Annotated in this window: 59 protein-coding genes (2 of these 59 cut by a window edge); 28 read left to right on the top strand and 31 right to left on the bottom strand. The window is 72.4% G+C overall.

The features are described from left to right. The 7 genes from VA596_RS42050 to VA596_RS42020 form a co-directional block, all read right to left on the bottom strand. Positions 1–994, bottom strand: the 5' portion of a protein-coding gene (locus tag VA596_RS42050) for a GrpB family protein (RefSeq protein WP_323335228.1). 263 nt of this gene lie to the left of the window's left edge; 994 of the gene's 1,257 nt are visible here — the first part of the coding sequence; it begins with the start codon at positions 992–994; the stop codon falls past the left edge of the window. 58 nt (positions 995–1,052) lie between these two features. After that, on the bottom strand, positions 1,053–1,913 hold the full coding sequence (locus VA596_RS42045) for a shikimate dehydrogenase (protein ID WP_323335226.1): 861 nt from the start codon (positions 1,911–1,913) through the stop codon (positions 1,053–1,055). Then, the gene (gene mltG / locus VA596_RS42040) at positions 1,903–4,023 is read right to left on the bottom strand and encodes an endolytic transglycosylase MltG (RefSeq protein ID WP_323335223.1); all 2,121 of its coding nucleotides are present in this window, start codon (positions 4,021–4,023) and stop codon (positions 1,903–1,905) included. The genes VA596_RS42045 and mltG overlap by 11 nt, the downstream gene beginning before the upstream one ends. Then, the gene (gene ruvX / locus VA596_RS42035; protein WP_247049109.1) at positions 4,020–4,481 is read right to left on the bottom strand and encodes a Holliday junction resolvase RuvX; all 462 of its coding nucleotides are present in this window, start codon (positions 4,479–4,481) and stop codon (positions 4,020–4,022) included. Before ruvX ends, mltG begins: the two co-directional genes overlap by 4 nt. Positions 4,482–4,512: 31 nt before the next feature. Further along, a complete protein-coding gene (alaS, locus tag VA596_RS42030; protein WP_323335221.1) occupies positions 4,513–7,173 on the bottom strand; it encodes an alanine--tRNA ligase in 2,661 nt (886 codons plus the stop codon). Positions 7,174–7,251: 78 nt separating this feature from the next. Continuing rightward, the gene (locus tag VA596_RS42025) at positions 7,252–7,554 is read right to left on the bottom strand and encodes a hypothetical protein (protein ID WP_323335219.1); all 303 of its coding nucleotides are present in this window, start codon (positions 7,552–7,554) and stop codon (positions 7,252–7,254) included. Next, entirely contained in the window at positions 7,551–7,937 is a 387-nt protein-coding gene (locus VA596_RS42020) for a DUF948 domain-containing protein (RefSeq protein ID WP_323335218.1), read from the bottom strand. The genes VA596_RS42025 and VA596_RS42020 overlap by 4 nt, the downstream gene beginning before the upstream one ends. A gap of 149 nt (positions 7,938–8,086) precedes the next feature. Between VA596_RS42020 and VA596_RS42015 the strand changes: the two genes are divergently transcribed. Continuing rightward, positions 8,087–8,965, top strand: coding sequence for a hypothetical protein (locus VA596_RS42015; protein ID WP_323335216.1), 879 nt, complete (start codon positions 8,087–8,089; stop codon positions 8,963–8,965). Here VA596_RS42015 and VA596_RS42010 read toward each other — a convergent pair. The 4 genes from VA596_RS42010 to VA596_RS41995 form a co-directional block, all read right to left on the bottom strand. Continuing rightward, positions 8,948–9,868, bottom strand: a complete 921-nt coding sequence (locus tag VA596_RS42010; RefSeq protein ID WP_323335214.1) for an NAD(P)-dependent oxidoreductase — start codon at positions 9,866–9,868, stop codon at positions 8,948–8,950. The genes VA596_RS42015 and VA596_RS42010 overlap by 18 nt on opposite strands. A gap of 39 nt (positions 9,869–9,907) precedes the next feature. Then, complete coding sequence (locus tag VA596_RS42005; protein WP_323335212.1) at positions 9,908–10,285, bottom strand: VOC family protein; 378 nt, start codon at positions 10,283–10,285, stop codon at positions 9,908–9,910. 148 nt (positions 10,286–10,433) lie between these two features. Further along, positions 10,434–12,083: a purple acid phosphatase family protein gene (locus VA596_RS42000; RefSeq protein ID WP_323335210.1), complete on the bottom strand. Its 1,650-nt coding sequence runs from the start codon at positions 12,081–12,083 to the stop codon at positions 10,434–10,436. A 100-nt stretch (positions 12,084–12,183) separates the two neighbouring features. Beyond that, positions 12,184–13,560 carry a replication-associated recombination protein A gene (locus tag VA596_RS41995; protein ID WP_323335208.1) on the bottom strand — a complete coding sequence of 459 codons (1,377 nt, stop codon included), beginning with the start codon at positions 13,558–13,560 and terminating at the stop codon, positions 12,184–12,186. A gap of 130 nt (positions 13,561–13,690) precedes the next feature. Here VA596_RS41995 and VA596_RS41990 point away from each other — a divergent pair, with 130 nt between their 5' ends. The 3 genes from VA596_RS41990 to VA596_RS41980 all read left to right on the top strand — a co-directional run bounded on the left by VA596_RS41990 (position 13,691) and on the right by VA596_RS41980 (position 16,435). Continuing rightward, positions 13,691–14,386 carry a TetR/AcrR family transcriptional regulator gene (locus VA596_RS41990; RefSeq protein ID WP_323335206.1) on the top strand — a complete coding sequence of 232 codons (696 nt, stop codon included), beginning with the start codon at positions 13,691–13,693 and terminating at the stop codon, positions 14,384–14,386. Between the two features lie 31 nt (positions 14,387–14,417). Further along, the gene (locus VA596_RS41985; protein ID WP_323335204.1) at positions 14,418–15,638 is read left to right on the top strand and encodes a cytochrome P450; all 1,221 of its coding nucleotides are present in this window, start codon (positions 14,418–14,420) and stop codon (positions 15,636–15,638) included. Between the two features lie 62 nt (positions 15,639–15,700). Next, entirely contained in the window at positions 15,701–16,435 is a 735-nt protein-coding gene (locus tag VA596_RS41980) for a metallophosphoesterase family protein (RefSeq protein ID WP_323335203.1), read from the top strand. Here VA596_RS41980 and VA596_RS41975 read toward each other — a convergent pair. The 12 genes from VA596_RS41975 to VA596_RS41920 form a co-directional block, all read right to left on the bottom strand. After that, positions 16,401–17,255, bottom strand: a complete 855-nt coding sequence (locus tag VA596_RS41975) for an SGNH/GDSL hydrolase family protein (protein WP_323335368.1) — start codon at positions 17,253–17,255, stop codon at positions 16,401–16,403. The two genes, VA596_RS41980 and VA596_RS41975, sit on opposite strands and share 35 nt — an antisense overlap. A gap of 255 nt (positions 17,256–17,510) precedes the next feature. After that, positions 17,511–18,692, bottom strand: coding sequence for a phosphotransferase (locus tag VA596_RS41970; RefSeq protein ID WP_323335201.1), 1,182 nt, complete (start codon positions 18,690–18,692; stop codon positions 17,511–17,513). A 79-nt stretch (positions 18,693–18,771) separates the two neighbouring features. Beyond that, positions 18,772–19,719 carry a DUF389 domain-containing protein gene (locus VA596_RS41965; RefSeq protein WP_323335200.1) on the bottom strand — a complete coding sequence of 316 codons (948 nt, stop codon included), beginning with the start codon at positions 19,717–19,719 and terminating at the stop codon, positions 18,772–18,774. Next, the gene (gene aspS / locus VA596_RS41960) at positions 19,719–21,497 is read right to left on the bottom strand and encodes an aspartate--tRNA ligase (RefSeq protein ID WP_323335198.1); all 1,779 of its coding nucleotides are present in this window, start codon (positions 21,495–21,497) and stop codon (positions 19,719–19,721) included. Before aspS ends, VA596_RS41965 begins: the two co-directional genes overlap by 1 nt. 97 nt (positions 21,498–21,594) lie before the next feature. Next, entirely contained in the window at positions 21,595–22,197 is a 603-nt protein-coding gene (merB, locus tag VA596_RS41955; protein ID WP_323335196.1) for an organomercurial lyase, read from the bottom strand. A 792-nt stretch (positions 22,198–22,989) separates the two neighbouring features. Beyond that, positions 22,990–24,897, bottom strand: coding sequence for an intein-containing Rv2578c family radical SAM protein (locus VA596_RS41950; RefSeq protein ID WP_323335194.1), 1,908 nt, complete (start codon positions 24,895–24,897; stop codon positions 22,990–22,992). A 67-nt stretch (positions 24,898–24,964) separates the two neighbouring features. Continuing rightward, positions 24,965–26,377, bottom strand: coding sequence for a Si-specific NAD(P)(+) transhydrogenase (gene sthA / locus VA596_RS41945; RefSeq protein ID WP_323335193.1), 1,413 nt, complete (start codon positions 26,375–26,377; stop codon positions 24,965–24,967). A 64-nt stretch (positions 26,378–26,441) separates the two neighbouring features. Continuing rightward, on the bottom strand, positions 26,442–27,392 hold the full coding sequence (locus tag VA596_RS41940) for an LLM class F420-dependent oxidoreductase (protein WP_323335191.1): 951 nt from the start codon (positions 27,390–27,392) through the stop codon (positions 26,442–26,444). Between the two features lie 73 nt (positions 27,393–27,465). Continuing rightward, positions 27,466–29,565, bottom strand: a complete 2,100-nt coding sequence (locus tag VA596_RS41935; protein WP_323335189.1) for a S9 family peptidase — start codon at positions 29,563–29,565, stop codon at positions 27,466–27,468. A gap of 20 nt (positions 29,566–29,585) precedes the next feature. Next, complete coding sequence (locus VA596_RS41930) at positions 29,586–30,440, bottom strand: PPK2 family polyphosphate kinase (protein WP_323335187.1); 855 nt, start codon at positions 30,438–30,440, stop codon at positions 29,586–29,588. 17 nt (positions 30,441–30,457) lie between these two features. Then, on the bottom strand, positions 30,458–30,925 hold the full coding sequence (locus VA596_RS41925; protein WP_323335185.1) for an SRPBCC family protein: 468 nt from the start codon (positions 30,923–30,925) through the stop codon (positions 30,458–30,460). Next, positions 30,922–31,242 carry an ArsR/SmtB family transcription factor gene (locus tag VA596_RS41920; protein ID WP_323335182.1) on the bottom strand — a complete coding sequence of 107 codons (321 nt, stop codon included), beginning with the start codon at positions 31,240–31,242 and terminating at the stop codon, positions 30,922–30,924. The genes VA596_RS41925 and VA596_RS41920 overlap by 4 nt, the downstream gene beginning before the upstream one ends. A gap of 144 nt (positions 31,243–31,386) precedes the next feature. Here VA596_RS41920 and rocD point away from each other — a divergent pair, with 144 nt between their 5' ends. The 3 genes from rocD (at position 31,387) to VA596_RS41905 (ending at position 34,698) form a co-directional block, all read left to right on the top strand. Beyond that, entirely contained in the window at positions 31,387–32,619 is a 1,233-nt protein-coding gene (gene rocD / locus VA596_RS41915) for an ornithine--oxo-acid transaminase (protein ID WP_323335180.1), read from the top strand. A gap of 95 nt (positions 32,620–32,714) precedes the next feature. Next, positions 32,715–34,073 carry a DUF2252 domain-containing protein gene (locus VA596_RS41910; RefSeq protein WP_323335178.1) on the top strand — a complete coding sequence of 453 codons (1,359 nt, stop codon included), beginning with the start codon at positions 32,715–32,717 and terminating at the stop codon, positions 34,071–34,073. A gap of 73 nt (positions 34,074–34,146) precedes the next feature. Next, positions 34,147–34,698 carry a phosphatase PAP2 family protein gene (locus VA596_RS41905; protein WP_323335366.1) on the top strand — a complete coding sequence of 184 codons (552 nt, stop codon included), beginning with the start codon at positions 34,147–34,149 and terminating at the stop codon, positions 34,696–34,698. On the opposite strand, the gene zapE is transcribed toward VA596_RS41905, so the two are convergent. Continuing rightward, on the bottom strand, positions 34,652–35,671 hold the full coding sequence (gene zapE / locus VA596_RS41900) for a cell division protein ZapE (RefSeq protein WP_323335176.1): 1,020 nt from the start codon (positions 35,669–35,671) through the stop codon (positions 34,652–34,654). The genes VA596_RS41905 and zapE overlap by 47 nt on opposite strands. A gap of 101 nt (positions 35,672–35,772) precedes the next feature. On the opposite strand from zapE, the gene VA596_RS41895 reads away from it, so the two are divergent. From VA596_RS41895 to VA596_RS41845, 11 genes are all read left to right on the top strand, one after another. Continuing rightward, positions 35,773–36,507 carry a pyrimidine reductase family protein gene (locus tag VA596_RS41895; protein ID WP_323335174.1) on the top strand — a complete coding sequence of 245 codons (735 nt, stop codon included), beginning with the start codon at positions 35,773–35,775 and terminating at the stop codon, positions 36,505–36,507. Beyond that, positions 36,504–37,064, top strand: a complete 561-nt coding sequence (locus tag VA596_RS41890) for an RNA polymerase sigma factor (RefSeq protein WP_323335173.1) — start codon at positions 36,504–36,506, stop codon at positions 37,062–37,064. The genes VA596_RS41895 and VA596_RS41890 overlap by 4 nt, the downstream gene beginning before the upstream one ends. Further along, positions 37,064–37,477, top strand: coding sequence for an Asp23/Gls24 family envelope stress response protein (locus tag VA596_RS41885; RefSeq protein ID WP_323335171.1), 414 nt, complete (start codon positions 37,064–37,066; stop codon positions 37,475–37,477). Before VA596_RS41890 ends, VA596_RS41885 begins: the two co-directional genes overlap by 1 nt. A gap of 91 nt (positions 37,478–37,568) precedes the next feature. Then, a complete protein-coding gene (locus VA596_RS41880; RefSeq protein WP_323335169.1) occupies positions 37,569–38,006 on the top strand; it encodes an Asp23/Gls24 family envelope stress response protein in 438 nt (145 codons plus the stop codon). Next, on the top strand, positions 38,003–38,251 hold the full coding sequence (locus VA596_RS41875; RefSeq protein ID WP_323335167.1) for a hypothetical protein: 249 nt from the start codon (positions 38,003–38,005) through the stop codon (positions 38,249–38,251). The genes VA596_RS41880 and VA596_RS41875 overlap by 4 nt, the downstream gene beginning before the upstream one ends. A gap of 26 nt (positions 38,252–38,277) precedes the next feature. Beyond that, positions 38,278–38,454, top strand: coding sequence for a hypothetical protein (locus VA596_RS41870; RefSeq protein WP_247011731.1), 177 nt, complete (start codon positions 38,278–38,280; stop codon positions 38,452–38,454). Next, on the top strand, positions 38,451–38,801 hold the full coding sequence (locus VA596_RS41865) for an Asp23/Gls24 family envelope stress response protein (RefSeq protein WP_323335164.1): 351 nt from the start codon (positions 38,451–38,453) through the stop codon (positions 38,799–38,801). Before VA596_RS41870 ends, VA596_RS41865 begins: the two co-directional genes overlap by 4 nt. A 2-nt stretch (positions 38,802–38,803) precedes the next feature. Next, the gene (locus tag VA596_RS41860; RefSeq protein ID WP_323335162.1) at positions 38,804–39,340 is read left to right on the top strand and encodes a DUF6286 domain-containing protein; all 537 of its coding nucleotides are present in this window, start codon (positions 38,804–38,806) and stop codon (positions 39,338–39,340) included. Further along, positions 39,337–39,936 carry an Asp23/Gls24 family envelope stress response protein gene (locus VA596_RS41855; protein WP_323335160.1) on the top strand — a complete coding sequence of 200 codons (600 nt, stop codon included), beginning with the start codon at positions 39,337–39,339 and terminating at the stop codon, positions 39,934–39,936. Before VA596_RS41860 ends, VA596_RS41855 begins: the two co-directional genes overlap by 4 nt. Before the next feature lie 26 nt (positions 39,937–39,962). Further along, positions 39,963–41,042: an ATP-dependent DNA ligase gene (locus VA596_RS41850; protein WP_323335158.1), complete on the top strand. Its 1,080-nt coding sequence runs from the start codon at positions 39,963–39,965 to the stop codon at positions 41,040–41,042. 69 nt (positions 41,043–41,111) lie between these two features. After that, the gene (locus tag VA596_RS41845) at positions 41,112–42,659 is read left to right on the top strand and encodes an alpha/beta hydrolase (RefSeq protein WP_323335365.1); all 1,548 of its coding nucleotides are present in this window, start codon (positions 41,112–41,114) and stop codon (positions 42,657–42,659) included. A gap of 51 nt (positions 42,660–42,710) precedes the next feature. Here the strand turns inward: VA596_RS41845 and VA596_RS41840 are convergent, their stop codons facing one another. Then, positions 42,711–42,953: a DUF2630 family protein gene (locus VA596_RS41840; RefSeq protein WP_323335156.1), complete on the bottom strand. Its 243-nt coding sequence runs from the start codon at positions 42,951–42,953 to the stop codon at positions 42,711–42,713. An 88-nt stretch (positions 42,954–43,041) separates the two neighbouring features. Here VA596_RS41840 and trxA point away from each other — a divergent pair, with 88 nt between their 5' ends. After that, positions 43,042–43,416 (top strand): thioredoxin, encoded by a 375-nt coding sequence (gene trxA / locus VA596_RS41835; protein WP_323335154.1) that lies wholly within the window; start codon positions 43,042–43,044, stop codon positions 43,414–43,416. Positions 43,417–43,480: 64 nt separating this feature from the next. Here the strand turns inward: trxA and VA596_RS41830 are convergent, their stop codons facing one another. Together VA596_RS41830 and pruA are read right to left on the bottom strand one after the other, a co-directional pair. Beyond that, positions 43,481–44,410, bottom strand: a complete 930-nt coding sequence (locus tag VA596_RS41830; RefSeq protein WP_323335152.1) for a proline dehydrogenase family protein — start codon at positions 44,408–44,410, stop codon at positions 43,481–43,483. A 13-nt stretch (positions 44,411–44,423) separates the two neighbouring features. Continuing rightward, complete coding sequence (gene pruA / locus VA596_RS41825) at positions 44,424–46,052, bottom strand: L-glutamate gamma-semialdehyde dehydrogenase (protein WP_323335150.1); 1,629 nt, start codon at positions 46,050–46,052, stop codon at positions 44,424–44,426. A gap of 96 nt (positions 46,053–46,148) precedes the next feature. Between pruA and VA596_RS41820 the strand changes: the two genes are divergently transcribed. Together VA596_RS41820 and VA596_RS41815 are read left to right on the top strand one after the other, a co-directional pair. Beyond that, positions 46,149–47,720 carry a PucR family transcriptional regulator gene (locus tag VA596_RS41820; protein WP_323335148.1) on the top strand — a complete coding sequence of 524 codons (1,572 nt, stop codon included), beginning with the start codon at positions 46,149–46,151 and terminating at the stop codon, positions 47,718–47,720. An 18-nt stretch (positions 47,721–47,738) separates the two neighbouring features. After that, on the top strand, positions 47,739–48,392 hold the full coding sequence (locus VA596_RS41815) for a maleylpyruvate isomerase N-terminal domain-containing protein (RefSeq protein ID WP_323335146.1): 654 nt from the start codon (positions 47,739–47,741) through the stop codon (positions 48,390–48,392). 116 nt (positions 48,393–48,508) lie between these two features. Here VA596_RS41815 and VA596_RS41810 read toward each other — a convergent pair whose 3' ends face one another. Further along, positions 48,509–49,489 (bottom strand): LLM class flavin-dependent oxidoreductase, encoded by a 981-nt coding sequence (locus tag VA596_RS41810; RefSeq protein WP_323335145.1) that lies wholly within the window; start codon positions 49,487–49,489, stop codon positions 48,509–48,511. Positions 49,490–49,537: 48 nt separating this feature from the next. Continuing rightward, the gene (locus VA596_RS41805) at positions 49,538–49,930 is read right to left on the bottom strand and encodes a DUF6221 family protein (RefSeq protein WP_323335143.1); all 393 of its coding nucleotides are present in this window, start codon (positions 49,928–49,930) and stop codon (positions 49,538–49,540) included. A 513-nt stretch (positions 49,931–50,443) separates the two neighbouring features. On the opposite strand from VA596_RS41805, the gene VA596_RS41800 reads away from it, so the two are divergent. From VA596_RS41800 to VA596_RS41780, 5 genes are read left to right on the top strand one after another with little or no spacing between them, the layout of a single operon-like run. Next, entirely contained in the window at positions 50,444–50,650 is a 207-nt protein-coding gene (locus tag VA596_RS41800; RefSeq protein WP_323335141.1) for a hypothetical protein, read from the top strand. Further along, the gene (locus tag VA596_RS41795) at positions 50,647–51,729 is read left to right on the top strand and encodes a hypothetical protein (protein ID WP_323335139.1); all 1,083 of its coding nucleotides are present in this window, start codon (positions 50,647–50,649) and stop codon (positions 51,727–51,729) included. Before VA596_RS41800 ends, VA596_RS41795 begins: the two co-directional genes overlap by 4 nt. After that, on the top strand, positions 51,722–52,096 hold the full coding sequence (locus VA596_RS41790) for a hypothetical protein (protein WP_323335138.1): 375 nt from the start codon (positions 51,722–51,724) through the stop codon (positions 52,094–52,096). The genes VA596_RS41795 and VA596_RS41790 overlap by 8 nt, the downstream gene beginning before the upstream one ends. Next, positions 52,084–52,809, top strand: a complete 726-nt coding sequence (locus VA596_RS41785) for a hypothetical protein (RefSeq protein WP_323335137.1) — start codon at positions 52,084–52,086, stop codon at positions 52,807–52,809. Before VA596_RS41790 ends, VA596_RS41785 begins: the two co-directional genes overlap by 13 nt. A 56-nt stretch (positions 52,810–52,865) precedes the next feature. Next, on the top strand, positions 52,866–53,015 hold the full coding sequence (locus tag VA596_RS41780; protein WP_323335135.1) for a hypothetical protein: 150 nt from the start codon (positions 52,866–52,868) through the stop codon (positions 53,013–53,015). A 58-nt stretch (positions 53,016–53,073) separates the two neighbouring features. Here VA596_RS41780 and VA596_RS41775 read toward each other — a convergent pair whose 3' ends face one another. Both VA596_RS41775 and VA596_RS41770 read right to left on the bottom strand, forming a co-directional pair. Beyond that, complete coding sequence (locus VA596_RS41775) at positions 53,074–53,262, bottom strand: DUF397 domain-containing protein (RefSeq protein WP_323335134.1); 189 nt, start codon at positions 53,260–53,262, stop codon at positions 53,074–53,076. A gap of 7 nt (positions 53,263–53,269) precedes the next feature. Continuing rightward, positions 53,270–54,151 carry a helix-turn-helix domain-containing protein gene (locus VA596_RS41770; RefSeq protein ID WP_323335133.1) on the bottom strand — a complete coding sequence of 294 codons (882 nt, stop codon included), beginning with the start codon at positions 54,149–54,151 and terminating at the stop codon, positions 53,270–53,272. A gap of 149 nt (positions 54,152–54,300) precedes the next feature. Here VA596_RS41770 and VA596_RS41765 point away from each other — a divergent pair, with 149 nt between their 5' ends. Next, on the top strand, positions 54,301–54,570 hold the full coding sequence (locus tag VA596_RS41765) for a hypothetical protein (protein WP_323335131.1): 270 nt from the start codon (positions 54,301–54,303) through the stop codon (positions 54,568–54,570). After that, on the top strand, positions 54,567–55,374 hold the 5' portion of the coding sequence (locus VA596_RS41760; RefSeq protein WP_323335129.1) for an SAM-dependent methyltransferase. It continues 5 nt past the right edge of the window; the window shows 808 of its 813 coding nt (coding positions 1–808); its start codon is at positions 54,567–54,569; the stop codon falls past the right edge of the window. The genes VA596_RS41765 and VA596_RS41760 overlap by 4 nt, the downstream gene beginning before the upstream one ends.

The following is a 55,374-nucleotide window of genomic DNA, read 5'->3' as shown; positions in this document are numbered from 1 at the left end:
AGTCCTCACCGGGGTGGTGCACCGAGAACACGAGCGCCCCGCCGGGCTTGAGCACCCGCCGGAACTCGGCGAGGGTGGCGCCCCAGTCCTTCAGGTAGTGCAGCACGAGTGACGCCGTGATGACGTCGACCGAGCCGTCCTCGACGTCGAGGGGCCGGGTGACGTCCGCCTGTTCGAAGCGGGCTACGTCGCCGAACTTGCGGCGGGCGACGGTGATCATGCCCGCGCTGGCGTCGACACCCAGGACGTCGGCGCCCCGCTCGGCCAGCAGGGCGCTCAGGTGCCCGGCCGCGCAGCCGACGTCCAGCACGCGCTTGCCCCCGACGTCGCCGGCCAGGTCGACGATCGCGGGCCGGTCGTAGAGGGCGTTGGTGACGGACTTCCCGGCGTGCTCGGCGTAGGCCTCGCTGTAGGCGTCGTACTGCTCGGCCCGCGCCCGGCCGATGATCTCCTCGATCACCTCGGTCTTGGCGTCGGCGTAGTTCTGGACGTACTTCCACTCCCGCGTGGCCAGCTCACGCTTCTTCGCCGCGTACAGCGCCAGCTCCTCCGGGTGCGAGCGCAGGCGTTCGCGGAAGAGCCGGTAGCGCGGCGTCTGGCCGTTGCCGGGTGAGTAGACGTGCAGGTTGATGTTCGTGTCCGGGCCCTTGAAGCAGCGGTGCTTCTCCCAGTCCGGCTCGCGGATGACGAGCCGGTAGCCCGCGCCTTCCAGCGCCGGCAGGTAGGTGTCCTCGTCGTCGGAGTCCGGCACCTCGAGGAGGATGTCGACGCAGGGCTTGGCGCGCAGGCCCGGCACCGACGTCGAGCCGACGTGTTCGAGGACGAGCACCGTCTCCCCCAGCACGCCGCGGATCCGCTCGGCTTCGCGCTCGAAGAGCTTCGGCCACTCCGGGTCGTAGTCGACGAGGGTGACGGTCGAGTTGAGCTTCGGCGGTTCCCCGCCGACCCAGGCCTTCTCGAGCTGGTTGTCGCTGAGTGCTTCTTGGCTGGTCATTCCGGTAGACCCCCTTGCTGAAGGCAGTCGGCCAGAATATCAACCCGGGGCAAGCGGTTTACCCGATCGGGAGCGGCAGGATGTTCCCGGTCGCCTCGCGCAGCGCGTCGCGCATCGCCGCGCGCGGGGCCGGGCGGCCGGTGAAGTGCTCGGCCTGGCCGAACGCCTGGTGCAGCAGCATGTCCAGCCCGGTCGCGAGGTGGCCGCCGCGGGCCGCGACGGCCTCGGCGAGCGGCGTCGGCCACGGGTGGTAGATGACGTCGAGGACGTGCGCGACCGCCGCGAGGTCGGCCACGTGCGGCCGGACCGCGTCCGGCGGCACGGTGTTCACGAGCACCGCGGCTTCCGCCGCCAGCGCCGCGAAGTCCGTTTCGGCCCACCGCAGCACGTCGACGTCGAGCGAAGCGCGCTTCGCCGCGTCGAGGGTTTCGGCCGCCCGCGCGGGTTCCCGCACGACCAGGCGGACCTGACGCACGCCCAGCGCGGCCAGCCCGACGACCGCCGCGGCCGCGGTACCGCCCGCGCCGAGCACGATCGCGGTGTCCGACGGCGTCGGCGTGTACCCGCCCGCCGCGCCCAGGGCGCCGGTGACCCCCTCGACGTCGGTGCAGTCCGCCAGCCAGCCCTTCGCGGTGCGGACCAGCGTGTTGGCCGCGCCGACGGCGGCCGCGCGCGGCGTCACCTCGTCCGCGTGGTCCAGCGCCGCGCGCTTGCCCGGCATGGTGACCGAGAGCCCGGCCCACTCCGGGCCGAGGCCGTCGACGAACGCCGGGAGGTCCTCGGCGCCCGTCTCGATCCGCTCGTACGTCCAGCCGGTCAGGCCGAGCGCGCCGAACGCGGCGCCGTGCAGCACCGGGGACAGCGAGTGCGCCACCGGTTTGCCCAGCACCGCGGCCCGGCGAGGAGACTCAGAAGACACCGCGTTCCTTGGCCAGGTCGACGTTCTTGCGGTGGTCGTCGAACGAGACCGCGAAGCAGGACAGGCCGTTCTTCTCGCACTTGACGAAGTACACCCAGTCGCCCGCGACGGGGTGCACCGCGGCCTGGATGGCCTCGGGGCTGGGCACCGAGATCGGGGTCGGCGTGAGGCCCGGGATCTTGTACGTGTTGTACGCCCCGGCCCGGGTCCGGTCCGCGTCGTTGGTCGCCAGGGTCGGCCGGTCCAGCACGTAGTTGACGGTGGAGTCCATCTGCAGCCGCATGCTGCTCGCCAGCCGGTTGTAGATCACCCGCGAAAGCTTGCCGAAGTCGGCCTTCACCGCCTCGCGCTCGATGATCGAGGCGATGATCAGCGTCTGGTACGGCGTCATCCCCGGGCCGGTCGACTGCGGGCTCAGGCCGGCGTTCTGGATCGCCTCGGTCGAGCTGCGGACCAGCTGGCCGACGATCTCCTGCGCGGTCGCGCCGGGCCGGACGTCGTAGAGCCCCGGCGCGATCAGGCCTTCCAGCCTGCGGTCCTTGCGGTCGGCCTTGTTCGCGTCCGCGACCGCCCAGTCGGGCACGCCGAGGGTCTTGAGGTCGGCGCCGTCGACGACCTTGCGCAGGTCGTCGGCGGTGACGCAGGTGCTCTTGCCGTTGAGCTGCGCGCACGACGCCTTCGCCATCAGGCTGTACACGCCGGGCGTGACCTTGCCGTCGGGCTGGGTGATGTCGTCGAACTGCGTGTACGGCCGGACCTCCAGCTGCCCGACCCGCGCGGTCGGCGAGACGATCCGGTCGACCGCGCTGGCCCCGGACATGTGCGACTTCATGACGTAGAAGCCGTGCTGGATCTTCGACAGCTTCGGGTTGTCCGCGCCGGCCTTCACGAAGGCCTTGCTGCTGGCGACGACACCCGCCGTCGTGAGCTTGGTGCCGATCGCCGACGTCGAGTCGCCGTCGTCGACCTGGAACAGGACGTCGCCGTCGCCGGCGCCGTCGTAGTCCTCGTAGCCGAAGAACCGGTTGAAGCCGTAGTAGGCGCCGCCGGCGAGCAGGACGATCACCGCGACCGCGGCGATCCAGCCGAGCGCGCGCTTGCCCTTCTTCTTGCGGGGCTTCTTCGGCTCTTCCTCGTAGTCGTCGTAGTCCTCTTCGTACTCCGGCTCGTCGTAGCCGTCTTCGGCGTACTCGCCCTCGTAGTCGTCGTACTCCGCGTACTCGTCGTAGTCGTCGTCGGCGAAGAGGTCGTCCTCGGCCGGCGCGCGGACGGGCTCGGGCGCCGGGGGCGGCGGGGCCTGCGCGGGGATGATGTCGGTCACCGGCTCTTCGCGCACCGGCGGGGGCGGCGGCCGGCGGCGGCGCGGCGGCTCGGCGCCGGGCGCGGGCACGCCGACAGAGCGGTCACCCGGTTGGACGGACCGCCGCGCGGCGGGGGGCGGCTCGGCGGCGCTGCGACGCCGCTGCGGGGCCTCGTCTTCGACGGGCTCCGGGCGCCGGCGCCGGGGCGCCTCGGCGACCTCGTCGGGCTCGGGCGCCGGGCGGCGCCGTTTCGGTGCCTCGGCTGCCTCCTCCGGCTCGGGGACGGGTCGGCGCCGTCGGGGCGGCTGGACGTCGGCCTCGTCCGGCTCCGGGCGGCGGCGCCGCCCGGCCGGGGCCTGGACCTCGGACCCCTCGTCGAGGTCGTACCGGGCGTGCGCGGCCCGGGCCGGGGCGGCCCGGCGGGCCTGGGGGTCGAGCTCGTCGTCGACCGGGGGCAGCGTGTCCGGCGGTTCGAGCCGGCGGCGGCGGCCGGTCTGCGGGGCGTCGCGGCGCGGGTCCGGCGCGGCCCGCCGGGACGAGGGCTGGGGCAGCTCGTACTGGCCGCTGGGCGGCTGCGCGCGCCGGGACGGCGGCGGCACCTCGTGCGGCCCGCTCGGCTGCTGCGGGCGGCGCGAGGGCTGCGGGAGCTCGTGGTACCCGCTCTGCGCCTGCGCGCGGCGGGCTTCGGCGGCCCGCGGGTCACGCGGGTCGGCCCGGCGGGGCGCGGGCCGGGACGGCGGCGGGGCGGCGTCCTCCGGCTCACGCAGCCTCCGGCGGCCGCGCGGGCGCTCGGACTGCTCGTCGTTCATCGGTCTCCCTCCCGGGCGCGGTGCGCAGCAGCGGCGTCGATCCAGGCCTGCAGGATCTCCACGGCGGCGGCCTGGTCGACCACCGCTCGCTGCTTGCGGCCTTTGACCCCGCGCTGGGAGAGGATGCGGGATGCGGTGACCGTGGTCAGCCGCTCGTCGCCCAGCCGGACCGGCACGGGCGCGACGCGCCCGGCCAGGCGTTCAGAATACGCGATCGCCAGCTCGGCCGCCGGACCCTGCCGGTTGGCGAGCGTGCGCGGCAACCCCACGATCACCTCGACCACCTCGTGCTCGGTGACGAGGGCGGCCAGCTGGTCCAGATCACTGTCGTCGGTCGCATCGCGGGAGAGGGTAACCAATGGCGACGCGAGCACGGGGGCCGGATCGCTCAGAGCGACCCCGACCCGGACCGAGCCGACATCCACCCCGAGCCGCCGGCCGCGGCCCGGATCGGACACTCCGGGCCGATCCGGGCCCCGGTTCCCGCGGTTAACCAATGCCGGCGATCGCCGCGCGCAGGGCCGTGACCGCGTCGGCCGCGCCGGCCGGGTTCGTGCCACCGCCCTGGGCCATGTCGGGCTTGCCGCCGCCGCGGCCGCCGATCGCGCCGGCGAACGACGGGACGAGCTTGCCCGCCGCGATGCCCTTGTCCTGCGCCGCCTTCGTCGTCGCGACGACGAAGCTGAGCTTCTCCCCGGCCGGCGAGAACAGCGCCACGACACCGGGCCGCGTGCCGAGCCGGCCGCGGATGTCCGAGGCGAGCGCGCGCAGGCCGTTGCCGTCGACGTCCGGGACGACCTCGGCGACCACGGAGACGCCGTTGACGTCGACCGCCTTGTCGGCGAGCGCCCCCGTCGAGCCCAGCACCTGCTGGGTCTTCAGCTGGGCGATCTCCTTCTCGGCGTTCTTCAGCCGGGTCAGGACGTCCTCGATGCGGCCCGGCAGCTCGTCCGAGGGCACCTTGAAGGTGTTCGCCAGCTGCGAGACCAGCAGCTGCTCCTTGCGGACGTACTTCAGCGCGTCCGTGCCGACCAGGGCCTCGACGCGGTGCACGCCGGAGCCGATGGAGGCGTCGGAGACCAGCTTGACCAGGCCGAGCTGGCCGATCCGGTCCACGTGCGTGCCACCGCAGAGCTCGCGGGAGTACTCGCCCATGTCGACCACGCGGACGTCGTTGCCGTACTTCTCGCCGAACAGCGCGACCGCGCCGAGCTCGAGGGCCTTGTCCTTGGTCGTGGTGAAGCTGTTGACCTCGACGTTGGTCTGCAGGTAGTCGTTGACCTCCTGCTCGACCTCGGTGAGCACGTCCGCCGAGACCGAGCCCGGCGTGGTGAAGTCGAACCGCATGCGGCCCGGCGAGTTCAGCGAGCCCGCCTGCGCCGCGCGCTTGCCGTAGGCGCCGCGGACCGCCGCGTGCACCAGGTGCGTCGCGGAGTGCGAGCGCTCGATGGACAGCCGGCGGTGCGCGTCGACCGAGCCGGTGACCTTGGAGTCGAGGCCGATCTCGCCGTCGAGCACCTCGACGCGGTGCACGAACAGCCCCGGGACGATCTTCTGGACGTCCAGGACCTTCAGCTCGACGCCGTCGCCGAGCAGCACGCCGGTGTCGGCGACCTGGCCACCGCTTTCGGCGTAGAACGGCGTGCGGTCGAGGACCAGCTCGGCCTTCTTGCCCGCCGAGACGCTGCGGACCGGCTGCCCGTCCTCCAGCAGTGCGACGACCTTCGCCTCGGCCTGCAGGTCGGTGTAGCCGAGGAACTCGGTCTCGCCGTGCTGCTCCAGGACCTTCCGGTACTCCGAGAGGTCGCCGTGGCCGGTCTTGCGCGACGCCGCGTCCGCCTTCGCGCGGGTCCGCTGCTCGTTCATGAGCGTGCGGAAGCCCTCTTCGTCGACGCTCAGGCCCTGCTCGGACGCCATTTCGAGGGTCAGGTCGATCGGGAAGCCGTAGGTGTCGTGCAGCTGGAACGCCTTGTCGCCGGCCAGCACGTCGCCACCGCCGCGCTTGGTCTCTTCGGCCGCCATGTCGAAGATGCGCGAACCGCTGGTCAGGGTCGAGAGGAAGGCCTCCTCCTCGATCCGGACGACCTCGTTGATCCGGTCGAAGCCGCTGACCAGCTCGGGGTAGGTCGGGCCCATCGTGTCGCGCACGACGCTCGCGAAGGCCTGCAGCACCGGCTCGTGCACGCCCAGCAGGCGCGACGAGCGGACGATGCGGCGCAGGAGCCGGCGCAGCACGTACCCGCGGCCGTCGTTGCCCGGGGTGACGCCGTCGCCGATCAGCAGGACGCCGGTGCGGGCGTGGTCGGCGATCACGCGGAAGCGGACGTCGTCGGCGTGGTTGCCGCCGTAGCGGCGGCCGGAGAACTCCTCCGCGCGGCCGATGACCGGGCGCACCAGGTCCGTCTCGTAGACGTTTTCGACGCCCTGCAGGATCGTCGCGACGCGCTCGACACCCATGCCGGTGTCGATGTTCTTCTTCGGCAGCTCGCCGATCGGCTTGTGCCCGAGCTTGGGGCTCAGCTCGCCGCGGACGTCCTGCATGAAGACGAGGTTCCAGATCTCGATGTAGCGGTCCTCGTCGGCGACCGGGCCGCCCTCGCGGCCGTACGCCGGGCCGCGGTCGTAGTAGATCTCCGAGCACGGGCCGCCGGGACCGGGCACGCCCATGTCCCAGTAGTTGTCCTTGCCGTCGCGCGACTGGATGCGCTCGCCGGGCAGGCCGGTGAGCTTGCGCCACAGGCCCGCGGCTTCGGAGTCGTCCTCGTAGACCGTCGCCCAGATCCGGTTCGGGTCGAGGCCGTACCCGCCTTCGCTCTGGGGCTTGGTGATCAGCTCCCAGGCGTTCTCGATGGCGCCTTCCTTGAAGTAGTCGCCGAAGGAGAAGTTGCCGGCCATCTGGAAGAACGTGTTGTGCCGGGTGGTCTTGCCGACCTCGTCGATGTCCGGGGTGCGCACGCACTTCTGCACCGACGTCGCACGCGGGTACGGCGGCGGCGCCTCACCGAGGAAGTACGGCTTGAACTGGACCATGCCGGCGTTGACGAACAGCAGGTTGGGGTCGTCGAGGATCAGCGGCGCGCTCGGCACGCGCGTGTGGCCCTTGCTCTCGAAATGGCGCAGGAAACGGTCGGTGATTTCGTGTGTGTCCACGGGTCAGTCCTTGGCTGGTGCTGGAGTACGGGGTGACGACGGCGGCGGAGCGGCCCCGGGTCGCGCGGGCGCGACCGGTCAGCGCTCCGCCCGGCGAGCTCGCCGGACGGGGCGGCGGTCGGCGGCGTGCCGGCCGGACGCCTGCGGCGTCACCACGCCCGTCCGCTCCTCGACCATGTCGTGCAACTCCTGCTCCCGCTCGTTCATGCCGGCGCGCACCTCGGCGCCGAAGGAACCCACGGCGCCCGCCAGCTCGCGCACGGCGTCGCCCAGGTTCGATGCTAACCCCGCGGGAGTGGCCTGACGAGCGGTTTCGGCGGCCTTGCGGGACAGCGCGACGCCGGCGACCACGCCGACGCCGAGCCAGAACAGCCGCTTCACTTCGCGGCCTTCTTCGCGGCTTTCGCGGCGCTCTTCTTCCGGCGCGCGCGGATCGCCTTGGACAGGCCGTAGGACAGCGCCGCGGTCTTGACCAGCGGCCCGCCCAGCGTCGCGGTGAACACCGACGTCAGCGCGGAGACGTTGCCGGTGACGGCCTGCGCGTTCGACGTGATCCCGTCCACCCGCTCCAGCTGGGTGTTGACGTGGGTGATCGTCTGGTTCGCGCCGATCAGCAGCGGGTCGGTGTTGCTGTTGGTCCGCTCGATCGCCTCGGTGGCCGCGTCCAGCGTCTTGCCGAGCTTGATCAGCGGGATCGCCAGCAGGACGACCAGCACCACGAATGCTCCTGCGGCGATCAACGCGGCGATCTGCCCTGCCGACACGGGCCCTCCTCGGTTCAACGTGACTTGGCGTCTTGGGTGCTGGTGAGGTTACCGCCTGGCCGGGTCCCCGACCGTGTCACCCCGCCGCCCGGTTCGGCGGACCGGAAAACGCCTCGCTCACCGCGGCGGCCACGCGGTACACCTGGGCGATGGGACACGACGACGGGCCCGGGCACCGGGTGCTCGCCGGGCCGGGCGGAGCGGCGGCCGACGTGCTGGCCGGGCTGCCCGGTGCGGACCTCACGACGGTCCAGCTGGAGGTGGCGCGGCGGCGGGCGGCCCGGCTGTCGGCCGCGGACGTCCGGCGCCGGTACGGGACCGACCGGTTCGTCGGTCCCAGCCCGCTGCCGTCCGCCCTGCTGCGCCGGATCGAGGACACGCTGCTGGCCGCTTCTCCCGCCTTCGAACCGGTGACGCTGTCGCCCCTCACCCCGCTCGGCACCCACTCGGTGGTGACCGGGCTGGCCCAGCACCGGGTGGTGCCGACCGGCCGCGGCACCGAGGTCGCCGCCGACCCCACGACCGGCCTGGCCCTCGAAGCGGCGGTCCGGCGGTCCGGGACTGCTCCGGTGCGGCTGGCGGCCGTGCAGCGCGTGGTGCGCACCCAGCGGGTCGCCGAGGGCCTGTTCGCGCACTTCTCGCTGTTCGGCGCGGTGACGGCCGGGCGGGACACGGGCGGCCTCGGGTTCGAGCGGCAGCACGTCGCCGAGCACGCGCGGCTGATGGCGGCCGGGTGCCGCGCGCTGGGCGCGACGGACGTCGAGCTGGCCGTGACCGTGCTCGACCCGCGGTTCGACGGCCTGCTCGACGACGTGGACGTCCCGATCCGCCCGTACCCGGACCGCGAAGGCGGGCGGGGCGGCTACTACGAAGGGCTCTGCTTCAAGGTCTACGCGGCTTTCGGCGGCGAACTCGCCGACGTCGGCGACGGCGGCCTGACGCCGTGGACGCGCCGGCTGCTGGGCAACGCCAAGGAGCGCCTGATGACGAGCGGCCTGGGCGTGGACCGCTTAGCCACGCTCCTTTAGCACCGCGCGGTAGAGGGCCGCCATGTCCTCTTCGCCGTGGCCGGCTTCCACCGCCGTCTGCAGGTGCGAGAGGACCGCTCGCGCTCCTGCGACGTCGACGTCGTCGCCCGCGGCCTCGACCACCAGGCGGGCGTCCTTCGCCGCCAGCTCCGCCGGGAACGACAACGGGTACTCGCCCGACAGCATCGCCGCGCCCTTCACGTGCGCGTAGCCGACGTCGAGACCGCCGCCCTTGATCGTCTCCAGGAACAGGGCCGGGTCCAGGCCCAGCGCGCGGGCCAGGCCGAGGCTCTCGGCCGTGCCGTTCGTCAGCGTCAGCACCCACGCGTTCATCACCAGCTTGAGGCGGCTGCCCTGGCCGGCCGGGCCGAGCCACAGCGTGCGGATGCCGACCGCGTCGAACACCGGCGTCGCGGCGGGCCGCGCCTCCTCCGGGCCGGATGCCAGCACCTGCAGCTGGGCCTGCTCCGCGGGCTGGCGGGTGCCGAGCACCGGGGCGTCGACGAACACCACGCCCGCCTTCTCCGCCAGCGCGGCGAGGCGGTCGGTCCAGTCGAGCCCGACCGTGCTCATCTGCAGCCACAGCGTGCCCGAAGCGGGCGAAGCGGCTTCGAACGCCGACGCGACGGCCGGGCCGTCGGCGAGCATCGTCACCAGGATGTCGGCGCCTTCGGCCGCCGCGGCCGCCGAATCGGCCACCGTCGCGACGTCGGCGAGTGGCTCGGCCTTCTCGCGCGTGCGGTTCCAGACGCGGACGTCGAGGCCCGCCTTCGCGATGTTGGCCGCCATCGCGGCGCCCATGATCCCGGTACCGAGGAATCCGATGCTCATGCCGCCATCGTGCCGAACCCGCCGCCTCCCCGCAGCCCGAGATCCGCACCGCTGAAGGGTTTTACGGCCCACCCTTCGCAAAGACGCCGTAAGGGCAAGGAAAACCGGGCGTCAGTAGTCGCCGAGGAGGCAGAACGGGTGGCCCGCCGGGTCGGCGTACACGCGCCACCCCCGGCCGCCCAGGTCGGGATCGAGCAGCCGGCCGCCGTAGGAGAGGACGTGGTGGTGCGTCTCGGCGAGGTTGTCGACCTCGAAGTCGAGGTGGAACTGCTGCGGGTACGACGGGTCCGGCCAGTGCGGCGGCCGGTAGTCGAGCGCGCGCTGGAAGCCCAGGACCAGACCGTTCACGTGCAGGGTCGACCAGTCCTCGTCCACCCGCCAGCGGGGGTCCGGCCGGTCGACCTCGCCCCCCATGATCGCTTGGTAGAAATAGGCGAGCTGAGCCGGTTCGGGACAGTCCAGGACGATGCACTGCAGCGTCGCGGGCACGGGAATGCCTCCTGCCTTCGCTGGGCCGCCCCCCTTGGTTCAGGCCGCCCCAAGGCGCGAAGCATACGAAACCCGATGATCTTGAAGTGCGCGGCCCACGTTCGGTGCGGGCCCCGGCACCGACGGTGCGGGGCCCGCACGCGATTCCTCAGGCGTCGCCGGGGTCCGCACCGACCTGCGCCCGGCCGCCGAAGCCGCCCGACGCGGTGTGCAGGCCCGCGGTGCGGCGCAAGGTGAACCGGTCGATTTCGACGCCGTCGTTGCGCAGGGTCCGCACGGTCAGCGTGGTCTTGCGGCCGAACCACGCGGGCTCGACGTCGATCGCGAGGAACGAGTAGCCGGTGTAGCGCACGCGCGACCAGCCGACGGTCTCCGTCTCCTTGCCGCCGCCCTTCACCCAGTGGTAGCTGGCGAACTCGCCGTCGAAGGTGTCCGGCACCGGGAAGCTGTAGACGCTGCGGCCCCCGCCGCCGCAGGTGGCGTAGACCGTGCCGTCGCGGTCCGGGTCGACGGTGTCGCCGATCGCGACCTTCTTCTGGACGCGGCCGCCGCGCAGCGCGTCGGTGCGCTCGTAGATGTGGTTGTGCCCGTTGACGACCAGGTCGACGTGGAACTGGTCGAACAGCGGCACCCACTCCTCCCGCACGCCGCCTTCGGAGGCGTGCTGGTTGGTCGTCGAGTAGGCGCAGTGGTGGAAGAACACCACGATGAAGTCGACGTCCGGCTGCAGCCGCAGGTACCGCAGGCGGCGCTTGAGCCACGCGGTCTGCGAGCCGTGCGAGTAGCCGCGGTTGGCCGGGATCTCGTACGAGACGTCGTTGGCGTCCAAGGAGATCACGCCGACGTTGCCGTAGATGAACGAGTACACGCTCGGGCAGTCGGCCGGGCCGCTGCCGGGGAAGTCCCAGCGCTTGGTCTGGCCGCCGTAGCCGTCGGGCGAGTACAGCGCTTCCATGTCGTGGTTGCCGGTGGTGACCATCCACGGCACGGACGCCGCGACACCCTCGATCTGGTTGTAGTAGGCGTCCCAGACCTTCGGGTCGTACAGGTCGTGGCCGCCGTCGGCGACCGGGCCGGGCGGGAGGCCCGCGCCGCTCGGGTCGGCGTAGGCGATGTCGCCGGCGAGCAGGTGGAACCGCGGGTTCTGCTTCGCGACCGAGCCGTCCTGGGCCAGCGCGGTCGTCGAGACGCCCTGGTCGCCGAACGCGGTGAAGGTGAACTTCCCGGCCGGGAAGCCACGGGCGGGCGCGGTGGTGAACGTCGAGAGCGCGGCCGCGCCGCCGTCACCGTTCGCCGGGTCGTAGCCGTCGTGCCCGACCGCGTAGGTGTAGGTGCGGCCGGGCGTCAGGCAGCTCGCCTCGGCGTGCAGGTAGTACTGGTCGTAGGGCGCGATGACCCCGGGGACCTCGGAGTGCAGGGCCCGCGTCTCGGCGGGGATCCGGTGCCCCCACTGGTATCCGCGGCGATCGTGGTGCTGTGCCGATGGGTTCTCGCCGGGAAAGCGTGGCTCGAACTCTGCCACGCGCAGGAACGGGTTCTTCACGCGCGTCGGCACCTGCCACGCGACGCGGATGTCCGTGCGCGGGTTGCGCCCGAAGGCGAGGTGACGGCCGGCCGGGGCGACCTTCGCGCCGTCGGCGTAGGCCGTGCCGGGCAGCAGGAGCGGACCGGCGGCGAGCAGCGCGCCGGTGGCGGCGGCCCCCTTGAACAGGGAACGTCGGGAGAGGTAATCGTGCTGCTCGGCCATGGTCAGGCGGGCGGCCAGTGCGTCGGGAACGCCGACTCTCGGGATTTCCATGCGCGGATGCTCGCCGACGCATATGCCCGCTTCGCGTCGGCTGGGCGAACTTCAGCCGTCCACTTCCCCCGGTCTCTCCCAAGGTTTTCCCAAGGCGCCTTTACCGGTCTCCGCGGATGGTCCGGCGCAGCTTCGGGACGCGGTCGGCGAGGGTGCGTTCCGCGCCGCGCTGGGTCGGCTCGTAGTAGTCCTTGCCGACCAGCTCGTCCGGCGGGTACTGCTGGGTCAGCACGCCTTCCGGCACGTTGTGCGGGTAGCGGTAGCCCTGCGCGTTGCCGAGCTTCTTGGCGCCCGCGTAGTGCCCGTCACGCAGGTGCGGCGGCACGGTGCCGGCCAGCCCGGCGCGGACGTCGGCCAGCGCGGCGTCGATGCCGGTGACGACCGCGTTCGACTTCGGGGCCGTGGCCAGGTGGATCGTCGCCTGCGCGAGCGCCAGCCTGCCCTCCGGCATGCCGATGAACTGGACGGCGTGCGAGGCCGCGACGGCCGCCTGCAGCGCCGTGGGGTCGGCCATGCCGATGTCCTCGCTGGCGTGCACGACCAGGCGCCGGGCCAGGAAGCGCGGGTCCTCCCCCGCCTCGATCATCCGGGCCAGGTAATGCAGCGCGGCGTCGACGTCGGACCCGCGGATCGACTTGATGAACGCGCTGATGACGTCGTAGTGCTGGTCGCCGTCGCGGTCGTAGCGCACCGCGGCCTTGTCCACAGTGGACTCGACGATCGGCAGGTCGATCGTCTTCGCCTCGGTGGCCGACGCCGCGTCCGCCGCCGCCTCCAGCGCGGTCAGCGCGCGGCGCGCGTCACCCCCGGCGAGCCGGACGAGGTGGGCGCGGGCGTCGTCGGTCAGGGTCAGCTCGCCGCCGAGACCGCGTTCGTCGGTCAGCGCGCGCTCGATCAGCCGCGTGATGTCCTCGTCGGTCAGCGGGCGCAGCTGCAGCACCAGCGAACGCGACAGCAGCGGGGAGACGACGGAGAACGACGGGTTCTCGGTGGTCGCCGCGACCAGCAGCACCGTGCGGTCCTCGACCGCGCCGAGCAGCGCGTCCTGCTGGGTCTTGGAGAAGCGGTGCACCTCGTCGATGAACAGGACGGTGTTCTCGGTGTTGTACTGCCGGCGCCGCCGGGCCTCCTCGATGACCCCGCGCACCTCCTTGACCCCGGCCGAGAGGGCCGACATCGCGACGAACCGGCGTCCGGTGGCGATCGAGACCAGGTTGGCCAGCGTGGTCTTGCCCGTGCCGGGCGGGCCGTAGAGCAGCACGGACGCCGGGGCCGCGCCCTCCACCAGCCGCCGCAGCGGGGCGCCCTCCCGGAGCAGGTGCTGCTGGCCGACGACCTCGTCGAGCGAGCGCGGCCGCATCCGGACGGCCAAGGGCGAGCTCGCCGGGTCCGCCTGCCGCTCGTCCGCGTTCGACACGGTGCGTTCGGGCGGGGGCGCCACGTCGGCGTTCACGGTGAAGAGCTCGTCCTGTGCCACACGGATGACGTTAACCGACGGCACCGACAGAACCCTTGCCCCGGTGTTCGAGGACGCGCTACCGTCGTGATGACTGGTTGACCGAAAGTGCGAATCCGGTCAACAGGTCAACTCCGGCGAAAGAGCAGGCATGAGCCACCCCAACCGCGAACGCGCCGACCGCATCCTGGACGCGGCGGGCGAGCTGCTGCTGCGCATGGGCTACCGCAAGGTGGCGATCGACGACATCGCGCGCGCGGTCGGCATCGGCAAGGGCACCGTCTACCTGCACTGGCGCAACAAGGAGCTGCTGTTCCAGGCGCTGATGATGCGCGAGTCGGCCGACACGACCGGCGAGGTACTGGCCGGGATCCGGGCCGACCCGGCGATGATCCTGCCGCACCGGATGATCTCGGCGTCGTTCCTGATCACCCACCGCCGTCCGCTGATGACGGCGATGCTGCGCGGCAACGCGGAGATCTTCGGGGCGCTCGGCGACCTCGCCCTGCGCGAGCAGCAGGACGAGCTGCGCACGCAGTTCGAGGCCACGATGCTCCGCCACGGGCTCGTCCGCTCGGACGTCCCGAACCTCACCTACGCGCTCAACGCGTCGACGCTCGGCTTCTACGTCGGCAACACGCTTTCCGACGAGTTCGAGGACATCCCGCCGGAGGAGAAGGCGGAAGTCCTCGCGTACCTGATCCGCACCGCCTTCGAGCCGCCCGGGGACCCGGACCCCCGCGCGGTCGCCGAGGTGGCGGCGGAACTGGGTGCGGCGCTCGAGGAGCTCGTCTCGAGCTACCGGCAGGGGATCTACGCACACGATCCCACCAGGGCCCCCGGCTGATCCCGGGGCCACACAGGGAAAAGGGGCGGACATGACCACCACACTCGCCGACACCTGGGGACTGCACGAATCCCAGTTCTGGCTGCGGGGCAGGCAACCGGCGGAGCGCGTCCAGCACGCCGCCGACCTCGGGTTCTGGAACGTCTACGGGCACCCGGAGGCCGAAGAGATCCTCCGCGACCCCGCGACGTACTCCTCCGACACCACGCGGCTGGTGCCGAAGGAGATGATGGAGGACCAGGACATCGACCTCGAGGCGATGTCGGCGGGCAACCTCCTGCAGCTGGACCCGCCGCTGCACAACAAGATGCGCAAGCTCGTCAGCCGCGCGTTCACGCCGAAGGTCGTCGCCGACCTCGAACCGCGCATCGCCGCGGTGACGAACGAAATGCTCGACGCGGCCGACACTTCGGACGGCCGGCTCGAACTCGTCGAAGACCTGGCCTACCCGTTGCCGGTGATCGTGATCGCGGAGCTGCTGGGGGTCCCCGCGAGCGACCGGTACCTGTTCAAGGGCTGGGTGGACAAGCTGTTCAGCTCGTCCGAGCAGTTCTCGCTGAAGGAGCAGAGCGAAGTGCGCCAGGAGTCGGTCAAGAACTCCCTCGACGGCCAGAAGGCGCTCATCGAGTACCTCGGCGGGCACGTCGACGAACGGCGCAAGCAGCCGCGGGAAGACCTGCTGACGAAGCTCGTCGAGGCGGAGCTGGACGGTGAGAAGCTGACGCGCAACGAGGTCGTCAACTTCGCGAACGTGCTGCTGCTGGCCGGGCACATCACCACCACGATGCTGCTGGGCAACGCCGTGCTGTGCCTGGACACCCACCCGGAGTGGGACGAGCGGGCGCGCGCCGACCGGTCGCTGGTGCCGCCGGTGATCGAGGAGTCGCTGCGGTACCTCTCGCCGTTCGCGGCCGTGGCCCGCACGACGAACCGCGAGGTCGAGCTGGGCGGCACGACGATCCCCGCCGACCAGATGCTGATGGTCTGGGTGGCGGCGGCCAACCGGGACGAGCGCGTGTTCCCCGACCCGGACACGTTCGACGCCTCGCGCGACCCGAACCCGCACCTGGCCCTCGGCCGCGGCATCCACTTCTGCATCGGGGCCCCGCTCGCGCGCCTCGAAGGCCGGGTGGCGCTGAACATCCTGTTCGACCGCTACCCCGCGCTGCGCACGATTCCCGGTGAGGCGCCGAAGTTCCAGGTGAACCCGAACATGACCGGGGTCCGGGAGCTGCCGCTCACCACGGGCTGAACCGGTTGCGCCCTGGGCGAAATCCCTCGCCCGGGGCGCGGCCCGTGCCCGAGGGTGGGCGGATGCGGATCGCGGTGCTCTCGGACATCCACGGCGTCCTGCCGGCGCTGGAGGCCGTCCTCGCCGAACCGGACGTCCTCGCGGCGGACCGGATCGTGCTGCTGGGCGACATGCTCGCCGGGCCGATGCCCGTGGAGACCCTCGAGCGGCTGGTTTCGCTGGGCGACCGCGCGGTCTGGGTGCGGGGCAACGCCGACCGCGAGCTGGCCGCGTCCGCGCGCGGCGACGGGGAGTTCGTGCCGGACCCGATCTTCCCGTGGGCGGCCCGGCAGCTGCGCCCGGGCGATCTGCCGCTGCTGGACGCGCTCCCGCTGACGGTGACGCTCGACGACGTGCTCTTCTGCCACGCGACCCCGCGCGACGACACCGAGATCGTGCTCGTCGACAGTCCGCTCGAGCGCTGGGCGGAGGTCCTGGACGGCGTTCTTTCGGATGTCGTCGTACTCGGCCACACCCACATGCCGTTCACGCGGCTGGCGGACCGGCGGCTGGTCGTGAACCCCGGCAGCGTCGGCATGCCCTACGGCACCGGCGGTGCGCACTGGGCGTTGCTCGGCGAGGGCGTCGAGCTGCGGCGCACGCCCTACGACGTCGAAGAGGCGTGCCGGTTCCTCGCTGCGCGGTGCGCGTACCCCGATATCGAGGAGTGGGCGGACTTCTTCGTCCGCAACCCCGCTTCGGACGCGGAGGCGCTTCGGGTGTTCAGCGCGTCCGTTCGCGGAACGAGTGCCACATGATCACCGCGGCGTAGGGCAGGAACTCGCGGCCGCGGCGCCACAGCCACGGAATCCCCTTCAGCACCAGCCATCCCACGTGTCCCGTGGTGCTCGGCTCGACCCCGCCGGCGCAGGTGAGGCTCACCGGTTCCGGCACGTCGAACCCGGCGCCGGCGAGCAGCCCGGTGAAGCCGGCCGCGAGCATCCGGTGTCCCAGTTCGGACGGGTGCAGCCGGTCGACGCTCCACGACGTCAGGTCGTAGGCGCCGGGCAGCCGGTCGAGGTCCAGGCAGGGCACGCCTTCGCGGGCGACGACCTCGTCGATGGCCGCGTTCAGCTCGGCGACGCGGGCGCTGAGCGCGCGCTTGAGGGCCGGCGGGAGGCGGAACACCTTGCTGTGGTCGTGGAACCGGACCGGGATGACGGTGGTCCCGGCCTCGCCGAGCCGCCGGACGACCTCGGTGAGGTCGGCGGCGATGGCCGCGGCGTCGAAGTCGGGCCGGAGCGTGTCGTTCATCCCGGCGACCAGCAGCGCCACGTCGGGCCGGTGCGCCAGGGCGGCGGGCAGCTGCTTGCTCAGCACGCACCGCATCCGCGCACCGGTGAACGACGGGTTGAGGTAGCCGTCGGCGCCGACACCGAGCGCGGCGGCGGCCAGCGGGCCGACACCACGCCAGCCGCCACGCCGCGGCAGCGGATCGCCGAGCCCGACGGCGGTGGAGTCACCGAGCACAACGAGCCGGCGCGCTTGGCGCAGCGCCGGCACCGCCGCGAGCGCGGGCCGGGAGGGTTCGGGGAAGGGAGTGACTTCGAGGCTGGTCACGGTCACGCCCACGACCATCGGGCACGGAAGCTCACCTGCGGTGAGGACGAGGTAACGCGTCCGCGACACCGCGCCTAACTTTTGACGCTCAGCTCACAGATGCCCGAAAAGTCCCGCTTTCCCGGGGCAAGGTTTAGCCCTGGCGCCCCAAAAAGCAGAACCCGGCAGCCCCACAGCTACCACGCCTGCCCGAGCCAAGAGACGGCTCACGATCGGTGGATCCAGGTCCAGCGTCCCGGAACCTCCACCGCCGACCGCAACCAAAACCCAGGATCAGCGGAAAGCCGGATAGAACGCCAAGTCAGCGTGCGGCCCCAGCCGCGCCGCCAGCGCCGCCGCTACCTTTGACGAGAACTCCGATACCGCCGTCATCCGGACGTAGCCCGCGTGCTTGGCCAGGTCGCGCCACCACGTGACCAGGGCCGACTCGCGGCTCACCGGGGGTGCGTGGTGGGACAGGTCCAGGGCGCCCAGCTCCTCGCCCGTGATCAGCCAGACCCGCAGCAGCTCGCTGGTCGTCAGGTGCCCGGCCAGGGCCTCGTCGTCGGCGAAGGCGGGCCACACGCCCGCGACCTCCGCGCGCCACGCCGCGATCATCGCCTCGCTCATGCCGGCCGGCAGGGCGAGCGCGTCCGGCCAGCTCGCGAACGGCAGGCGCAGGTTGGCCGCGTCGACCAGTGCGGAGCGGACGCGGCCGTACTCGAAGTCGAGGAACCGGACACCCTCGCCGGTGACCAGGTTGTTGTCGGGGCTGAGCTCCACCGGGCTGAACGCGCGGAAGGCCGCCGACCGGGACTGCTCGACGGCGTGCGCGACCTCCTCGCGCACCGCCTCCGGCACCGGGATGCCGAGGCGCTCCTGGATCAGGCCCGGCACGCGCGCGCAGAGTTCGTCGACGACGCCGTGGTCGCTCCGGCCCGGGCCGCCGAGGCGGCGCAGCAGGGCGTTGAAGTCGGCCTCGCGCCCGGCAGTGCTCGCGTGCAGCCGGCCCAGCGAGCGGGCCCAGGACAGCAGCGCGCGTTCGGCCGCGCGGGAGTCGCGGGCGTAGAGCTTGTCCTCGAGCGTCGCCGTGCGGCCGAGGTCCTCCAGCACGAGCACCCGGTCGCGGCCGTCGTGGGCCAGCAGCTCCGGGCACATCCGCTCGTCGGCGGACAGCGCCGTGAACAGCTGGTAGCTGACGGCCTCCTGGGCGAACGGGTCCGCGGCGCCCGGCTCCGGCTCGTCCGGGTAGTGCTTGATCACCAGCGTCCGCGGCAGCGCGAAGGACGACGACACCACCCTCGCGCGGACGACCGTGGCCGGTCCGCTGCCCGCGAGGTCCTCGGGCGAAACCAGCGTGATCGGACTGCCGAACCGGCGCGAGAGAACGGACTCGCCCGCCGCGACCGCCGCGGCGAGGTGCTCGGCTCCGGCCCCGACCTCAGCATCTCCGGCGGACGAGGTGTCGACTGTCATTGTCACCGACCCTACTCGTGACTGAGCAACCATGACTACTGACATCCGGACAACAAGCGGCATCCCGCCCAGATCCGGGTCACCCGGGTGAAAGCGGGCGCAGCCCCTTCGGGGAACGGTGCCCATTCCGGCGCACGATCAACACAACTGCCGCTGCTGCAACGATTCCGAGAAGGTTGACCAGCAGCTGGCCGATCGACTGGAGACACCTGCTCCACTCCCCCGCCACGGCCGCGACGACCGCGTATCCCGCGGCCGGCACCGTGGTCACCGAGATGAACACCCCCACGAGCGCGGCCGATTTCGCCGACGTCATGGCGAGCATCCCGGCCGCGCCGGCGAGCATCGCCACGACCAGCGACGGTACGCCCACCGAGAACACGAAGTCGACCTCGTTGTGCTGCTTCAACTCGAACGCCTGCGCGCCGAAGACGTCCGTCACCCGGACCAGGAGCGCGCCGCCGAGCGTGACGACCATCGCGAGCGGGAAACCGATGCCCAGCGCCACGCCCGCCTGCCGGACCAGGTCCCACCGCCGCAGCACCACCCCGACCGCCAGCGCGGCGAGCGGCCCGAACTCGGGCCCCACGACCATCGCGCCGACGATCGTCACCGCCGAGTCGGTGAGCACGCCGACCGAGGCGAGCAGGCACGCGATGGTGAGGAACGCCAGGAACGTCACGTTGAGCCGCGACTCCTCGCCGGTGCGCGACAGCAGCTCCTGCCACACGACGGCGTCGGCGCCCTCCCCCGGCGCCTTCTCCTCCGCCGCGTCGGCGGCGTCGGACAGCGCGGTGTCGAGCGCTTCCAGGGTGATCCCGCCGGTGCGGTCGAGCTCGAGCACGCACAGCGCCGCGACGATCTCGTCCGCGGCCTCCCGCGCGATGTCGGCCTCGACCAGGTCACCCTCGGGCGACACGGCGACACCGCGGTGCACGACCAGGTGCGCCGTGCCGGCGTGGTCCCGCAGGATGTCGAGCGCCGGGGCGGTCTTGTCCTGCGGGCACACGGCCCTCAGGTGCAGCACTAGCTCTTCGGGGCGGGGGCGGCCGGCTTGGCGTCGATGCCGGCCTCCTTGCGCTGCTGCGCGGTGATGGGCGCGGGCGCCGCGGTCAGCGGGTCGTACCCGCCACCGGTCTTCGGGAACGCGATCACGTCACGCAGCGAGTCGGCCTTGGCCAGCAGCATGACGATGCGGTCCCAGCCGAACGCGATGCCGCCGTGCGGCGGCGGGCCGAAGGCGAAGGCGTCGAGCAGGAAGCCGAACTTCTCCTGCGCCTCCTCTTCGCCGAGGCCCATCAGCGCGAAGACGCGCTTCTGCACGTCACCGCGGTGGATACGGATCGAGCCGCCGCCGATCTCGTTGCCGTTGCAGACGATGTCGTAGGCGTAGGCCAGTGCGTTGCCCGGGTCCTGCTCGAACTTGTCGATCCACTCCGGCGTCGGCGAGGTGAACGCGTGGTGCACCGCGGTCCACTTGCCGGAGCCGACGGCGACGTCGTCGCCGATGTCCTCGACCGGCGCGAACAGCGGCGCGTCGACGACCCACACGAACGACCAGGCGTCCTCGTCGATCAGGCCGAGGCGCTTGCCGATCTCGTCGCGGGCGGCGCCCAGCAGCGGCTGCGTGCTCGCGGCCTTGCCGGCGGCGAAGAAGACGCAGTCGCCGACCTGGGCGCCCGCGGCCTTGGCGACGTTCTCGCGCTCGGTCTCGGACAGGTTCTTGGCGACCGGGCCGCCGAGCGTGCCGTCCTCGTTGACGAGGATGTACGCGAGGCCGCGCGCGCCGCGCTGCTTCGCCCACTCCTGCCACGCGTCGAGCTGGCGGCGCGGCTGGGAAGCGCCGCCGGCCATCACGACCGCACCGACGTAGGGCGCCTGGAACACGCGGAACGGCGTGTCGGCGAAGAACTCCGTCATGTCGGTGATCTCGAGGTCGAAGCGCAGGTCCGGCTTGTCCGAGCCGTACTTGGCCATCGCCTCGTGGTAGGTGATGCGCGGGATCGGCCGCGGGATCTCGTGCCCGATCAGCTTCCACAGCGCGGTGACGATGTCCTCGCCGACCTTGATGACGTCGTCCTGCTCGACGAAGCTCATCTCGATGTCGAGCTGGGTGAACTCCGGCTGGCGGTCGGCGCGGAAGTCCTCGTCCCGGTAGCAGCGCGCGATCTGGTAGTACCGCTCCATGCCGCCGACCATGAGCAGCTGCTTGAACAGCTGCGGCGACTGCGGCAGGGCGTACCAGGAGCCGGGCTTGAGCCGCGCCGGGATCACGAAGTCGCGGGCGCCCTCGGGGGTGGAGCGGGTCATCGTCGGCGTCTCGATCTCGACGAAGTCCTGGCCGTGCAGCACCTCGCGGGCGGCGCGGCTGACCTCGCTGCGCAGCCGCATGGCCGCGGCCGGGCCGCTGCGGCGCAGGTCGAGGTAGCGGTGCTTGAGGCGGATCTCCTCGCCGACGTCGACCCGGTCGTCGATCGGGAACGGCAGCGGCGCGGCCTCGGACAGCACCTCGAGCTCGGTCGCGAGGACCTCGATCTCGCCGGTCGGGATCTCGGCGTTCGCGTTGCCCTCGGGGCGCTTCGCGACCTCGCCGACGATCTTGACGCAGAACTCCGAGCGCAGCGCGTGGGCGCGCTCGGCCATCTCACCCTCGCGGAAGACGACCTGGGCGACGCCGCTCGCGTCGCGGAGGTCGATGAAGATGACGCCGCCGTGATCTCGCCGCCGGGCCACCCATCCGGTGAGGGTGACGGTCTGTCCGGCCTGCTCGGCACGCAGGGTGCCGGCGTTGTGAGTGCGGAGCACTGCGACTGCTCTCCTTCGACATGGGCGGTTCTCGCTGCTTGGAAAGGCTAACGAACCGCCCAGCCTACGACGTCGGCAGGCTTGACTTGCCGGGTGTCTAGAGAACGAACTTCGGGCGGGCCTCCAGCGCGGCCACCAGCCGGTGGGCCTGGGCGAGGTAGGCGGCGACCTGGTAGATGCGCCCGCCGGGGTGCGAGACCAGCCAGTTCGCGGCCGCCGTCGCCGACGCGAAGAACGGCTGCCCGGCGCAGGCGACGGCGTCGGCCCGGTCGAGCCCGAAGCCGAGGTCGACCGCGGCCACGACGGCCGAGGGCGGGTCGGCCTGCAGGATGCCCCACGAGGTGAGCTCGATGCGGATGCGCGTGCCGGTGACCGGGCAGGTCGCGACGGCGTGCACCCGCTCGTTGGTCGCGATGGCCAGCAGGAACATGTCGACCGAGCCGTCCGGGCCGGCCCCGAGGGTGCCTTCGGCCGGTTCGAGCCGGTGGTGGGCCCCGCGCGGCGCGGGGCCGGTCGAGACGAGGTCGCGGTGCAGGGTGAACCCGATCAGTTCGACGAGCCGGCGCGCCTCGGCCGGCGCGACGCCGACGGTCGCGGCCAGCCGGTCGACCCCCACCGGGTGGCGCCCGGCCCGGGTCAGCTTCAGCGCGGCCCACGCGAGCCGGGCGGCCGCGACACGGTCGGTATGCGAGGTCGTCAACGTCCGGCTCCTTTCGGTTCGATCCCTTCGACGTTAGGCGCCGGTGAGGGGAACGGACAACGACACGATCGGACATTTTCCCGGAAGCCACCGACACGGCCCACGCAAGCGTCCCCGGGTTACGGCGAACGGTGCAGCGGAGCCGTGTCCGGGGTGACGGCCTCACTCACACGGCCGCCCGGTGAGGGGATCACGTACCGGAACCGTGGTCCATAAAGGACAGTCAAAGTGCCACCGGGGGTGGGTCCGCGCCCCGGCGCCGCCAGCGTAGCGGGAGTCGCGCGGCGGCGGGTCAACTTCCCACTGAACGGACACCGCAGCGGTGGATTGTCCTCGGTTCCGCGACATCGGCCCGAAGACCGTCACAGCAACCGGAGTTATTCCGACACCGAGGCGCGGTTCGGCTGCCATGGATTCCGCGGCACCCGCCTACCGTCCACAGCAGGCGGAGCTGTTGCCGCGGCCTCGCCGGGCGGAGGCGGGCACCGCGCCGTTCGGCCGCCAAGGATTCCCGGCAGCCACCCACCGTCACAGCACGCGGTTGCCGAAGCCTCACCGGGCAGAGCGGGCACCGCGCCGTTCGGCTGCCAAGGATTCCCGGCAGCCACCCACCGTCACAGCAGGCGGTTGCCGAGGCCTCGCCGGGCGGAGGCGGGCACCGCACCGTTCGGCCGCCAAGGATTCCCGGCAGCCACCCACCGTCACAACAGGCGGTTGCCGAGGCCTTGCCGGGCGGAGCGGGCACCGCGCCGTTCGGCTGCCATCAATTCCGCGACACCAACCCGAAAACCGTCACAGCAGCCGAAGCTGCTCCACGGCCGGCGGGTCGTCGGGCGGAGCGGGCGGCGGAGGCTGGGGCTCCTGCCCGCGCGGGTCGTAGCCCGTCTTGGGCGCCAGGCCGTGGCGGCGCAGCAGCGGTGCGACCCGCTCCCCCAGCCGCTCGCGGTAGGCCTTCTGGACGTAGCTGCCCTTCGCGTACAACTCGCGGTAGCGCGGCACCAGCGCCGGGTACGCGCCCGCCAGCCAGCGGCCGAACCACTCGCGGGCGCCCGGGCGCAGGTGCAGCGGGATCACCGTGACGCTCGAGGCGCCTGCCTCGGCCAAGCGCGCGAACAGCGCGTCGAGCGCTTCGGCGGAGTCGGTCAGCCACGGCAGCACCGGCGCCACCAGCACCGAGCACGGCAGCCCGGCCTCGCGGGCCTTGCGCACCAGCTCCAGCCGCGCCTGCGGGCTCGGCGTGCCCGGCTCGAGGCGGTGCTGCAGCTCGCGGTCGAGCAGCGCGATCGACACCGCCAGGCTCACCGGGACGTCCCGCGCGACGTCCTGCAGCAGCGGCAGGTCCCGGGACAGCACGGTGCCCTTCGTGAGGATCGACAACGGCGTGCCGGAGCGCGCGAGTGCCGTGATGATGCCCGGCATCAGCCGGTAGCGGCCCTCCGCGCGCTGGTACGGGTCGGTGTTGGTGCCCATCGCGACGTGCTCGCGCCGCCACGACGGCCGTTTCAGCTGCGCCGCCAGCACCTGCGGGGCGTTGATCTTGACGACCACCTGGGTGTCGAAGTCGTGGCCGGCGTCGAAGTCGAGGTAGGTGTGGGTGTTCCGGGCGAAGCAGTTGTGCGACACCATGCCGTCGGCGATGAAGTCGCCGGTGCCGGTGGTGATGTCGAACAGCGGCAGCTGCAGGCCCAGCGGTTCGATCGCCTCGACGAGCCGCCTGCTGGCGCCGATCACCGAGCCGTCCAGCGACCGCTTCCAGCCGACCGCCGGGTTGCTCAGGTGCAGGAACCGGAGGACCTCGGCCGCGCCGCCCAGCAGCCGGACCTCCTGGCGCGCCGGGAACTTCGGCACCTCGTCGAGGTGGTGCGCGAAGCCGAACGCGGTGAGCGCCGCGGCGAAGGCGTCGGCGATCTCCGGCTCGTCGTGCGCGACCGACAGCACGCCGCGGCCGTGGCTGCCCGCGAGGTCGAAGACGCCGGCCAGGAACCCCCGCCGCCAGTGCGCGTCCGGATCGGACGGTACCTTCAGGAACCCGACCGACGCCCCGAAGTCCGGTAGGTACTCCACCGCCCGCGCGGCCGCGTCCGGCTCCGCGGCGAACCCGCCGGACCGCAGCATCCCGCACAGGTAGCCGGCGCGGTAGCCGAGCGTCTCGTCCGGCGTCGGGGCGAACCGGCCGACGCCGATCAGCTCGGTCCCCGGGGTCAGGTGCGGGCGCTGCGCGGCGCCGAGCTTGCTGCCGGTGACGTGCTTCCAGCCCTTCGAGGTGAGGAACCGGTGGTCGCCGCTGGCGACGAGCCGCGTGCCGTCTTCGAGGGTGACGCGGTAGGCGTCGCGCAGGGTCGTCCAGTGCGCGAGCACCCTGGTCGGCACCAGCCGCCGGGCCGCGCCGTGGCCGCGGGTGCCGTAGATCTCGTCGCCGGCCTTCAGCTCGGACAGCGCCCGTGTCCGCCCGTCGGCGAGCAGGATTTGCGTGCCGCCTTCGAGGCAGTAGGTGCAGGCGTGGGAGCACCCGCGGTAGGGGTTGACCGTCCAGCCGAACGGCACCCCGGAGCCCGCGGGCACCTTGTTCAGCACCGAGCGGGCGTTCACCTCGTGAAAGGTGACGCCGTCGAATTCCGGTGACCGCACGGAGCGCACCAGGCCCTCCAGCCCGGGCAGTGCCGGCTCACCTTCCCCTGCTCGCTGCCGATCCCATCGCACGCCGTCAGTCGAACATATGTTCTAGTCGAGTGTCAAACGTGTTCGCCGGGAGCGGAGTGGACGCGCCTCAGGCGGTGAAGCGGTCCAGGGCGCGGATCTTGTTGTGCGCGTCCAGCGCCGCGACCTTGTAGGCCTCCGAAAGGGTCGGGTAGTTGAACACCGCGTCCACGAGGTAGTCGACCGTGCCGCCGCAGCCCATCACCGCCTGTCCGATGTGGACCAGGTCGGTGGCGCCGGTGCCGAAGACGTGCACGCCGAGCAACTTGCGGTCCTTTGTGGACACCAGCAGCTTCAGCATGCCGTAGCTGTCACCGGTGATCTGGCCGCGCGCGAGCTCGCGGTAGCGGGCGATGCCGACCTCGTAGGGTACCGAAGACGACGTCAGCTGCGCCTCGGTCGAGCCGACGTACGAGATCTCCGGGATCGTGTAGATGCCGATCGGCTGCAGCGCGCCGAGGCCGTTCGCCGGTTCGCCGAACGCGTGGTAGGCCGCGAGCCGGCCCTGGTCCATCGACGTCGCCGCCAGCGCCGGGAAGCCGATCACGTCGCCGACCGCGTAGATGTGCGGGACCTCGGTGCGGTAGTACTCGTCGACGACGAGGCGGCCGCGCTCGTCCGCGGCCAGCCCGGCCGCGTCCAGCGCGAGCGCGCCGGTCATGCCCTGGCGCCCGGCGGAGTACATCACGCCGTCGGCCGGGATGCGCTTGCCGCTGACCAGCGTCGTGATCGTGGCGTCGTCGGACACCGCGACGTCGGCGACCTTCTCGCCGAAGCGGAACGTGACGCCGAGGTCGCGCAGCTGGAACTTCAGGGACTCGACGATCTCCGGGTCGCAGAAGTCGAGCATCTGGTCACGCTGCTCGACCACGGTGACGCGCGAGCCGAGCGCGGCGAACATCGACGCGTACTCGATGCCGATCACCCCGGCGCCGACCACGACGAGCGACGACGGGATCTGCTCGAGCCGCAGGATCTCGTCGGAGTCCAGGACGCGGGCGGCGTCGAAGTCGACGTGCCCCGGCCGCGCGGGGCTGGTGCCGGTGGCGATCACGACGTAGTCCCCGGTCAGCGTCCGGCGGTCGCCGGCGTGCTTGCCGTCCACGATCACCGTGTGCGGGTCCGCGAACGAGCCGGTGCCGGCGACCAGGTCGACGTGGTTGCGCATCAGCTGCGCCCGCACCACCTGGACCTCGCGCCCGACGACGTGCTGGGTGCGGGCCAGCAGGTCGGCGATGGTGATGTCCTGCTTGACCCGGTAGCTGGCGCCGTACAGCTCGCGCTGGTTCATGCCGGTCAGGTAGAGGACCGCTTCGCGCAGCGTCTTGGACGGGATCGTGCCGGTGTTGACGCAGACCCCGCCGACCATGTCGTGCCGGTCGACGACCGCCACCTTCTTGCCCAGTTTCGCCGCCGCGATGGCGGCCTTCTGCCCACCCGGGCCGGAACCGATGACGATGAGGTCGTACTCGTGCTCGCTCACGGTGTCGAGCCTGCGCACCCGGAGCCCGCCGCGCAACCCCCGGCGGGTGAAAATGCGGCTTCGGTCAGCGCGGCGCCAGGGCGCGGACCTGCTCGAACGGATCACCGCCCGTCGGGAGCAGGGCGATGATCGGGGTGGTCAGGCCGTTGTCCACGTAGGACTGGACCTGCTCGCGGCACGCGTCGAGGCTGCCGTGGACGACCAGGTCGTCCACCACCGCGTCGGGGATGACCTGGTTGGCCTTCTGCCGGTCGCCCGCGGCCCACGCCTCGTGCATCGGCGCGAGGGCCTCGCCGCGGCCGAGCCACTCGTGGAACGCCGCGTACACCGGCACCGTGAGGTAGCTCGAGATCAGCATCCGGCCCAGGCCGCGGGCCGCGGCGGCGTCCTCGGTGGGGCAGACGAAGATCCGGGCCGCCAGCTCGACGTCCGGGCCGATCTCGGCCCGCACCTTCGGGACGTCGGTCGGCGCCAGCCAGTTCGTGATGGCGCCGTCGGCTTCGCGAGCGGCGAGGCGCAGCATGCCGGGGCGCAGGGCGGCCAGCATGATCGACGGCGGCGGGTCGGCGGGGCGCTCCAGGCGGAACTTCGAGACGGAGAACGTCTCGTACTTCTCGCTGACCTTCTCCCCGGTCAGCGCCGAACGCAGGAAGCGCAGCGTGTCGCGGGACCGCTTGAACGGCTCTTCGAACGGCGCCGCGTTCCAGTTCTCCACGATCACCGGGGACGACGCGCCGATGCCGAGCACGAACCGGCCCGGCGCCAGCTCCGCCACGGTCGCCGCCTGCATCGCCAGCAGGCCGGGGCCGCGCGTGTAGACCGGCACGATCGCCGTGCCGAGCCGCAGCTGCGGCGCCCACTGCGACGCGAGCACGAGCGGCGTGAACGCGTCGGTGCCCGCGGTCTCGGCCGTCCACGCGTCGGTGTAGCCCAGGTCCGGCAGCTGCTCGACCAGCTCGCGGTGTGCCGTCAGCGGCACCCCGGTCAACGGAATCGTGATACCCCAGCGGCTCATGCGCGTGCCTCGCTGACGCTCGGCCCGGCATAAGCCGGAAGCGCAGTGTTCAATGGTTCGTTCGCAGGCTCACTCACGCGATCTCCTTGTCCACGGCGGAAAGCTCACGCAGGATCCAGTCGACCTGGGTGCGCATCAGGTTCTCCGCGACCTCTTCGGCCTGCGGTGTCATGTGGGTGGCCCCGGCCAGCGGCAGGAAGACGTGCGGGCGGCCCTTCGCCAGCAGCGCCGACGAAAGCCGCAGCGAGTGCGCGACGAACACGTTGTCGTCGGCCAGCCCGTGCACGATCAGCAGCGCGCGGCTCAGCTCGCCCGCGCTCTCGATCAGCGAGTTGTGCGCGTAGCTCTCCGGCTCGTCCTGCGGCTTCCCGAGGTAACGCTCGGTGTAGTGCGTGTCGTAGAGCGACCAGTCGGTGACCGGCGCGCCCGCCACCGCCGCGTGGAAGACGTCCGGGCGGCGCAGCACGGCCAGCGCGGACAGGTAACCGCCGTAGGACCAGCCGCGGATCGCGACGCGCTCGACGTCCAGCTCCGGGAACTGCGCGGCGGCCGCCTGCAGGGCGTCGACCTGGTCCTGCAGCGTGACGTCGGCGAGGCGGCCGTGCACCTCACGCTCCCACTGCGCACCGCGCCCGGGCGTGCCGCGGCCGTCGGCGACGAGCACCGCGAACCCCTGGTCGGCCAGCCACTGCGACGTCAGGAACGCGTTGCGGCTCTGCAGCACCCGCTGGGCGTGCGGGCCGCCGTACGGGTCGAGCAGCACCGGCAGCTTGCCCTCGCTGGGCTCGTACCCGCGCGGCAGCAGCAGGGCGGCGCGCAGGCCGCGCTCCCCCAGCGTCAGCCAGGTCAGGTTCGGCACGATGTCGGGATCGACGGTCCCCGAAGCGATCGACGCCACCGGAGCGCCGTCCCGCAGCACGGACACGCGCGGGCCGCTGTGCTCCAGGCTCCACGACGAAAGCACGGTGACACCGGCGTTCCCGGCCCCGTGGTGCACACCGTCCACAGTGGACAGACGGCGCACCGAGCCGTTCTCCGTGCGGTAGACGTGGATCTGCGTCGAGTCTTCGTCCGACGCGCTGAAGAGCAGCTCGTCACCGACGTCGAGCACGCCGCGCAGCTGCAGCCCGGCCCGGGTGACCGCCTCGTCGCCGACGTAGAGGCGGTGATCCCCGTCGACCAAACGCTCGGTGACCAGGCGCCCGTCCGGTGTCCACGCGGGGACGCCGCCGACGATGTCGATCCAGTGCTGGTCGCTCGCGGTGTGCACGACCGACGTCGAGCCGTCGGTGACGTCGAGGGCGAGCACGTCCATCCGGGTCTGGTCGCGGGGCTCCACGGCCAGCAGCGGCGCGCCGCCCGCCGACCAGTGCACCGAGGCGAGGTACTCCCACTCCCCCGGCGCGACGTCGACGCGGGAGCCGTCGAGACCCAGGACGGCCAGCGAGACCAGCGCGTTCTCGGTGCCCGCGGCCGGGTAAGCGACGACGTTCGCCGGGTGCTGCGGGTTGGCCGGGTCGGCGATGGTCCAGCGCGGCACCGGGCCGCGGTCGGCGCGCTCGGCCAGCAGGCTCGCGCCGTCGGGGGCCCACCAGTAGCCGCGGGTGCGGTCCATCTCCTCGGCGGCGATGAACTCGGCCTGCCCCCAGGTGACGTCCTCGTCCTCCTCGCCGGCCAGCACCCGGTCCTCGCCGGTGGCCAGCTCCAGCACGTGCAGCTGCCGGTTCTGCGCGTACGCGACGTGCGTGCCGGTGGGGTTCGGGCGCGGGTCGACGACCGCGCCGTCGACCCGCAGCGTCACCGCGCCGGACGCGAGGTCCAGCGTGTAGAGCTTGCCCGAGAGCGAGAACGCGGCGACCGTGAAGCCCGCGTCGACGCCGTAGTGCACGACCCCGCCGCCGGTCTCGCGGGCCCGTTCGCGCCGCGCCCGCTCCTCGGCCGGCAGCTCCTCCTCGCCGGGCAGCAGCTCGGCGGCGTCGACGAGCTTCGTCTCGGCGCCGCTCGCGAGGTCGGCCGACCACAGGCTGTGCCGCGGGTCGGTACCCGACTCCGCGCGCAGGAACAGCACGCGCGAACCGTCCGGGGCGACCCGGAACGCCTTCGGCGCGCCGAGGGTGAAGCGCTGGGTACGGGCCTGTTTGCGGAGGAACGGGAGATCGTCGACATCGGTCACGCCCGCACTCTTTCAGACGCTCAGGCCGGTACGCCAACACCCTTCAGCTTCGCCAGCTCGGTGTCGACGTCGAAGCCCGGCTCGGGGAACTTCGGGTCCAGCTCGGCGAGCGTCTCGATGAGCAGCTCGGCGACGGCCCAGTTGCGGTACCACTTGTGGTCGGCCGGCACGACGTGCCACGGCGCGTGGTCCGTCGACGTCTTCTTGAAGATGTCGGCGTAGGCCTCCTGGTAGGCCGGCCAATGGGAACGTGCCTCGAGGTCGCCCGGGTTGTACTTCCAGTGCTTCTCGGGCGTCTCCAGCCGGGCCTTCAGCCGCTTGAGCTGCTCCTCGGGCGAGATGTGCAGGAACACCTTGACCACGGTCGTGCCGCCGTCGGCCAGCTCCTGCTCGAACGCGTTGATCTCGCTGTACCGGCGCCGCCGCTCGGCCGCGCTGAGCAGCCCGGACACCCGCGGCACGAGGATGTCCTCGTAGTGCGAGCGGTCGAACACGCCGATCTGGCCGGCCACCGGCAGCTGCTTCCGGATCCGCCAGAGGTAGTGGTGCCGCCGCTCGGCCGTCGTGGGTGCCTTGAACCCCGAGTAGCGCACGCCCATCGGGTTGACCAGGCCGAGCACGTGCGAGACCGTACCGCCCTTGCCCGAGGTGTCCATGCCCTGCAGCACCAGCAGGACGCTGCGGCTCCCGCCGCCGACCCCCTCGGCGTAGAGCGCCTCCTGCAGCGCGGCCAGCCGCTGCCCCGCGTCGTCGAGCTTCGCGAGGGCCTTGGGCTTCTTGCCGGGCCCGACCGGCGCCGAGCCCGGGTCCGGCAGCTCCCCGGTGACCCGCAGCGCGTCCCGGACCCGGCTTCCCTCGTCCTTCTTCTTGGCCATCCCGGCACGATAACGACTCAGGCGGCGGCTTTCTCGGCGAAGAGCTTGAGCAGGCCGCCGTGTCCGCCGTCGGACGAGACGCCGTCGCGGACCTTCGCCGCGGTCTCGCCGTGCCGCTCGAACGCACGGTGCTCCAGCTCGACGCGCGTGCTGCGCGGCCCTTCTTCGACGAAGCGGACGTCGATCTCGCTGGCGTGCGCCGGGTCCGGGTCGGCCTTCCAGTCGCCGTCGATCCGCCACGACAGAACCACTCGGGCGGGTGGCTCCCAGACGAGGACCTCGCCCCAGTCGCACTCGGAGCCGTCGGTCAGCCGCTCGTACCAGCGGCCGCCCGGTTTCGGCTCGAGGACGGCCTCGGCGAGGTCCGCCGCGCCGAGGTGGTGCTCGCGCGGCCACCAGCTGTCGAAGGCCTCGGTGTAGGTCTTGAACGCGTGCTCGCGCGAGCACGCGACGGTGATCGTCTTGCGGATCGGCTCCAGCGTCATGAGGGCTCCTCTTCGGTTGCTTCCGCCAGGTCGGCGAAGGACTTCAGCGCGTCGGACCACATGCGGTCGAGGTAGGCGCGCACCGCGGCGATGCCGTCGGGTTCGAGGCGGTAGAGCCGCTTCGTGCCCGCCGCCCGGTCGGCGACCAGGCCGGCCTCCTTGAGCACCTTGAGGTGCTGGGAGACGGCCGGGCGGCTGATCGGCAGGTCCGCGGCCAGCTCCCCGACCGCGCGCGGCCCGGCGCGGAGCGCTTCGACGATCGCGCGCCGCGACGGGTCGGCCAGGGCGGCCAGCTGGTCGCTTCCGTAAGTCGCCACGAACCGTAAGTTATGACTTACCGATGCCCGCGTCAACCGCCGCACAGCGTTTCGGGGGTCGACGCTCGATACTGCGCAACGAACAACGGGTGAAAGCAATGATTCCCGGCTGAAGTCTGCGTGTACTGCCTCTAACCTGAACGTATGACGACGTTCGCCGGCCGGGAGACCGCCGCCCCCTCCGCCGCGAGCTTCATCGAGCTCGACGAGCAATGGAGCACGCACAACTACCACCCGCTGCCCGTCGTGATCGCCGAAGCCTCCGGGGCGACGGTGACCGACGTCGAAGGGCAGTCCTACCTGGACTTCCTCTCCGGCTACTCGGCGCTGAACTTCGGCCACCGCCACCCGGACCTGATCGCCGCCGCCGTCGAGCAGCTGGGCCGCGTCACGCTCACGTCGCGGGCGTTCCACCACGACCAGCTGGGCCTGTTCTGCCGCGAGCTGGCCGAGCTGACCGGCACCGAGATGGTGCTGCCGATGAACTCGGGCGCTGAGGCCGTCGAATCCGCCGTCAAGCTGGCCCGCAAGTGGGCGCACAAGGTCAAGGGCGTGCCGGACGGCACCGCCGAGATCATCGTGGCCGGCTCGAACTTCCACGGCCGGACCACCACGATCGTGTCGTTCTCGACCGACGAGACCGCGCGCGCCGACTTCGGCCCGTTCACCCCGGGCTTCGTCACGGTGAAGTACGGCGACGCCGCCGCGCTGCGCGACGCGATCACCCCGCGCACGGCCGCCGTGCTGCTCGAGCCGGTCCAGGGCGAGGCCGGCGTCATCGTGCCGCCGGAGGGCTACTTCGCCGACGTCCGCGCCGCGTGCGACGAGAACGACGTGCTGCTGATCGCCGACGAGATCCAGTCGGGACTGGCCCGCACCGGCACCGTGCTGGCGCTGGACCACGAGGGCGTCCGCGCCGACGTCTACACGCTGGGCAAGGCCCTCGGCGGCGGCATCCTGCCGGTGTCGGCGGTCGTCGGCAGCCGCGCCGTGCTGGGCGTGCTGAAGCCGGGCGAGCACGGCTCGACGTTCGGCGGCAACCCGGTCGCCTGCGCGGTCGGGCGCGCCGTCGTGAAGCTGCTGCAGACCGGCGAGTTCCAGCAGCGCTCCACCGAACTGGGCGCCCACCTGCACGCCCGGCTGACCGAGCTGGTCGGCGGCGGGCTGTCCGAGGTCCGCGGCCGCGGCCTGTGGGCGGGCATCGACATCGCCCCCGGCGGCCCGTCCGGACGCGAGGCCTCGGAGGCGCTGGCCGCCCGCGGCGTGCTGTGCAAGGAGACGCACGAGCGCACGCTGCGCGTCGCGCCGCCGCTGGTGATCACCCGCGAGGAGCTGGACCGCGGCATCGACGCGATCGCCGCGGTGATCCGCCCCTGAACCACCGGACGCCGCCGGGTGAGCCTCCCGCCCCGGCGGCGTCCGGAACGACCCCCGCCCGGGAGCGAACCGGGCGGATCGGACGTTGGGCGGGTATGGGAACAGGGGAATGGGTGGAGCGGCCGCTGGTCGGCGCGGACAGCGTCACACCGGCCGAGCTGTACGAGCAGGGGAAGCGGCTCCGGGAGAAGACCCCGGTCACCGCGCACGACCACGAGGCCGCCGGGGACGACCGGCCGAGCCCGGAACGGTACTTCGAGGCCAGTAACCAGGGGCGGCTGCCCGAGCTGGCAGAGCTGCGCCGGGAACGCATGCTCGCCTCGCCGTTCACGTTCTTCCGCGGCGCCGCCGGGCTGATGGGCGCCGACCTCGCCGGCACCCCGGACTCCGGGCTCACCGCGCAGCTCTGCGGCGACGCGCACGCGGCGAACTTCGGGCTCTACGGCACGCCCGAAGGCCGGATCGTGATGGACATCAACGACTTCGACGAGACCGTGCCCGGCCCGTGGGAGTGGGACCTCAAGCGGCTCGCGGCCAGCCTGGTGCTCGCCGGGCGGGAGGGCGGCATCGGCGAGTCCGGCTGCCGCGAAGCCGCCGAGGACGCGGCGAAGTCGTACCGGCGGACCATCCGCGCGCTGGCCGAGCTGCCGTTCCTGCGCTCCTGGAACGCGCTGCCGGACTCGTCGGTGCTGTCGAAGGCCCGCGCCGGCGAGCTGATCGACGACTTCGCCGACGCCGCCGAGAAGGCCCGCAAGAACGACAGCGCGAAGGTCAGCGCGAAGTGGACCGAACACGTCGACGACCACGAAACCGGCCTGGCTCGGCACCGGTTCGTCGAGGACCCGCCGGTGCTGACGCACGTCGACGAGGCGACCGCGGAGGCCGTGGCCGCCGGACTGGTGTCCTATGTGGACACCCTGCGCGAGTCGCGGCGGACGCTGATCTCGCGTTACCGCCTCGCCGACGTCGCCTTCCGGGTGGTCGGCACCGGCAGCGTCGGGCTCCGCAGCTACGTCGCGCTGCTGCACGGCAACGACGACGAAGACCTTGTCCTGCAGGTGAAGCAGGCGGCGTCACCCGCGCTCGCGCCGTACCTCGACCTGCCCGCCGCCGAGCACGAAGGCCGCCGGATCGTCGAAGGCGCCCGGCTCGTGCAGGCCGAGACCGACATCCTGCTCGGCTGGACCACGATCGACGGCGTCCCGTTCATCGTCCGCCAGTTCCGGAACCTCAAGGGCGACATCGACCCGGCGGAGCTGGAGAAGGACCACCTCGACGACTACGGCCGGCTCGCCGGCGCGCTGCTGGCCCGCGCCCACACGCGCTCGCTGCACCCGCAGCTGCTGTCCGGCTACTTCGCCGACGACTCGGAGCTGGACGAGGCGATCGGCGCGTACGCGGTCCGGTACGCCGACCGGACGGAAGCCGACCACGCCGCCTTCTCGGGAACCTGATCACCCGGCCACGTCTCCGAAGTCATCGAACCCGCCGGTCACGGCTACCCTCGCGGGGGTGAGGACGATGTGGGTGGCCGCCGCGGTGTGCGGCCTGCTGGCCCTGCTGCTGGGGCTCCCGTTCGCCGGCGGCACGGCTCCCGGCGCGGTCGACGCGCAGGCCGCAGCCGCCGTCGCGCGGCTGGGGCCTGCCGCGGCGCGGATCCTGGTGCTGCCGACCGAGCCGTACGTCGTGGTCGTGCTGGCCGCGCTCGCCGTCTTCCTGTGCCTGCGCGCCGGGCGGCGGCTCGAGGCCGTGCTCGCGCTGGCCGGGCCGCTGCTGGCGATCCTGCTCAACACCTGGCTGCTCAAGCCGGTGTACGACCGGTGGAAGAACGACACGCTGGTCTACCCGAGCGGCCACACCGTCGGCCTGGTCTCGGTGCTGACCGTGCTGGTGCTGGTCACGCGCAGGACCTACGTCGTCGTGCTGAGCGCGCTGGCCCTGCTCGCGGCGGCGGCCGGGCTGGTGGGGATGGGCTACCACTACCTCACGGACGTCGTCGGCGGGACGCTGTTCGCGGTCGCCGTCGTGCTCGTCACGTGGTCTGTGCCGCGTCGCGTGCCAGCGCCGTCAACCGGCTGACCGCGCGCAGGTACTTCTTGCGGTAGCCGCCCTCGATCATCTCCTCGGTGAACAGCGACGGCAGCGGGTCGCCCGAGACGACGACCGGGATCGCGCGGTCGTAGAGCCGGTCGGCCAGAGCCACCAGCCGCAGCGCGACGTTCTGGTCCGGCGCCGGGTGGATGCCGCGCAGGTGCACCCGGGTGACGCCGTCCAGCAGCTTCCCGTACCGCGACGGGTGCAGCTCGCCCAGGTGCGCGCACAGCGCGTCGAAGTCGTCCACAGTGGACCCCTCGTGCGCCTCGACGGACGCTTCCAGCTCCTCGGCCGAAACCGGCGGCGGCGCGTCCGGCAGCCCGCGGTGCCGGTAGTCCGGACCGTCGACGCGCACCACGCCGAACCGGGCCGACAACGTCTGGATCTCGCGCAGGAAGTCCTCGGCGGCGAAGCGCCCTTCACCGAGCTTCTCCGGCAGCGTGTTCGACGTCGCCGTGATGTACACCCCGGCGTCCATCAGCTCCTGCAGCAGCCGCGTGACCAGGGTGGTGTCGCCCGGGTCGTCCAGCTCGAACTCGTCGATGGCCAGGATCCGGTGCTCCGACAGGCGCCGCACGGCCTCGGCGAAGCCCAGGGCGCCGACCAGGTGGGTCAGCTCGACGAACGTGCCGTACGCCTTCGGGGACGGCGCCGCGTGCCACGTCGAGGCCAGCAGGTGGGTCTTGCCGACACCGAACCCGCCGTCGAGGTAGAGCCCCATCGGGCCGGACGGCGCCGGCGAGCCGCCGAAGAGCCGGAACTTCTTCTTCGCCGCACGGGCACCGACGCGCTCGGCGAACGCGGCGCAGGCCTCGACCGCGGCGGCCTGGCTGGGCTCGTCCGGGTTCGGGAGGTACGTGCCGAACCGCACGGCGTCGAACCGCGGCGGCGGCACCAGCGCCGTGATCAGCTCGTCGGCGCCGAGCTCGGGACGGCGGTCGGTCAGGTGCGCGGGCATGGTCGCAGAGCCTATCCGCCCGTCCCGGCGGCCCGGGATCACCGGTGAGTAGCCGTATCCCCCGGTGGAGAACGGGTTCCGGGCCATGTTGGGATGACTGGGTGCGGAGCGTGTGGCCACCATCACCGGGCGAGCTGACCGGAACCGACCTGGAGGCGATCTACGCCTACCCGGCGGACCTCGACCGTCCGTGGGTCCAGGTCAACTTCGTCTCCTCGGCCGACGGCGCCGTCGAGGTCGACACGACGTCCGCGGGCCTCTCGCACGCCGCCGACCGGCAGGTCTTCCTGCTGGGCCGGGACCTCTGCGACGTGATCCTCGTCGGCGCCGGCACCGCCCGCGCCGAGAACTACCGCGGGGTCCGGGCGGGCGCGAAGCGGCTGGAGCGGCGCCGCCGTCTCGGGTTCACGGGCGTCCCGCCGATCGCCGTCGTGACGCGCACCGCGGACCTCGATCCCCACTCTCCGCTGTTCACCGACACGATCGTGCCCCCGATCGTGGTCACCACGACCGGCGCCGACACCGGGCACCTCGAGGGTGTCGAGGTCCTGCGCGCCGGGGACGACGACGTCGACGTCACGCGCGCGCTGGAGCTGCTGGCCGAACGCGGCCTGTACCGCGTCGACTGCGAAGGCGGCCCGCGCCTGTTCGCCGAGCTGATCGCCGCCGACCTCGTCGACCAGCTGTGCCTGACCGTCGCGCCGCTGCTCGTGGCGGGCGGCGCCGGGCGCATCGCCGCGGGCCCGGCGCCCGCCGCGCCGCGCCGGATGGACCTCGCCTCCGTGCTCGTCGAGGACGGCTTCACGCTCCTGCGCTACCGCCGGGGCGCCGGATGAGCGACGACGTCACGCTGGTCGAACGCGCCGCCGAGGGCGACGAAGCGGCGTTCGGCGCGCTCGTGCGGCGGCACACCCCGCGGATGTACCGGGTGGCCCTGCGGATCACCGGCAGCGCCGCCGAGGCCGAGGACGTCGTCCAGGAGGCGTGGCTCGCCGCCTGGCGCTCGCTGGGCACCTTCCGGCACGAGTCGGCCGTGTCGACCTGGCTCTACCGCGTCGTCACCAACGGCGCGCTGGCGATCCTGCGCCGCCGGAAGCCGACGATGTCGCTGGACTCACCCGAACCCGCCGGGCAGTCCACTCTGGACAGTGCGCTGCTGGCCGCGGCCGACCCCGGGCCCGAAGGGCGCGTCGTGCGCGCCGAGGAGGTCGACGCGGTGCTGCGCGCGATCGGCAGGCTCGAGCTGTCCCAGCGGGTGCCGCTGGTGCTGCGGGAGCTGGAGGGACTGAGCTACGAAGAGGTCGCGGAAGTACTCGACGTGAACGTCGGCGCCTTGCGCTCCCGCCTGCACCGGGCCAGGGTGGCGCTGCTCGCCGAGCTGAGGGAGCGGTGATGGCGCCGGAAACCGACCCGGAGCAGGACCCCCGCTGGGACGCGGTGCGCGCGGCCGCCCGGCGCCGCGTGCCGACCCCGCCCGGCCTGGTCGAACGCGTGCTGCGCGCGGTGGCCCGCGGCCGCCGGACGGCGCTGGACGTGCCCGGCGAGGCGGGCCACCTGCGGGTGACCGAGCAGGTCGTCGTCCGGCTGGCCGGCACGATCGCCGCGGCCCGCGCGCCGGCCGGCGTCCGGATCTCGGCCGTGGCGGCCGAGGAGGACGTCGTGCAGGTGCTGGTGTCGGTCCGCTTCGGCATCGCGGCCGACCAGGCCGCGGAGACGCTGCGGCGGGAGATCACCGCCGAGCTGTCCCGCCAGCTCGGTGTCGCGACGGCGGTGAACGTGCACGTCGTCGACGTCCATCCCGGCTGACCATTCCCCCGAATGGGTGACCTTGCGTGAGAGCCCCGTGGTCGCGGGCATCGTAGGTGACGACAAGACCGCTCGAAAGGAGCTTCCAGGGATGCATCCGGAACGGACCGAAAGCCCCGGCGCGCTGACCCCGCTCAACGAGGAGGGCGCCGCCGGCCGCACCACGATCTCGTCACTGGTGGTGCAGAAGGTCGCCGGCATGGCCACCCGGGAGGTCACCGGGGTGTACGCACTGGGCGGCGGCATGTCGCGGGCGTTCAGCGCCCTGCGCGAGCGCATCCCCGGCTCCGGCACGGTCACCACGTCCGGCGTTTCGGTGGAGGTCGGCGAGAAGCAGACCGCGATCGACCTCGACGTCGTCGTCGAGTACGGCGCGCGCATCGCCGACGTCGCCCGCGCGGTGCGGCGCAACGTGATCACCGCCGTCGAGCAGATCACCGGGCTCGAGGTGATCGAGGTCAACATCGCCGTCAACGACATCCACCTGCCGGGCGAGGACCAGCCCGAGCTCCCGTCGCGGGTGGAGTGACCGGGCGCGCGCGGGACGACCCGGAGGCCCGCGCGGCCTTCCGGGAGTTCGTGCGCACCCACCACCCCGACGTCGGCGGCGACCCGGCCGAGTTCGCCGAAGGGCTGGCGCGGTTCCGGGCCGGGCCGTCCGAAGTGGACGATGCCCGGTACGACGCGCCGATCCGCTTCGTGGTGAACCGCCGCGGGGTGGCCGCCGTGTTCGCGCGGCTGCGCCGTCGCCGACGCCCGCCCCGCGTGCGCTGATCAGTGGAAATCCCTAGGAGGACGAAGTGAACGCAACGAAGACCGGGCTGCTGGCCGGGCTCATCCTCGGCCTGGCCGCGACCCAGGGGTTCACCGCGTTCCTGGTGACCCTGGCCGTCGGGATCATCGGCCTGGTGGCCGGCCGGGTCCTCGACGGCGAGCTCGACCTCGGCGAGCTGTTCGGGAAGGGCCGCGACAAGTGAGCAGGCTCCTCGACGTGCCGCGCGAGCTCGCCGAACCGGACGAGCGCGGCACCCTCACCATCGGCCACGCCGTGGTGCGCAAGGTCGCCCAGCACGCCGCCGACCAGGTGCCCGGCACCGCGCGGGCCGGCAAGAAGGGCGCGAACGCGCGGGTCGGCGGCCAGGACGACGAGGTGGATCTGGCCCTGGAGCTCGCCCTGCACTACCCGGCGGCGGTGCGCGCGGTCGTCGGCGACGTCCGCGAACGGGTCGTCGAAGAGGTCGAGCGGATCACGTCCTACCAGGTCCGGACGCTGGCCGTGACGGTGTCGGCGCTGCTGCCCGACGTGCCGCCGAGGGTGCGGTAGCCGTGCGCCCGATCGTCCGGCTCCTGTCCACCCTGCTCGGCCTGGCCTTCGCCGCCGCCGGGGCGCTGCTCGCGCTCGAGGTCGGCTGGCACTGGTGGCGCCCGGGCTCCGGGCCGCTGCTGGTGCCGTGGCCGCGCTGGCAGGCCGCCCTCGCGGCCCTGGGCTGGGACGCCTACACCGTGCGCGTCGCCGCCGTCGTGGTGGCCGTCGCGGGCCTGGTGCTGCTGCTGTGCGCGCTGGCGGCCAAGAGCCGCGCAGTCCGGCTGACCGACCCGGCCGACGACGTGAGCGTCTCGACGTCCCCGCGGTCGCTGGCCCGGCTGGTCGGGCTCGTCGTGCGGGCGCAGGACAACGTCGCGGGCGCGTCGGTCACCGCGAGCGCCCGGCGGGTCCGGGTGCGCGCGACCAGCAGGCTCGAGACCGAGGGTGAGCTGCGGCCGCGCCTGCTGGAGACCGTGGCCACGCTGCTCGACGACGTCCCGCTGGCCCGGCGGCCGAAGGTCAGCGTCGTCGTCGACTCGCCGAAGGACCGCCGATGAGCAAGTCCGCCGCCACCAAGGCGCTTTCCCGGTCGTACGCGGGCGAACGCGCGCTGACGTTCCTCGTCGGGCTGCTGGCCCTGCTCGGCGGGGCACTGGCGCTGGTCGTCGGCGCCGGCTGGCTCGGCGAGTTCCGCGGCCGGCGCCCGCTGCTCGACCCGATCGCCGTCGGCTGGCTGGGCGGGCACGCCACCCCGGCCCGGATCGCCGCGATCGTGCTCGGCGTGCTGCTGCTGGTGCTGGGCCTGCGCTGGGCGCTGCGGTCGCTGCGCCCGGAACCGCGGCCCGACCTGGACCTCGACACCACCGAGGGCGCCGAGCTGGTGGTCACCGCCGGGGCGATCTCGGGGGCGATCCAGGCCGACGCGGAGCAGCTCGACGGCGTCAGCCGCGCCCGGGTCCGGGCGGTCGGCTCGCGGACTTCTCCCGCGTTGCGCATCACGCTGTTCCTGCACGAGGGCACCGACCTCAAGGGCGTCTGGGAGGACCTCGACCTCCGCGTGCTGACCAGGGCGCGCGAGTCGCTCGGGGTGGACGTCCTGCCCGCGGCGGTGCGCCTGGAGCTCGACACGAGCCAGGCCAAACGCGTGCGCTGAGCGGCGTTGTTCCGCAGAATGCCGTCATGCCCCTACCGCTGCAGCCGCCGCTGAAGCCGATGCTCGCCAAGCCCGCCAAGGCCATCCCGGACTCCGGCGGGCTGCTGTTCGAGCCCAAGTGGGACGGCTTCCGCTGCATCGTGTTCCGCGACGGCGACGAGCTGTACCTGCAGTCGCGCGCGGAGAAGCCGCTCAACCGGTACTTCCCGGAGGCGGTCGCGCGGCTGCTCGAGATCCTGCCGCCGCAGGTCGTGCTCGACGGCGAGCTCGTCGTCGCGCGGGACGGCCGGCTCGACTTCGACGCCCTCACCGAGCGGATCCACCCCGCCGAAAGCCGCATCAAGCTGCTGTCGGCCGAGCAGCCCGCCGAGTTCGTCGCGTTCGACCTGCTCGCCCTCGGCGACGAGTCCTTCCTGGACGAACCGACCTCGGCCCGCCGCGAACGCCTCGAGAAGCTGGCCGACGGCCGGATCTCGCTCACCCCGGCCACCACCGACCCGGAGACCGCGCGGCACTGGTTCGAGCTGTTCGAGGGCGCCGGCCTCGACGGCGTCATCGGCAAGCCCCTGGACGAGCCCTACACGCCGGGCAAGCGGGTGCTGTTCAAGTACAAGCACGTGCGCACCGCCGACTGCGTGCTGGCCGGGCTGCGCTGGCACGTCGACGGCGGCCCGGGCGACCTGGTCGGCTCGTTCCTGCTCGGCCTGCACGACGAGGCGGGTGTGCTGCACCACGTCGGCACCGTCGGGTCCTTCCCGAAGGAACGGCGCCGCGAGCTGGCCGAAGAGCTGGCGCCGCTGATCACCGACGGCGAAGACCACCCGTGGGGCGGCAAGGCCACCGGCGAGGCGCAGCGGATCCCCGGCGGGATCACCCGCTGGCGCGCCACCGAGCACGCATGGGTGCCGCTGCGCCCCGAGCGCGTCGTCGAGGTCGCCTACGAGAACACCGAGGGCGGCATGCCGTCGCGGTTCCGGCACAACGCGCGGTTCGTGCGGTGGCGCCCGGACCGCGATCCCGCGTCGTGCGACTACGGCCAGCTCGACGAACCGGCCCGCTACGACCTCGACGCCGTCTTCCGCGGCCAGGTGGTGCGCACCCGCTAACCCGCGTCCCACACCGGACGTGGAAAGCTCACCGGTGTCCCGACCTTGATCTACGTGAGGACTTCGCCCGTGCGCCGCCGCCGTTCCCGCCTGCTGGTCGCGCTGCTCGCCCTGGCCTCGGCCGCGGGCTGCGCCGCGGGCCCGTCGGTGCGCCCGGCGCTGGTCGAGAACGACGGCCCGGCGAAGTCGGCCGCACCCAGCGCCACGCCGCCGGTGCCGCTGCCGCCGCTGGGTGAGCCGCAGTCGTCGACCCTGAAGTGGTCCGACTGCGACGACGACACCCGCCAGCGGACCGGCACCCCGCCCGTCCCGGACACCCTGCACTTCACCTGCGCCCGCGTGCCGGTCCCGGTCGACGCGCCGGACGAGCCGCGGCGCTCGGTCATGCGGCTGCTGGCGCTCAAGGTCGGCGACGGGCCGGTGCCGCTGGTCGTGGTCAACGACGTCACGGGCGAGCCGGGCACGATCCAGGCGGCCCGCCTCGCCGCCGCGCTGCCGCCGGCGTTCCTGCAGAGGTTCTCGCTGATCGGGCTGGACCGGCGCGGCACCGGGATGTCGGGGGCCGTGCAGTGCGTGCCGGCCGAGATCCGGCACGACCTGATCGACGCCGACCCGGCCCAGGGCGGCCTCGCGGACGTCCTGGACGCCGCGCGCAAGGCCGGCCAGCAGTGCGCCATCGAGCTGGACGACACCCAGACGGCGCTGGACAGCTGGCGCGCCGCGGGCGACCTCGACCAGCTGCGCCAGCAGCTGGGGATGGAACGGCTGAACGCGCTCGGCCGCGGCGACGGCTCGAAGGTGCTGGCGGACTACGCCGTGCGCTTCCCCGGCCAGGTCGGGCGGATGGTGCTCGACGGCGTCCCCGACCCCGGCCCCGACTCGGCCGCGGTGCTCGACGCCGTCGCCGGCGGCGCCCAGTCCACTTTGGACGCCTTCGCGGCCGACTGCGCGGCCCGGGCGTGCTCGCTCGGCGACCCGAAGGCCGCGCTCGCGTCCCTGACCGGCCAGCTGCGCCGCACCCCGCCGCCGAACGACGACGGGACCGCGTTCGGCCCGGGCATCGCGATGTTCGCCGTCTACACCGGACTGGCGCAGCGCTCGCGCTGGGCCGAGCTGGCCGACGCGATCGTGGCGGCGAAGGGCGGGAACATCGCGCCGCTCGCCGCGTTCGCCGCGCCGGCGCTGCACGACTCGCGGGCCCAGCCGTCCCGGCTGGACAGCACCATCGCGACGCACTGCAACGACAGCCAGACCCGGCTCTCGGCCGACCAGCTCGACCAGGTCGCCGCCGGGATGCGGGCCAAGTACCCGGAGTTCGGCGCGGTCGTGGCCCAGCAGCTGGCCTGGTGCGGCCCGTGGCCGGTGCGGACCGAGCCGCTGCCCCCGGCGGGCGCCGCGGGCGCGCCGCCGATCCTGGTCACGGCCACCGCGGCCGACCCGGTCACCCCGCAGGTCGGCACCACCCGCGCGGCCGACCAGATGCCGTCCGCGGTGACGCTGACCTGGCAGGGCGCGGGCCACGGCGCGATCGGCACGTCCCCCTGCGTCACGGACGCGGCGACCGGCTTCCTCCTCGACGGCAAGATCCCCGCCGACGGCACCCTCTGCCCCGCCTGACCGGTCGTGAGTGGGAAACAGGGTTGGAACACTGTTTCCCACTCACGAGCGTCACTGCCGGTAGGACTCGACTTCGGAGACCGGGCGGGCCTGGGCGTCCTCCGGGTTCTCGTGGAACTCGGTTTTCGCGCGGCGCTGGCGGAGCAGGTCCCAGCACTGGTCCAGCGACTGCTCGACCGTCGTGAGGCGGTCCTTGTCGGTGCCGTTCAGGCCCACGCCCACCGAGCGCGACCGGAGCTCGTGCTCCTCCGCGATCAGTTCGTCGATCCGGCCCAGGATCTCGCTGTCGGCCATCGTGTCCTCCTCGTGCGCTGGTTCGCTCGGTAGCAGACGCTACCGCGCGCCCGGGAATTCCCGCCGCGCCCACTTCGTTGACCAGGTCATGAGCACCGTTGAGCTGACCGCCGAGAACTTCGACCAGACCCTCAATGACAACGAGTTCGTCCTCATCGACTTCTGGGCGAGCTGGTGCGGACCGTGCCGTCAGTTCGCGCCGGTGTACGAGAAGGCGTCGGAGAAGCACGAGGACATCGTGTTCGCGAGCGTCGACACGGAGGCGCAGCAGCAGCTCGCGGCCGCCTTCGACGTCCGTTCCATCCCGACGCTGGCGATCATCCGCGACAAGACCCTGATCTACGCCCAGCCCGGCGCGCTCCCCGAGCCCGCGCTGGAAGAGCTGATCAAGCAGGCGCGCGACGTCGACATGGCCGAGGTCAAGCGCAAGGCCGCCGAAGCCGAGACGGCCGAGCAGGCGTAACACCCAAGTCCGTGAAGGCCACCTTGAGGGACGTAGAGTCCCTCAAGGTGGCCTTCACGGCTTTTCAGGACCGGGTGGCCAGGCCGCGCAGGAAGAAGCCGAGGTTGGCCGGGCGCTCGGCCAGGCGGCGCATGAAGTAGCCGTACCACTCGTCGCCGTAGGGCACGTAGACGCGCATGCGCGAGCCCGAAGCCGCGATCCGCGCCTGCTCCTCCGGGCGGATGCCGTAGAGCATCTGGAACTCGTGGTCGTCGTCCGTGCGACCGTGCTCGTCGGCCAGCGCGGCCGCGATCTCGATCATCCGCGGGTCGTGCGAAGCGACCATCGGGTACCCGGAACCGGCCATCAGGACGCGCAGGCACCGGACGTACGACTTGTCGACGTCGGCCTTGTCCTGGAAGGCGGCCGACTCCGGCTCGGCGTAGGCGCCCTTGCACAGCCGGACCCGCGAACCCGGGCCGGACAGCTCGCGGCAGTCCTGCTCGGTGCGCCGCAGGTACGCCTGCAGCACCGCGCCGACCCACGGGTACTCGCCGCGCAGCTCGCGCAGGATGCCGAGCGTCGAGTCCGTGGTGGTGTGGTCCTCCATGTCGAGCGTCACGGTCGCCCCGACCGCGTCCGCCGCGGCGCAGATCTTCCGGGCGTTCTCCAGCGCGACGTCCTCGCCGTTCGACGGCAGGAACTGGCCCACCGCCGACAGCTTCACCGAGACGTCGGCGCCGTCGGCCAGCCCTTCGGATGCCAGGGCCGACAGCACGGCTTCGTAGGCCGCGACCGTCGCCGCCGCCTGCGCGGCGTCGGTGGTGTCCTCACCCAGGTGGTCGAGGGTGATCCGCCAGCCGCCGGTCGCCAGTTCCCTGGCGACACGCACGGCGTCGGCGGTCTCGGACCCGGCCACGAAGCGGCGCACCACGGATCGCGTGGCGGGCACCGCTTCGACGAGCCGCCGGATGCCCTTCGAGCGGGCGGCGGCGAGCAACGGGGCACGCAGCATGACGGTCTCCCTCTCAGCCCTGGTGCGGGTAGCGCACGGAAGTCGGCGGGACGAACGTCTCCTTGATGGAGCGGGGGCTCGTCCAGCGCTGCAGGTTGAAGATCGAGCCGGCCTTGTCGTTGGTGCCCGAGGCCCGCGCGCCGCCGAAGGGCTGCTGGCCGACGACGGCACCGGTCGGCTTGTCGTTGACGTAGAAGTTGCCGGCGGCGAACCGCAGCGCCTCGGACGCCTTCGCCACGGCCGTGCGGTCGTTGGCGATGATCGCGCCGGTCAGCGCGTACGCGGCCGTCTCGTCGACGAGCTTGAGCACGGCGTCGAAGTCGCCGTCCTCGTAGACGTGCACCGAGAGGATCGGGCCGAAGTACTCGGTCGAGAAGATCTCGTGCTTCGGGTTGTCCGAGACGAGGATCGTCGGCTGGACGAAGAAGCCGTCGGTGTCGTCGGCCGTGCCGCCGGTGAGAACCTCCACCGAGGCGTCACCCTTGACGCGGTCGAACAGCTCCGCGTGCTTGGTGAACGCGCGCCGGTCGATCACCGCGCCGCCGAAGTGCGAGAGGTCGGTGACGTCGCCGTAGGACAGGGCTTCGGTCTCGGAAACCAGACCGTCCTTCACCCGGTTCCAGACGCTGCGCGGGATGTAGGCCCGCGAAGCCGCGGAGCACTTCTGGCCCTGGTACTCGAAGGCGCCGCGGACGAGCGCGGTGCGCAGGACGTCGACGTCGGCCGACGGGTGCGCGAGCACGAAGTCCTTGCCGCCGGTCTCGCCGACCAGGCGCGGGTAGCCGCGGTAGCCCGCGATGTTGGCGCCGATCGTGCCCCAGAGGTGCTGGAACGTCGCGGTCGAGCCGGTGAAGTGCACGCCGGCCAGGTCGCGGTGGGTCAGGGCGACCTCGGAGACGGCCTTGCCGTCACCCGGCAGCAGGTTGATGACGCCCGGCGGCATGCCCGCCTCTTCCAGCAGTCGCATGGTCAGGTGCGCGGCGAACGACTGCGTCGGCGACGGCTTCCACAGCACCGTGTTGCCCATCAGCGCGGGCGCGGTCGGCAGGTTGCCGGCGATCGCGGTGAAGTTGAACGGCGTGATCGCGTAGACGAAGCCTTCCAGCGGCCGGTGCTCCAGGCGGTTCCACACACCCGGCGAGCTGATCGGCTGCTCGGTCAGCACGCGGCGGCCGAACTCGACGTTGAAGCGCCAGAAGTCGGCGAGCTCGCAGGCGGAGTCGATCTCGGCCTGGGTCGCGGTCTTGGACTGGCCGAGCATGGTGGCGGCGTTGATCGTGGCGCGCCACGGGCCGGTCAGCAGGTCGGCCGCGCGCAGCAGGATCGCGGCGCGGTCGTCGTAGGACAGCCCGCGCCACTCCGGCGCGACCTGCGCGGCCGCGGCGATGGCGTCGGTCGCGTCCTGCTGGGTGGCGCTGTGGATGGTGCCCAGCACGTGGCGGTGGTTGTGCGGCTGGACGACGTCGATCTTCTCGCCGCCACCGGAGCGCTGCTCGCCCCCGACGGTGACCGTGAGGTCGACGGGTTCCGCCTGGCCCAGCCGCTTGAGCGCACCCTCGAGTTCCGCGCGCTCCGCGCTGCCCGGCGCGTACGTCAGCACCGTCTCGTTCTTCGGGGCGGGGGTCTGGGTCACGGCGTCCACGGCGGCTCCTCTGCAGCGCTCTTCCAAGTCCTGATGCCCCGAACGGTAACCCCGGACACGTGTTCTGGGTTTGTCCGAACCGCTAAAATCACCTCTATGAGCTTGTCCGAACGGCCAACGTCTCTGCGGCACGTGCTCGCCACCCTCGGCGAACCGCTGGTCGAGGTCGTCGTGGCGCCGCACGGCCTGGGCGTGCCGGTCTCGGACGTCGTCATCCTCGACCCCGAAGACCCGCTCGAAGCGAGCCCCGGCGACCTGGTCCTGGTGATCGGCGCGCGCGGGCGGGCCGCGGCACCCGCGATCCGCGCGGCCGGACGCGGCGGTGCGGCGGCCGTCGCGGTCAAGGGCAGCGGCGGGGCCGAGGTCGCCGCGGACGCCGGCGTCGCCCTGCTCACCGTCGGCGCCGAAGCCCGCTGGGAGCAGGTGGAGTCACTCGCCCGTGGCGTCGTCGAGGCCGCCCGCGCGGGCGGGGAGGCGGCGAGCGGCGAGGTGCTCGGCGACCTGTTCGCGCTGGCGCAGACGATTGCGACGCTCACCGGCGGGCTCGTCAGCATCGAGGACACGGCCAGCCGGGTGCTCGCCTACTCGCGCGCCGGCGACGAGGTGGACGAGCTGCGGCGGCTGTCGATCCTCGGCCGCGAAGGCCCGGAACGCTACCTCGCGCTGCTCCGCGAATGGGGTGTCTACCAGCGGCTTCGCGCCGGCGAGGGGATCGTGCGGATCGACGAGCGCCCGGAGCTGGGCATCCGTCGGCGCATCGCGGCGGGCATCCACGCCGGCACCCAGCCGCTCGGCACGATCTGGGTCCAGGAGGGCGCCCAGCCGCTCACCGAGCAGGCCGAGCTGGCGCTGCTCGGCGCGAGCCGCGCGCTCGCCCCGCAGCTGATCCGCGCCCGCACCCTGCCCAGTCCCGAGCTGCGGTTGCGCGAGGACCTCCTCGCGAGCCTGCTGGAAGGCAAGCTGGACGCCGAGTCCGTCGCCGACGACATCGGCGCCGACCCGGCCCGCCCGGCCCAGGTGCTCGCGTTCGCGTTGAGCCGGGCGGAAAACCGGCAGCTGCGACGAGCCGAGCTGGTCCACCTGATCGCCGTGCACACCGCCGCCTACCGCCGCAGCGCGCTGGTCAGCGTGATCGGCGGGCGCGTCTACGCGCTGCTGCCGGACCTGCCCGAGCACTCGGACGCCGCCGTCTTGGCGCTGGCGAAGGAGATCGTCGGCGCGGCGCGGCGCCACCTCGAGGTCCCGGTGCGGGCCGCACTCGGCGGCGTCGTCCCCCGGCTGTCCGACGCGGCCGTCTCCCGCGGCGACGCCGACCGCGTCCTGGCCACGATGGCGCGCGGGCACTGGCCGTCCGACGTCGCGTCGCTGGCCGACGTCCGCGCCGAGGTGCTGCTGTCGGAGGTGCTGGCCTACCTCGGCGACCAGCCGCGGATCCGCGACCCGCGGCTGACGGCGCTGGTGGAGCACGACGCCGAGCACGGCGGCATCCTCGTGCCCGCGGTGCTGGCCTGGCTCGACGCGTTCGGCGACGTCCGCGCGGCCGCGTCGGCGCTGAACATCCACCCCAACACCGTGCGGTACCGCGTCCGGCGCGCCGCCGAAGTGTCCGAAGTGGACTTCGGCGACCCCGCCCAGCGGATCCTTACTCAGCTGCAGCTGCGGCTCTGAATCGCTACCTTGGCCGTCGTGGATCTCTTCTCGCTTTCGTGGACGGCGTTGCGCGCGGCGGTGGACGGTCTCGAGGGCGGCCAGTGGGCCCGCCCGTCGGGCTGCACCGGCTGGCTGGTGCAGGACCTGGTGTTCCACCTGGTCATCGACGCGCAGGACGTGCTGATCACCCTGGTCACGCCGACCGGCGCCGCGGCGAACATGGACGCCGTGACGTACTGGCAGCTCGCGGACCCGCCCACGGGCGTCGACGCGGAGACGGCGTTCGTCCGCCGCGGCGCCGCCGCCTACCGCGACGCCGGCGGCCTCCGCCACCACTTCGACGACCTGGCGGCCGCCGCCGGCCGGGCGGCCGCCGCGGCGGACCCGGCGCAGCGGGTGGAGACGTGCGACCGGGTCATCACCGTCGCCGACTACCTCGGCGTGTACGTCGTGGAGTGGACGCTGCACCACCTGGACCTGGTCGCGCACCTGCCCGAGGTGGCAGGCCCGCCGCCGGAGGGGCTCGCGTACACCCGGCAGGTGCTGGAGAGGTTCGCCGGCACGGCGATCAGCGACCAGCTGGACGACACGGACGCGCTGCGGGTGGTCACGGGCCGCCGAGCCCCGACGGAGACCGAGACGGCCGCACTGGGCACCCTCGCCGCCCGGCTGCCGCTGGTCCTCGGGTGACCGCCCGGGAACGGCGTCGCCGATTCGCCACGGGCAATTGACGACACGATAGTCCGGCAACCGGAATTTGATTCACCGACGTGGTGTCCGGCGAATTCGTCGACGGGTCACGGAATTCAAGCGGGAACGCGGAGATCCGCCAAATCGGCGAGAGCGGCGAACGAATCCAGCCGCGCGGACTGGTCGTAGGCCGCCGTCGTCGCGAGGACCTCGTCGGCGGCGGTGGTCTCGACCAGTGCGCCGAGCCGGTCGCCGACTTCGGCGGGCGTGCCGGAGATCTGGCCGTCCAGGGTCTCCTCGAGACGACGGCGCTCGCGCTCGGTCATCGGCAGGGCCAGGACCTCGGCGGGCGGGGACAGCGGCGGGAAGACGCCGTGGGAGCGCGAATAGACCGTCGCCCAGGCCTCCGAGACGAGCAGGCGCCGGGCGTCCGCCGCCGACTCCGCGACCGCGATGGCCGTCGAGACCACGACGTACGGCTCCCCCGCCCACTCCGACGGCCGGAACCCGTCGCGGTAGCGCGTCACGGCTTCCTTGAGCGCCTGCTCACCGCGCACCGGCGCGATCACCAGCGGCAGCCCGAGCTCGGCGGCGAGGTCCGCGCCGGAGCCGGTGGCCAGCAGGAACGGCGGCACGCGCAGCCCTTCGGCCGGGTACGCGTGGACGCCGGGATAGCCGTGGTCGCCGGTGAAGAACCCGAGCAGCTCCCGCACCTGCGCGCCGAAGTCGTCGGCGGCTTCCTTGCCCTGGCCGAGCGCCTCGCGGATGCCGCCGGTGAAGCCGACGGAGCGGCCCAGCCCCAGGTCGATCCGGCCCGGGTGCAGCGCTTCGAGCACGCCGAACTGCTCGGCGACGACCAGCGGGCGGTGGTTCGGCAGCATCACGCCGCCGGTGCCGACGCGGATGCGCGACGTCGCCCCGGCGACGGCCGCGGCCAGCACGGTCGGCGCGGACCCGGCGACACCGGGCACGCCGTGGTGCTCGGACACCCAGAACCGGTGGTAGCCCAGCGCTTCGATGCGGGCGGCGAACGCGACGGTGTCCCGCAGCGCCCGCGCCGGGGTGCTGCCGCGCCGCACGGGCGAACGGTCGAGCACGGAGACCTTCACACCGGGTGCAACGCCCGGCGCGCGACGGGATTCCCGTCAGGGGCGCCAGCGCTCGCTGTAGTCCGAATGGTCGGCGTAGGGCAGCGCCAGCAGGCGCAGCGTGAGGCACCAGTTCGAGCCGGCCTCGTCGGCGGGCACGTGGCAGGTCTCACACCAGTATTCGCTGCCGTAGAGCGGAAACCCGGGGACCTTCTCGGACACCGTGGTGCGGTGGGCGAGCAGGATCCGCCGTGTCGCCTCGATTTCGTTGATCATCTGGTTGACCACGTCGAGCTCGAGGTCGATCAGCCCGCGGATCCGCTGCTCCACGGCGACCTTCGTCTCCCCGCGGTTCATCGACTCGCCGGCCTTGGCCTTGTTGACGGCCTGCATGATCAACGCCTGCCGCGCACCCACGCGCGCGGCGAGGAATGCGATCAGGTCGTCCACGAAGGGCCTCCCACTCGTCGAACCCGCCCCCGGCATTGTCCCGGGGAGTCGTCGATTCGGGACCGCACGTTACGCCGTCGGCGACCATGATCGTGACGCCGAACTCGGCTGTGCAACATTTGTGACCCGAAAGGCGACAGCACGCGCTTGGATGATCACTCCGCGTTTTCCGCAAGCCGGGAACGATAAAGGCTTTGACGACTTTCCCGGTCACGGGTGATCCACGGCACCCCAGTGGTCTGGCCCACTCCCGCGTCAGGCCTCCGGCTCCGGGCGCGCCTTGCTCGGCTGGACCCGCTTCGGCTCCCCCGGCATCTTCGGGATGCCTGCCGCTAGCTCGCTGTGCTCACCTGCGTATTCCCTGGCTGGTCAGAACCGCTTTGCGGCAGGATGCCGGGCGAGTTTTCAGGGGGCGGATCGCGTCAGCACGACGTTCACGAGCCCGGCGAGTCACGGTACCCGCCGGACTGTGATCTTCGCCTCAGTGCCCGTTGAGACTGGGGTGACGGCGCGATGACCGACGAACAAGCCACCGAAGCCGTCCGCGCCCGCTACGCCGCGGCGTCGCCCGGACGTCTCGCCAACCTCGCCCGCGACTGGACCCAGGTCATCGGCCGCGAAGACTACCCCGAGGCCGCCGAGCGCCTCGAGCTCATCCGCGCCGCCCAGATCGGCGGCGTCCCCGTCGGCACCCCGGCCGCTCGCGGGGTGATCCGGTGAGCGACCTCGACGACAACCTCGTCCTCGGCCGCCTGACCATCGCCGAGCGCGACGCCGCCTTCGCCCGGGTGCGTGCGCACTTCGACGACGGCGAGCCGCTGGGTACCGACGACGTGCGCACGCTGCTCGCCGACCACGCGCGGGCCACGTCCTTGGTGACGCAGCTGCAGGAACGGCTCCGCGGCGAGAAGCACCACCACGAGAACGACGTCCAGCGGCTCACCACCGAGCGAGACGCGCTGCGAACCCAGGTCGCAGCCCAAGAGCAGACGCTCCAGATCGTCACCGAGCAGACCAACGACTGTGTCGAGAAGGTCGACGCGGCGCTCGGTCACCGCTACCACATCCCGGGCGTGCACTACTCGGTGCCGCACATCGCCGAAAAGGCTGCCGCGGACCTCGACCTCGCCGTGTGGCTGCACGCCGAGCGGGCTTGGCAGCTCGACGAGATGCAGCTCGACGTTGAGAAGTACCGCGACTACCTGCAGATGGCGAACCGCACCACGGAACGCCGCGGGCGAGAGCGGGACGCCGCCCGGGCCGAGCGGGACGCGCTGCAGGCCCGCCTCGACGCCGCGCTGGCGAAGCTCGACAAGGTCCGCGAAGACATCCGCGAACTGATCGAACTGCGCGAGGCGGGCGCCCCGATAGACCCTGCGCCGCTGTCGGCCCTTGACGAGGTGGAGGAGAGCGTCCGCGCCGCGCTGCAGGGCGACCAGCCCGCCGAGCCTCGCGCCAATCGCTACCCCGGCGAGTGCCAGAACCCGGGCTGCACCCGCGAAGACGGCGTCTGCATCGGCTACCACTGTCCCGGCTGCGGCAAGCCGACGACCAGCATGGGCCACCCGGACTGCGTCCCGCCCGCGGAACCCACGTCGCGCGCTATGTCGAGTCTGCAGGACGCGGTGACCGAGCTGCGCCGCCGGATCAACAACACGTTCGCGCTGCATGCGCGGGACGACGACGGCGACTGCCGCGAGTGCGGCGTGGACGCGTACGGAGAAGCGATCGCGTGGCCATGCGCCACCGTCGCCGCGCTGCAGGCCGCCGAGCCCCCCGGGGAGGCCGACCGTGACTGACCTCCACCTCACGACGACCGTGTGCTGGTGCGCCCAGGCCGCCGTCGACGGCCACGTCAACGAGGACGGCAGCCGACCGGGCCCGCCCGACCTCGACGACACCACGAACTGCCCCATCGGCCGCAGCTGCACCGGCTGCGACACCGAGACCGGCCTCACGGTCGTCACCGCCGTCACCCAGGTCGGCATCCTCTGCGTCACGATCTGCGGCCTGTGCGCCGAACTCGGCAACCTCCCCGGCCTCGCCTGCTCAGCCGCCGCGATGCAGGTCCTCGACCACTGCGGGCACCTCGACATCGACCTCGACGAGATGGCCGCCGCCATCGCCGCCGAACCCGTCGAAGCTGACACCGGGTGGCCGCAGTGACCCGGCACCTCGCCCGCGCCGCCGTCCTCCTGGCCGGCGTCGTCGGGCTGCAGCTGAGCCGGGCGTCCGAGCTGTCCTACGCGGGGCCGGTGTTCATTGTGGCGGGCCTGGTCCTCGTCGGGCTCGTCCGCTGGTCGTGGAGGGCGAGCGGCTACACCACCGCCGAGCGCAGCTCGACCGGCCGGCGTGTCGCGATCGTCGCCGCCAGCGTCGCGATCCTGTCCGCGGCCGCCGTCGGCGGGGCGGACGCCCAGGACGGCACCGCCGCGCCACCGGCGTCTCCGGAGCCAACGCTGGGCGAGCCGAGCCCGTCGACGACGCCGTCCGCCGAGCCAGCACCGGAACCGACCGCGACGCCCAGCTCGGCCACCCCGACACCCACCACCGCAGTCTCGACGACTCCGGCCACGCCGACGAGCTCGGCCACGCCGCCGCCCTCGAGCGCGCCGCGCGCGTCGACGTCGGCACCCCGCCGGACGGCGCAGTCGAGCGAGACCGGTGCCGGCGCGGCCGCGGTGCCCGGCCCGTCGACCACCTCGACGACCGGCGCCAGGCCGACGGACACCGAGTACTCCTGGCTGGCGCCGTGGCGGCCGGCCAGCGACCGGCCGGAGATCCCGCTGCTCGCCGCCATAATGATCCTGGGTGGCGGTGGTGGGTTCCTGTACGTCCTGGAGCGCGGGCGCGGCCGGCGCCAGCGCGCACGTCCGTAACGGAACCGGTGATCGAAACGCTCTAGAGGTCACCAGTCCTTCGGAGGGGAACATTCATGAACGTCGCTGCGGTCGACAACTCGTCACAGGCCCTCGGGCAGGCGGTGGGCGTGGTGCTCGTCGTCGCGCTGCTCGCGCTGGTGCTGTTCTTCGTGGTGAGGGCGGCCGTCCGCTCGGCGAACCGCAGCAAGCCGAAGGACAAGTAGGCCGGCGCAACGACGCCCCCAGCACCCTGCGGGTGTGCCGGGGGCGTCGTTTGTTCGGCTACGCCTGGCGGACCTGATCGATCACGGCACGCCACGCCGCGGCCGACAAGGTTATCTGGCCGCCTTGCCGGTCCTTGGTGTCACGCACATCGACGTCGAGGTCGCCGATAGCGACCTCGACGCAGTTGTTGCCTTCCTGGCTATAGCTGGAAACCCGCCAGGTCTTGCTACCTCCCGGTATGATCATCCTGTCCTCATCTCGTTGCGACGGGCGGCGTAAGCCCGTCGATGACGCTGGCGATGAGCTCGGCCGATTCCGTCGGGCTCATCGCCGCCTGCACGACCAGCTCGACCGCGGCACGGTACGCAGCTACGTCTTCTTCTCGGTGCAGGATCAGGCCGGACCGTCGGGTCTCCAGGAACACGATCGCTGGCGTGCCCGCGGCCCGGGGTTCGATCAGCGTGAACGCGCCTTCGAGGTTCGGTCCCCAGCCTTCTTCGGCGGTGATCCGGATCTCGACGTTGTCCCACTTGCTGATCTTGAGTAGGTATTCCAACTGCTTCAGCATGACGGCGCGGCCGCCGATGACGCGTCGGATGGCGGGCTCGCCGATCAACGCGACCAGGGCGGCTGGTTCGGTGCGCTCGTCCGGGCTGATGACGGCGCGTCGGCCGAGTCGAGTCGCGACGCGGGTGCTGATCTGTTCGGGCGGGACGGTGCCTCCCGAGGACATGATCGCTCGGGCGTACCCCTCGGTCTGCGCGATGCCGGGGATGAGCAGCGGACCGTTCTCGACGATCCGGCCGGCCTTCTGCTCGAAGTCGACGTAGGCCTCGTGCTGGCGGGCCTGGTCAGCGAGGCTCGTGGCGACCCATTGTGCGGCGTCGGCGCCGTCGAGCAGGCCCACGATCTCCTCGTAGCGGACGCCGGTGACGTCGAGGCGGGTGAGGATCGTGCCGAGCTCGTGTTCCTTCGGGACGGCGTGGCCGTTCTCGATGTTGGATAGCCGACTCTTGGCCATGCCGATGGTGCGCGCGAACTCGCTCAGGCTGATGCCGGTGGCGCTGCGTTCTTGCCGGATCGCCGCGCCGAGACGCAGCGCCTTCGAGGTTGTGGCGTCTTCGTTCTCGGGCATGCAACGAGCATAGGACACACATGGGCAGACTTTGGGGTCACCCGATCAGGCCATTGCGGGCCATACGTTCCGTACGTTCCAATGTTTCGAGAACGGCCGGAACGTTCAGAACGGCGTCACCGGCGCAGCGACCATACCGCGGGGCGGCGATGACGATGCAGGGACGTGGGTGGCGCAAGGAACGCCTCGTCGTACTTCGGGACCTGGTGACCGGCCACGACGTCCCCGTGTGGACAGGCCTGACGCCCGACCCGAACTCCGACACCGGCCGCCTGGTCGCCGTCATCGCCTACGGCGACGGCCCGACGCTGCGGCTCGACGCGAACGCCGGGCAGCTGCGGGTCAACATCAGCGCGACCACCGACGACCAGGCAGTCGAAGAGCGTCTTCGCACGCACACGCCGCGGACGGGCCGATGATCGTGGACACCACCTCCTACGCCGTCCAGGCCCGCGCCCGACTATGGAACCTGATGCTGGGCGGGAGCGAGGCCTACGAGAACGACCGCTGGCTACTGGACAGCCTGACGAAGGCCGTGCCGAACGTTGCCCAGCTGGCGGTGAACGAGCGCGAGTTCGTCGACCGACTCTGGCGGTACGCGAGCGGCACGCGCGGGATCGAGCAGGTCGTCCACATCGGCGCGCCGCTTCCCGCCGGCCTTCCGCCACACCGGAGGCTCGCCCAGCCCGGCCGGGTGGTGTATGTCGAGAACGAAGAGCTGCTCGCCCGCAAGGGTGAGGCTTGGCTGACCGGACCGGACGTGGCCGTCGCCCACGCGGACCCGCTCGACATCGCCGAGCTGGTCGACGCGGTCAGCAAGACCGAGCTGCGCAGTGGGACGCTCGACTGGCTGGAGCCGATCGCCGTGATCGCGCCCGGCGTGCTGTCCTGGGTCGGCGAGCCCCAAGCGCGCACGTGGGTGAAACGGCTCCTCGAGGAACTGCCCACGGGCTCGGTGCTCGCGACGACGCACCTGTTCGACCCGCAACTGGCGGAGAGCGTGGTGCCGATCGAGCAGCTGCTGTTCCACCTGGACGGCCAAGTCGGCGCCGGGTTCTTCCGGCGCCAGGCCGCGATCGAGAATCTGATCCCCGCCGGCGTGGCGCTGGATCACCCAGGAATGCAGCTCGCCGTTGACTGGTGGCCGAACGGGCCGCGGCTGCGCCCGGTGTCGCTGGTCGACCAGCTGCTCGCCGCCGTCGTTGGGACGATCTCCCGCTCCA

This window comes from Amycolatopsis heterodermiae (genome assembly GCF_034929455.1).
Lineage (GTDB): Bacteria > Actinomycetota > Actinomycetes > Mycobacteriales > Pseudonocardiaceae > Amycolatopsis > Amycolatopsis heterodermiae.
The sequence above is the reverse complement of the archived record's forward strand: the minus strand, read 5'-3'. Positions and strand labels throughout refer to the sequence as shown.

Excerpts from the sequence above, each read along its gene's own strand:
- VA596_RS41890 (WP_323335173.1), top strand. The coding sequence starts at position 36,504 with ATGAGCGACGACGTCACGCTGGTCGAACGCGCCGCCGAGGGCGACGAA.
- VA596_RS41970 (WP_323335201.1), bottom strand. The coding sequence starts at position 18,692 with ATGACAGTCGACACCTCGTCCGCCGGAGATGCTGAGGTCGGGGCCGGA.
- VA596_RS41930 (WP_323335187.1), bottom strand. The coding sequence starts at position 30,440 with ATGGCCAAGAAGAAGGACGAGGGAAGCCGGGTCCGGGACGCGCTGCGG.
- trxA (WP_323335154.1), top strand. The coding sequence starts at position 43,042 with ATGAGCACCGTTGAGCTGACCGCCGAGAACTTCGACCAGACCCTCAAT.
- VA596_RS41990 (WP_323335206.1), top strand. The coding sequence starts at position 13,691 with ATGAGCCACCCCAACCGCGAACGCGCCGACCGCATCCTGGACGCGGCG.
- VA596_RS41820 (WP_323335148.1), top strand. The coding sequence starts at position 46,149 with ATGAGCTTGTCCGAACGGCCAACGTCTCTGCGGCACGTGCTCGCCACC.
- VA596_RS41985 (WP_323335204.1), top strand. The coding sequence starts at position 14,418 with ATGACCACCACACTCGCCGACACCTGGGGACTGCACGAATCCCAGTTC.
- VA596_RS41800 (WP_323335141.1), top strand. The coding sequence starts at position 50,444 with ATGACCGACGAACAAGCCACCGAAGCCGTCCGCGCCCGCTACGCCGCG.
- VA596_RS41780 (WP_323335135.1), top strand. The coding sequence starts at position 52,866 with ATGAACGTCGCTGCGGTCGACAACTCGTCACAGGCCCTCGGGCAGGCG.
- VA596_RS41770 (WP_323335133.1), bottom strand. The coding sequence starts at position 54,151 with ATGCCCGAGAACGAAGACGCCACAACCTCGAAGGCGCTGCGTCTCGGC.
- VA596_RS41855 (WP_323335160.1), top strand. The coding sequence starts at position 39,337 with ATGAGCAAGTCCGCCGCCACCAAGGCGCTTTCCCGGTCGTACGCGGGC.
- VA596_RS41850 (WP_323335158.1), top strand. The coding sequence starts at position 39,963 with ATGCCCCTACCGCTGCAGCCGCCGCTGAAGCCGATGCTCGCCAAGCCC.
- zapE (WP_323335176.1), bottom strand. The coding sequence starts at position 35,671 with ATGCCCGCGCACCTGACCGACCGCCGTCCCGAGCTCGGCGCCGACGAG.
- VA596_RS41980 (WP_323335203.1), top strand. The coding sequence starts at position 15,701 with ATGCGGATCGCGGTGCTCTCGGACATCCACGGCGTCCTGCCGGCGCTG.
- VA596_RS41775 (WP_323335134.1), bottom strand. The coding sequence starts at position 53,262 with ATGATCATACCGGGAGGTAGCAAGACCTGGCGGGTTTCCAGCTATAGC.
- VA596_RS41910 (WP_323335178.1), top strand. The coding sequence starts at position 32,715 with ATGGGAACAGGGGAATGGGTGGAGCGGCCGCTGGTCGGCGCGGACAGC.
- rocD (WP_323335180.1), top strand. The coding sequence starts at position 31,387 with ATGACGACGTTCGCCGGCCGGGAGACCGCCGCCCCCTCCGCCGCGAGC.
- VA596_RS41975 (WP_323335368.1), bottom strand. The coding sequence starts at position 17,255 with ATGGTCGTGGGCGTGACCGTGACCAGCCTCGAAGTCACTCCCTTCCCC.
- VA596_RS41830 (WP_323335152.1), bottom strand. The coding sequence starts at position 44,410 with ATGCTGCGTGCCCCGTTGCTCGCCGCCGCCCGCTCGAAGGGCATCCGG.
- VA596_RS42015 (WP_323335216.1), top strand. The coding sequence starts at position 8,087 with ATGGGACACGACGACGGGCCCGGGCACCGGGTGCTCGCCGGGCCGGGC.
- VA596_RS41885 (WP_323335171.1), top strand. The coding sequence starts at position 37,064 with ATGGCGCCGGAAACCGACCCGGAGCAGGACCCCCGCTGGGACGCGGTG.
- mltG (WP_323335223.1), bottom strand. The coding sequence starts at position 4,023 with ATGAACGACGAGCAGTCCGAGCGCCCGCGCGGCCGCCGGAGGCTGCGT.
- VA596_RS41840 (WP_323335156.1), bottom strand. The coding sequence starts at position 42,953 with ATGGCCGACAGCGAGATCCTGGGCCGGATCGACGAACTGATCGCGGAG.
- VA596_RS41765 (WP_323335131.1), top strand. The coding sequence starts at position 54,301 with ATGACGATGCAGGGACGTGGGTGGCGCAAGGAACGCCTCGTCGTACTT.
- VA596_RS41940 (WP_323335191.1), bottom strand. The coding sequence starts at position 27,392 with ATGAGCCGCTGGGGTATCACGATTCCGTTGACCGGGGTGCCGCTGACG.
- VA596_RS41880 (WP_323335169.1), top strand. The coding sequence starts at position 37,569 with ATGCATCCGGAACGGACCGAAAGCCCCGGCGCGCTGACCCCGCTCAAC.
- VA596_RS41925 (WP_323335185.1), bottom strand. The coding sequence starts at position 30,925 with ATGACGCTGGAGCCGATCCGCAAGACGATCACCGTCGCGTGCTCGCGC.
- VA596_RS42000 (WP_323335210.1), bottom strand. The coding sequence starts at position 12,083 with ATGGAAATCCCGAGAGTCGGCGTTCCCGACGCACTGGCCGCCCGCCTG.